At 47.7% G+C, this 57,671-nt stretch carries 50 protein-coding genes and 1 pseudogene (1 of these 51 running past the window's edge); 8 read left to right on the top strand and 43 right to left on the bottom strand.

The window, feature by feature from the left end; all coding sequences use genetic code 11:
- The 34 genes and pseudogenes from D9734_RS23240 to wza form a co-directional block, all read right to left on the bottom strand.
- A pseudogene (locus D9734_RS23240) lies at window positions 1-611 on the bottom strand (ISAs1 family transposase); the annotation flags it as partial.
- Between the two features lie 244 nt (window positions 612-855).
- Window positions 856-1,434, bottom strand: coding sequence for an acyltransferase (locus D9734_RS09015; RefSeq protein WP_130206891.1), 579 nt, complete (start codon window positions 1,432-1,434; stop codon window positions 856-858).
- A 425-nt stretch (window positions 1,435-1,859) separates the two neighbouring features.
- The gene (locus tag D9734_RS09020; protein ID WP_130206893.1) at window positions 1,860-2,999 is read right to left on the bottom strand and encodes a glycosyltransferase family 4 protein; all 1,140 of its coding nucleotides are present in this window, start codon (window positions 2,997-2,999) and stop codon (window positions 1,860-1,862) included.
- Between the two features lie 13 nt (window positions 3,000-3,012).
- Window positions 3,013-3,954: a glycosyltransferase gene (locus D9734_RS09025; protein ID WP_130206895.1), complete on the bottom strand. Its 942-nt coding sequence runs from the start codon at window positions 3,952-3,954 to the stop codon at window positions 3,013-3,015.
- Between the two features lie 83 nt (window positions 3,955-4,037).
- Window positions 4,038-5,081: an EpsG family protein gene (locus D9734_RS09030; RefSeq protein WP_130206897.1), complete on the bottom strand. Its 1,044-nt coding sequence runs from the start codon at window positions 5,079-5,081 to the stop codon at window positions 4,038-4,040.
- A 67-nt stretch (window positions 5,082-5,148) separates the two neighbouring features.
- The gene (locus D9734_RS09035; RefSeq protein WP_130206899.1) at window positions 5,149-6,069 is read right to left on the bottom strand and encodes a glycosyltransferase family 2 protein; all 921 of its coding nucleotides are present in this window, start codon (window positions 6,067-6,069) and stop codon (window positions 5,149-5,151) included.
- A 104-nt stretch (window positions 6,070-6,173) separates the two neighbouring features.
- Entirely contained in the window at window positions 6,174-7,091 is a 918-nt protein-coding gene (locus D9734_RS09040; RefSeq protein WP_130206901.1) for a WavQ, read from the bottom strand.
- Complete coding sequence (locus D9734_RS09045; protein ID WP_130206903.1) at window positions 7,088-8,608, bottom strand: oligosaccharide flippase family protein; 1,521 nt, start codon at window positions 8,606-8,608, stop codon at window positions 7,088-7,090. The genes D9734_RS09040 and D9734_RS09045 overlap by 4 nt, the downstream gene beginning before the upstream one ends.
- Before the next feature lie 69 nt (window positions 8,609-8,677).
- Window positions 8,678-9,811: a dTDP-4-amino-4,6-dideoxygalactose transaminase gene (rffA, locus tag D9734_RS09050; protein WP_130206905.1), complete on the bottom strand. Its 1,134-nt coding sequence runs from the start codon at window positions 9,809-9,811 to the stop codon at window positions 8,678-8,680.
- Window positions 9,808-10,359: a dTDP-4-dehydrorhamnose 3,5-epimerase gene (gene rfbC, locus D9734_RS09055; protein ID WP_130206907.1), complete on the bottom strand. Its 552-nt coding sequence runs from the start codon at window positions 10,357-10,359 to the stop codon at window positions 9,808-9,810. The genes rffA and rfbC overlap by 4 nt, the downstream gene beginning before the upstream one ends.
- A gap of 4 nt (window positions 10,360-10,363) precedes the next feature.
- The gene (gene rfbA, locus D9734_RS09060; RefSeq protein WP_105280193.1) at window positions 10,364-11,242 is read right to left on the bottom strand and encodes a glucose-1-phosphate thymidylyltransferase RfbA; all 879 of its coding nucleotides are present in this window, start codon (window positions 11,240-11,242) and stop codon (window positions 10,364-10,366) included.
- 58 nt (window positions 11,243-11,300) lie between these two features.
- A complete protein-coding gene (gene rfbD, locus D9734_RS09065; RefSeq protein ID WP_130206909.1) occupies window positions 11,301-12,200 on the bottom strand; it encodes a dTDP-4-dehydrorhamnose reductase in 900 nt (299 codons plus the stop codon).
- Window positions 12,200-13,285: a dTDP-glucose 4,6-dehydratase gene (gene rfbB / locus D9734_RS09070; RefSeq protein ID WP_130206911.1), complete on the bottom strand. Its 1,086-nt coding sequence runs from the start codon at window positions 13,283-13,285 to the stop codon at window positions 12,200-12,202. The genes rfbD and rfbB overlap by 1 nt, the downstream gene beginning before the upstream one ends.
- 372 nt (window positions 13,286-13,657) lie before the next feature.
- Window positions 13,658-14,551, bottom strand: coding sequence for a UTP--glucose-1-phosphate uridylyltransferase GalF (gene galF, locus D9734_RS09075; protein ID WP_000183029.1), 894 nt, complete (start codon window positions 14,549-14,551; stop codon window positions 13,658-13,660).
- 174 nt (window positions 14,552-14,725) lie between these two features.
- Window positions 14,726-16,120 (bottom strand): colanic acid biosynthesis protein WcaM, encoded by a 1,395-nt coding sequence (gene wcaM / locus D9734_RS09080; RefSeq protein WP_130206913.1) that lies wholly within the window; start codon window positions 16,118-16,120, stop codon window positions 14,726-14,728.
- A 10-nt stretch (window positions 16,121-16,130) separates the two neighbouring features.
- Window positions 16,131-17,351 (bottom strand): colanic acid biosynthesis glycosyltransferase WcaL, encoded by a 1,221-nt coding sequence (gene wcaL / locus D9734_RS09085; protein ID WP_130206915.1) that lies wholly within the window; start codon window positions 17,349-17,351, stop codon window positions 16,131-16,133.
- Window positions 17,348-18,628, bottom strand: a complete 1,281-nt coding sequence (gene wcaK / locus D9734_RS09090) for a colanic acid biosynthesis pyruvyl transferase WcaK (protein WP_130206918.1) — start codon at window positions 18,626-18,628, stop codon at window positions 17,348-17,350. Before wcaK ends, wcaL begins: the two co-directional genes overlap by 4 nt.
- Window positions 18,629-18,806: 178 nt before the next feature.
- Complete coding sequence (gene wzxC, locus D9734_RS09095; RefSeq protein WP_130206920.1) at window positions 18,807-20,285, bottom strand: colanic acid undecaprenyl disphosphate flippase WzxC; 1,479 nt, start codon at window positions 20,283-20,285, stop codon at window positions 18,807-18,809.
- A 1-nt stretch (window position 20,286) separates the two neighbouring features.
- Window positions 20,287-21,681: an undecaprenyl-phosphate glucose phosphotransferase gene (wcaJ, locus tag D9734_RS09100; RefSeq protein ID WP_025670468.1), complete on the bottom strand. Its 1,395-nt coding sequence runs from the start codon at window positions 21,679-21,681 to the stop codon at window positions 20,287-20,289.
- A gap of 54 nt (window positions 21,682-21,735) precedes the next feature.
- The gene (gene cpsG / locus D9734_RS09105) at window positions 21,736-23,106 is read right to left on the bottom strand and encodes a colanic acid biosynthesis phosphomannomutase CpsG (RefSeq protein ID WP_130206922.1); all 1,371 of its coding nucleotides are present in this window, start codon (window positions 23,104-23,106) and stop codon (window positions 21,736-21,738) included.
- Window positions 23,107-23,298: 192 nt separating this feature from the next.
- A complete protein-coding gene (cpsB, locus tag D9734_RS09110) occupies window positions 23,299-24,735 on the bottom strand; it encodes a mannose-1-phosphate guanyltransferase (RefSeq protein ID WP_130206924.1) in 1,437 nt (478 codons plus the stop codon).
- A 2-nt stretch (window positions 24,736-24,737) separates the two neighbouring features.
- On the bottom strand, window positions 24,738-25,961 hold the full coding sequence (gene wcaI / locus D9734_RS09115) for a colanic acid biosynthesis fucosyltransferase WcaI (protein WP_130206926.1): 1,224 nt from the start codon (window positions 25,959-25,961) through the stop codon (window positions 24,738-24,740).
- Window positions 25,958-26,437, bottom strand: coding sequence for a GDP-mannose mannosyl hydrolase (gene gmm / locus D9734_RS09120; RefSeq protein ID WP_130207580.1), 480 nt, complete (start codon window positions 26,435-26,437; stop codon window positions 25,958-25,960). Before gmm ends, wcaI begins: the two co-directional genes overlap by 4 nt.
- 2 nt (window positions 26,438-26,439) lie before the next feature.
- Window positions 26,440-27,405, bottom strand: coding sequence for a GDP-L-fucose synthase (fcl, locus tag D9734_RS09125; protein ID WP_130206928.1), 966 nt, complete (start codon window positions 27,403-27,405; stop codon window positions 26,440-26,442).
- A 2-nt stretch (window positions 27,406-27,407) separates the two neighbouring features.
- On the bottom strand, window positions 27,408-28,529 hold the full coding sequence (gene gmd / locus D9734_RS09130) for a GDP-mannose 4,6-dehydratase (protein WP_000048207.1): 1,122 nt from the start codon (window positions 28,527-28,529) through the stop codon (window positions 27,408-27,410).
- A gap of 26 nt (window positions 28,530-28,555) precedes the next feature.
- Window positions 28,556-29,104 (bottom strand): colanic acid biosynthesis acetyltransferase WcaF, encoded by a 549-nt coding sequence (gene wcaF / locus D9734_RS09135; RefSeq protein WP_130206930.1) that lies wholly within the window; start codon window positions 29,102-29,104, stop codon window positions 28,556-28,558.
- Window positions 29,105-29,196: 92 nt separating this feature from the next.
- Window positions 29,197-29,943 (bottom strand): colanic acid biosynthesis glycosyltransferase WcaE, encoded by a 747-nt coding sequence (gene wcaE / locus D9734_RS09140; RefSeq protein ID WP_130206932.1) that lies wholly within the window; start codon window positions 29,941-29,943, stop codon window positions 29,197-29,199.
- 125 nt (window positions 29,944-30,068) lie between these two features.
- Window positions 30,069-31,289, bottom strand: a complete 1,221-nt coding sequence (gene wcaD / locus D9734_RS09145) for a colanic acid polymerase WcaD (protein ID WP_130206934.1) — start codon at window positions 31,287-31,289, stop codon at window positions 30,069-30,071.
- Window positions 31,264-32,481 carry a colanic acid biosynthesis glycosyltransferase WcaC gene (gene wcaC / locus D9734_RS09150; RefSeq protein WP_130206936.1) on the bottom strand — a complete coding sequence of 406 codons (1,218 nt, stop codon included), beginning with the start codon at window positions 32,479-32,481 and terminating at the stop codon, window positions 31,264-31,266. Before wcaC ends, wcaD begins: the two co-directional genes overlap by 26 nt.
- On the bottom strand, window positions 32,478-32,966 hold the full coding sequence (gene wcaB / locus D9734_RS09155; RefSeq protein WP_000888736.1) for a colanic acid biosynthesis acetyltransferase WcaB: 489 nt from the start codon (window positions 32,964-32,966) through the stop codon (window positions 32,478-32,480). The genes wcaC and wcaB overlap by 4 nt, the downstream gene beginning before the upstream one ends.
- A gap of 2 nt (window positions 32,967-32,968) precedes the next feature.
- A complete protein-coding gene (gene wcaA, locus D9734_RS09160; protein WP_000654510.1) occupies window positions 32,969-33,808 on the bottom strand; it encodes a colanic acid biosynthesis glycosyltransferase WcaA in 840 nt (279 codons plus the stop codon).
- Between the two features lie 92 nt (window positions 33,809-33,900).
- Window positions 33,901-36,063: a tyrosine-protein kinase Wzc gene (gene wzc, locus D9734_RS09165; protein WP_130206938.1), complete on the bottom strand. Its 2,163-nt coding sequence runs from the start codon at window positions 36,061-36,063 to the stop codon at window positions 33,901-33,903.
- A gap of 2 nt (window positions 36,064-36,065) precedes the next feature.
- Entirely contained in the window at window positions 36,066-36,509 is a 444-nt protein-coding gene (wzb, locus tag D9734_RS09170) for a low molecular weight protein-tyrosine-phosphatase Wzb (RefSeq protein WP_130206940.1), read from the bottom strand.
- 5 nt (window positions 36,510-36,514) lie between these two features.
- Window positions 36,515-37,654 (bottom strand): polysaccharide export protein Wza, encoded by a 1,140-nt coding sequence (gene wza, locus D9734_RS09175; RefSeq protein WP_000978094.1) that lies wholly within the window; start codon window positions 37,652-37,654, stop codon window positions 36,515-36,517.
- 658 nt (window positions 37,655-38,312) lie between these two features.
- Here wza and D9734_RS09180 point away from each other — a divergent pair.
- From D9734_RS09180 to D9734_RS09190, 3 genes are all read left to right on the top strand, one after another.
- On the top strand, window positions 38,313-39,896 hold the full coding sequence (locus D9734_RS09180) for a TerC family protein (protein ID WP_130207582.1): 1,584 nt from the start codon (window positions 38,313-38,315) through the stop codon (window positions 39,894-39,896).
- Between the two features lie 74 nt (window positions 39,897-39,970).
- Entirely contained in the window at window positions 39,971-40,309 is a 339-nt protein-coding gene (locus D9734_RS09185) for a type II toxin-antitoxin system RelE/ParE family toxin (RefSeq protein WP_130206942.1), read from the top strand.
- On the top strand, window positions 40,299-40,589 hold the full coding sequence (locus D9734_RS09190) for a helix-turn-helix domain-containing protein (protein ID WP_000687872.1): 291 nt from the start codon (window positions 40,299-40,301) through the stop codon (window positions 40,587-40,589). Before D9734_RS09185 ends, D9734_RS09190 begins: the two co-directional genes overlap by 11 nt.
- A 52-nt stretch (window positions 40,590-40,641) precedes the next feature.
- Here the strand turns inward: D9734_RS09190 and asmA are convergent, their stop codons facing one another.
- The 3 genes from asmA to udk all read right to left on the bottom strand — a co-directional run bounded on the left by asmA (window position 40,642) and on the right by udk (window position 43,831).
- On the bottom strand, window positions 40,642-42,495 hold the full coding sequence (gene asmA / locus D9734_RS09195; RefSeq protein WP_130206944.1) for an outer membrane assembly protein AsmA: 1,854 nt from the start codon (window positions 42,493-42,495) through the stop codon (window positions 40,642-40,644).
- A 21-nt stretch (window positions 42,496-42,516) separates the two neighbouring features.
- A complete protein-coding gene (dcd, locus tag D9734_RS09200) occupies window positions 42,517-43,098 on the bottom strand; it encodes a dCTP deaminase (RefSeq protein WP_001234777.1) in 582 nt (193 codons plus the stop codon).
- A gap of 91 nt (window positions 43,099-43,189) precedes the next feature.
- Window positions 43,190-43,831, bottom strand: a complete 642-nt coding sequence (gene udk, locus D9734_RS09205; RefSeq protein ID WP_064529458.1) for a uridine kinase — start codon at window positions 43,829-43,831, stop codon at window positions 43,190-43,192.
- A 318-nt stretch (window positions 43,832-44,149) separates the two neighbouring features.
- Here udk and D9734_RS09210 point away from each other — a divergent pair, with 318 nt between their 5' ends.
- Window positions 44,150-47,467, top strand: coding sequence for a diguanylate cyclase (locus tag D9734_RS09210; RefSeq protein WP_130206946.1), 3,318 nt, complete (start codon window positions 44,150-44,152; stop codon window positions 47,465-47,467).
- A 96-nt stretch (window positions 47,468-47,563) separates the two neighbouring features.
- Here D9734_RS09210 and alkA read toward each other — a convergent pair whose 3' ends face one another.
- A complete protein-coding gene (gene alkA / locus D9734_RS09215) occupies window positions 47,564-48,412 on the bottom strand; it encodes a DNA-3-methyladenine glycosylase 2 (protein WP_130206948.1) in 849 nt (282 codons plus the stop codon).
- Window positions 48,413-48,545: 133 nt separating this feature from the next.
- On the opposite strand from alkA, the gene yegD reads away from it, so the two are divergent.
- Window positions 48,546-49,898 carry a molecular chaperone gene (gene yegD, locus D9734_RS09220; RefSeq protein WP_130206950.1) on the top strand — a complete coding sequence of 451 codons (1,353 nt, stop codon included), beginning with the start codon at window positions 48,546-48,548 and terminating at the stop codon, window positions 49,896-49,898.
- A 12-nt stretch (window positions 49,899-49,910) separates the two neighbouring features.
- On the opposite strand, the gene yegI is transcribed toward yegD, so the two are convergent.
- Entirely contained in the window at window positions 49,911-51,857 is a 1,947-nt protein-coding gene (gene yegI / locus D9734_RS09225; RefSeq protein ID WP_130206952.1) for a protein kinase YegI, read from the bottom strand.
- Window positions 51,858-52,055: 198 nt separating this feature from the next.
- On the opposite strand from yegI, the gene D9734_RS09230 reads away from it, so the two are divergent.
- Window positions 52,056-52,517 (top strand): DUF2314 domain-containing protein, encoded by a 462-nt coding sequence (locus D9734_RS09230; RefSeq protein WP_096093424.1) that lies wholly within the window; start codon window positions 52,056-52,058, stop codon window positions 52,515-52,517.
- A 64-nt stretch (window positions 52,518-52,581) separates the two neighbouring features.
- On the opposite strand, the gene pphC is transcribed toward D9734_RS09230, so the two are convergent.
- From pphC to D9734_RS09250, 4 genes are all read right to left on the bottom strand, one after another.
- A complete protein-coding gene (gene pphC, locus D9734_RS09235) occupies window positions 52,582-53,343 on the bottom strand; it encodes a protein-serine/threonine phosphatase PphC (RefSeq protein WP_130206954.1) in 762 nt (253 codons plus the stop codon).
- The gene (locus D9734_RS09240; RefSeq protein ID WP_130206956.1) at window positions 53,340-53,999 is read right to left on the bottom strand and encodes a VWA domain-containing protein; all 660 of its coding nucleotides are present in this window, start codon (window positions 53,997-53,999) and stop codon (window positions 53,340-53,342) included. Before D9734_RS09240 ends, pphC begins: the two co-directional genes overlap by 4 nt.
- A 220-nt stretch (window positions 54,000-54,219) precedes the next feature.
- Window positions 54,220-54,279 carry a type I toxin-antitoxin system toxin IbsA gene (ibsA, locus tag D9734_RS09245; RefSeq protein WP_130207584.1) on the bottom strand — a complete coding sequence of 20 codons (60 nt, stop codon included), beginning with the start codon at window positions 54,277-54,279 and terminating at the stop codon, window positions 54,220-54,222.
- Between the two features lie 272 nt (window positions 54,280-54,551).
- Complete coding sequence (locus tag D9734_RS09250; RefSeq protein WP_001386899.1) at window positions 54,552-54,608, bottom strand: type I toxin-antitoxin system Ibs family toxin; 57 nt, start codon at window positions 54,606-54,608, stop codon at window positions 54,552-54,554.
- Between the two features lie 279 nt (window positions 54,609-54,887).
- On the opposite strand from D9734_RS09250, the gene mdtA reads away from it, so the two are divergent.
- A complete protein-coding gene (gene mdtA, locus D9734_RS09255) occupies window positions 54,888-56,135 on the top strand; it encodes a multidrug efflux RND transporter subunit MdtA (protein WP_130206958.1) in 1,248 nt (415 codons plus the stop codon).
- Window positions 56,135-57,671 carry the 5' portion of a multidrug efflux RND transporter permease subunit MdtB gene (mdtB, locus tag D9734_RS09260; RefSeq protein WP_130206960.1) on the top strand. 1,586 nt of this gene lie beyond the right edge of the window, so only the first 1,537 of its 3,123 coding nucleotides appear in the window; the start codon lies at window positions 56,135-56,137; its stop codon lies off the right edge, out of view. The genes mdtA and mdtB overlap by 1 nt, the downstream gene beginning before the upstream one ends.

Below are 57,671 nucleotides of genomic sequence, written 5' to 3' on the forward strand. Positions count from 1 at the left end.
ATTCTTTCAGTGGAAATTTTTCCTCAAAGGCTTTATTAAGCCGCCCCTGATTTCCTTTTACAGCGAATAAATAATCACCTCCCTGTTTTTGTATCTTCTCTGCAATATCTTTCTGACACCCCATCGCATCAGTCGTGATAATTTTTCCTTTAATATCCACCATGTTAAGAAGTTCAGGGATAGCGATAATCCCATTAGATTTCTCATCCGTCTTGATCTGTCCGATGACCAGACTGTGCATTGTTGAGAACGCACTAATGACATGAATCGCTCCCTTGCGGCGACTCTTGTCATAAGAGTGCCGGAGCGTTTTTCCATCAATTGCAATGACGTCTTTATCATTTGAGGAATGGCAGTCACGTATCCAGTTAATAAAGCACTCGTGAAATTTTGCAGGACAGATCAGGATACAACTCTGGCAATAGTATCGTGAACAGGAATACCATTTTCAAAATCACCATATTGCTTCAAAAAACCGAGATGTGTTTCCCCAATTCCTAACCTTCTGCACCAGAAATAACGGCACAAATAGTCAACAGTAGAATATCCAACATTTTATGTTCCACTTTCCAGGCTTGTCTGTAATCAGGGATAATAGAAATATGTTCCATCAACTATTCAAGTTCCATTTTATTCTCCTTATTTATATAAAGAGTATTTGATCACATATAAGCTGTGAAAAACAATTTTAAGCAATGAAGTATCACTCAATTCTTGAACATAAAATACGAATTATTTAGTATAAAAAGTATGCTACTTATGTTCTCTCCTTGAGGTTGTACTACATATAAAATGCCTTTACCTGACTACCGTCTCAATAATAACCATTCAGCAGAATTCAAATATTAAATTATTTTACTGACTTTGTTTAGAATTATTTGATTCTTTATTAAAAAGCAGTTCAAGCTCCAGTAAATCTTTTTTTCTTTCTTTAATCCTTTTTGCAGGAATACCGAAGTAACAGCCCCAAGGTTTGGTAGATTTTGTCACCATCGTCATAGCTCCGACTGAACATCCTTCTTCAATTGTTACACCAGGAAATACTAATGAATTTGTACCAATTATGACATGCTTACCAATTACAACTTGCTTAATTATTTCCTTTTTAAATTTTTTGGGTATCGTAGGGTTAGTCATAGTACGCCCAGTATAATCATCTGATTGAGAAAAGACGTGGCAACCATATGCTAGTCCAGAGAAATCACCAAGTGTTACACCTTCTATACCTCCAGCAATATTGCAAAATGCCGCAATATGTACATTCTTTCCTACCGTAACTTTTCCGGATAATAGACAAAAATCATCAATTCTTGAGTTATCCCCAATTTCAATATTTTCAGAATTGTAAATTGAAGCCTTGCTGCTAATCTTTACATTTTTACCAATTTTTTTGAAACCTAATTCTTTAAGTTCTAAATCAGACAAAAATGACATAGTTCACCCCAATATATTAAAAATATAATTAATGCTTTTGAATAATAATTCAAGCATTAAATCCTAATAGTAGACTCAAAAAAACAACTACTAGATTAAAAATGTATGAAATCATAGAAATCTAAGTTACAATAAAATTATATCACTGAAGTATCATATGAAAAGCAAATGATTTATTACGAATAAAATGTAGCGTGCGCATAACGATCTTCAATATATATAAAGAAAAATTAGTAATGTCAATAGAATATTGAACCAAAAACGCATCTAAAAATACAATAGTCATTAACCACAAATAAAACATCACGAAATTGCATTCAACATATAATCATAACCAAAACAATTTCACAACATAAATTTTAATGCATATTTGACAAACAAGTTATCAATAACTAACCAAGCAACGGAATTAACCTCCAAATACTTTAAGATAAATATTTTTCTAATGTGTTATGGTACATTTTAATTATTTTATTTTCGTCAAATTTTCTAATAATATACTCTCTCCCTGCGTAGCCCATATTTATTCTTTCTTGTGACGTAAGCGCAATAAATTTACGCATTGCATTCGCTAAGCCAATGTGATCACGTACATTGCAAATAAATCCCGTTTCACCATCGACTACAACATCCTTGCAGCCTACGTTGTTAGTGGTGATTATTGGCTTGCGCATTGATGATGCTTCCATTAATGCTCGAGGTACTCCTTCTCTATAGAATGAAGGTAAAACTATACAATCAGCGCTCATTAGATGTGGTCTAATATCATTTTCTACACCTAAATACTCAACTATGCCTTTAAGTTGCCAATTTTCAATTTCTTGTCTTGTAATGGCACCAGGGTTATGACTATCACAAGCGCCTAACAATTGAAATCTAACATTGGGACACTCAGCTTTTAAAAGCTCGGCAGCATCAACATATACACCAACACCTTTTTCCCAGAGCATTCGGGCTACAAGAAGAAATATAATATTATCATCAGAATTTATCTGTTCCAAAACTTGTTTGGGGCTAAAATAATCAGTATCAACACCTTCACTTGCCAAAATGAATGATTTATTATTATTTATTATTCTTTTTCTTAAAAAGACATCCCTATCATCCTCATTCAAAAACCATACCTCTTTTGCAAAACGAAATGAAAACGCATATAGATGAGTAATGAACTTAGTTAGAAGTGTTTCTTTGTTAAATACAAAACCAAGTCCTGTAGTTATCGCTATAGATTTGCAATTAGTAATACCAGCCGCTATCGAGCCATAAATATTTAGTTTGATGGTATAATGAAAAATAAAGTCAGGCTTTATTTTCCTATATATTTTTATCAACTTCAACAACAGCATTAAATCTTTAAATGGATTTCTTCCTTGAGATGAAACAGAAATTGATTCAAAATGGCACCCTAAGCTCTTGATTTTTTCTATATAATCGTCTGCTGGAGCAACGACAGTAACTTCATATCCTTTTGCAATTAAACTTTTTATCAATCCTTTCCGAAAATTATAGACTGACCAAAGTGTATTTGCCACAAGCAATATATGTTTACCATTTTTACGAGACATATTTAATCCTTATTTACTTAAACCATCCAGTAACAAATAAAATTTTAAAAAATACATCATCCATAAATTTTACTCTCTTTACACGCCTCGCAAGAACATACTTCAATCTACCTACTAAACTATCTTGGCATTCAACAAAATCTCTACTCATTGCATACGCTTCTTTTTTGTTATGTCTTAAACAGTATAAAGAAATCAACTCCATCTGAAACAATAAAAGATGGCTTCCATTTTTTTTATTTTTTTTAAATTGCCTTATTCTATTATGAAAAATATTTTTAAATCCTGATTTTATGCCTACAACATTATTATCATGCTGTCTATAACTGAGATAACTGTTGTGGTCATATATTAATATGCCGGATATTTTTGCCAGTATTAAAAAAAACCAATCATGCATAACAATCCGATTGGCAATATTTTCCTCTTCTAAATCTAAATCTAAATATAATTTACGTAAATATTGGTTGAAAACAAAAGTACAACCAGGTGCACAATTTTCAATCAATATATTATTCAGCGAAAAATCACTATGAGAATCATAACAACCTATATAATTCAATTTATCATCAACATAATTATACGAAGAGCAATAGCCTATTGCTGTATTTTGCTCATATTGTGCAATCTTAGTTGTTGCAGCAATCAATTTAAGGGGATCCCATACATCATCCTGATCACAAAAGGCGTAGTAATCATAATCCTCAACTTTCTTAACCAACCACAAAAAACTAGCTATAACCCCAACATTTTCACCTTCATACAAAAATATGGAGTGATTTTGCGACATATAGTTTTTAATAATTTCACATGTTGAATCAACAGAACCATCATCTCGTATATGAATATGCAAATCGAAATCTCTATAGCACTTTATTATCGACTCCAGTTGCTCTCTAATATATTTTTCACCATTATAACTCGATAATAAAATAGCCATTTTTTTTAATTTCATTTTTTTCCTATATCATCAACATTAATTGTATTTCACATACTGAATAAAACTCAGGTTTTACTTATATCTGATATTATCCAAATCTACAGAACCGAGTATTCTTTTAAAATCTCAAGATGATAAATATTTATATAAAACATGATAAAGCATATGCCAACGACGACTAGTTTTGCAAAATTTTTTTGCTTGAAAAGGAGGACTAAGGATGGAAGTAATATTATCTCACTGATAGAAAAAAGTTCACTAACACGTAATGAAAAAACTGGCAGTGAAGATAAAACAATGAAAGCAAGCGGGGATAAAGAATAGATTTTTAAAAAAAGCACCCCCTTACCTATCAATAATTTTTCCCGAGCAATAACAAAAGAAAGTGTAACTATAAGCAGATGTAATATTTGCATTACAGAAAAAATATTAACAGGGACAAAATCAGCACCTTGACTTTGGTTAATATAATCACTGAACTTATATTGTACATAAGAAATAGGGATAAAATTTATTACAGTTAAAAAGTTCACCCCCAAATAATAAGACAAATACGCACCAAATAGCATTAAAAAATAAATAATGATGTATTTTCGGCTAACAGCATATGGATCAAACAATAAAACAACAAGAAATAATAATGCAGTTATATGGAATGTTGCTGCAAGAGAGATCAATATGACAAATTCTATGGCTTTTGTCTTTTTAGCATACTGCAATACCGAATATAAGACTATAGCACCTGCAACCCCAGCCCTTATCTGAGTCATATCTTGCAATAAAAAAGTATTAGAGTAATACACGAGCACTGATAGCAATAAAAAAGGTGAACATTTTTTAATTACATTATATTTTAATGAAATTGATATCAGCGCAAAAACGACAAAAACAATTAAATAGGCATTAAATACATTGATTGCAATAAAACTCATCAATTTAAATGATGGCTCTATTGGAAATAATAAGTTATTTGCCGAATCAAAAATCAACATGATATAGTTTGCATAATCCCTATCGACAGACTCGCCGCGAAATGCACACATTAAAAACAAGAATATCATTATTGCTTTTAGCAAGAGTTTCTGCGCAGGAAGAAATGATAGTGCAGCGATGCTTATAAATATTGATAGGTATAAAAACATTACAATCTCATTTCACGATAAAATGGTTAATATAGCTTAACATTAGTTTTTAATTGCCAATATATTATCAAGAATTAGAGAAGTAACCTTTCCCCATTTTACCTGTTACACCATCTCTTATTGCAATCGCTAACAACTTGATTTTCTTTAATTTTGAAGATGCACTAAGTGTATGTACAATTATAAATAATGGTAACTTAAAAAACAAATATACACGATGATTGAATGATATTTTATTTTTACGAACTAGATATATTGAATTTCTCACTATGAAATAATGTCTAAAATCACTATGCATTATCACATTTTTCCCAAATACACGTTTCGCTTCATTTCCAATATTGTGCATCATGACAATGTTTGGCACTACATAAGATATTAACCCCATTTTCTTCGCACGTTCGCACCATTCAATATCGACAAAATCTATAAACAAAGACTCATCCATAACACCTATTTTTTCCAGGACTTCCATTCTAATCAAACTCCCTGAGGAAATTAGAAAATCAGTCTCTATCGGGTGTACGCCTTGGAGCAATGTTGTTTTCTGAAAAGGTTTTATATGGATTGCTCCTGTTATCTTTCCAGTTTTCTCATCCTTAAATGCTGGACCAAGTACAGCTACTTGTTTTCCGTCATTTATAAGAGAACGTTCACTCAACAGCAACGTATTAACCATATCTTCTGGAAGGATACTGTCTTGATCCAAAAATAAAATATGTGATGCCTTCGATTGCTTGGCATATTGAATTCCAATATTCTGAGCTTTTGCAATACCCAAATTGTTGTTTAAACGATAGAGCTCAATTTTATCTTCGTATGATTCAAACTCTGCATCAGGTATAATAAAACTCGGATCATCCGTGTTATCTACAAGTACAATTTTGTCAACTTGTACAATTGTTGTTCTTAATAATTCATGTACCCGATTAGTTTCCGGCCTGAAAAGAATCACAATCGCAATAATATACTTACCTTGTTCTATCATGTTTTTCCTATCACTAGTTAGATGCAATGTATTAAATCATACAACGGTCAATCCATTAGTAAAACTTAACCAAACCAACATAGATTATGTTATATGTAACTAGTTTACAATTTGCTATTACCAAAAAAAAATTCAATTTCTTGCAAGCAATTAATAACTCTATCTATTGATTTATTATGTTCAGCTACTATATGACTATAGACTCTATCTTTGGTCCTTTCTGCCCAATTAATTTGTTCTTCAGTAAAACCATAAGCTATCCCATAACGGTCGCTTTCATTAGGGTACCAGTCGTTCACACTTTGCTCTTCTGTTGGTACAACATATGATGGGCAACCACATAGAACAGAAAATATAGAATATGCAGTATAATCATCATAAGAAATAAATTTTTGTGCTCGTTTAAATATATTCGCTATTTGTTGATGTGTTAAACCATCAATTTTTATTGAATTTGGGGGATGAACTATTTTTTTGTCAGAACCTTTCCGAATAAGATAACAACATTCTATATCCCTTTCTTGACTTACTTTATTGTTGTATATCTGAATCGGATAGTAAATTACCTTTAACTCATTTGATGCTAAGCAAGATCCCTCATTATAAAAGTCATTAATCGCTGAGTTAAATTTAAAATAGAGTTCATTTTTTCCATAGTCCACAATATTAGTATGATATCCTGGCTGATGTAACAGCCACCTTACAACATTTTTTATTTTTAAAGGATTACCATTAATTATTTCAGGATAGATCACCACAGAATCTGACGGAAAATTATTTAGTTTTAGCCAAACAGGAGTATCCCACTCATTATTAGTTTTAAACTTAAATTTACCATAAAGCTCCCATTTTAATTTTGATAGAAACTTCCTAATTGTTCTGCTTCCATAATAAAATGGGTCTAATTTAACTAAATATGCATTATGAGTACTGTATTTGTTAATTATATGACATAGCCGATGCAAAACCACAGAACCGCCGCTATTTTCATCATATGAGTTTGTATATATATATATATTCATTTATCAGTAATCTTTAATGAAATTTGTGAAACTCTTTTCGCTATCAACATACAGTGAACAATAGCAAACACAAGCCCTGCAAAGCCCACTAAAAATAGTTGTACAAATAAAATCCATTTAACACCATGCTCATATTGAAATTTTGTAGAAAACTTAAAATATATCAACTCTATCAAAAATAAAGGAATGATATATAAATATATAATCCGTAATCCTTTGATAAAGAACTTGGCAAAATTATACCCGCCCCATAATAAAAATAAAAAAGCAGAACTTACACCAAAGAAAATAGATGTTCCCTCTCCAAAATATTTTTTTGCAACAAAGATATTTACCGGGATTACGATAATACTAAATAGTGCATAGACAATAGTATGTTTCTTTAGTTCACCAAAGCTATATAACAGTAAAAACACAAAATTGGAATATATTGAAAATACTCCACCTATAAATAACCATGGTAAATAGTTGGCAGCTTTTACTGATAATGTTTCATTACCGCTCCATATATATATAATATCCTTACTATAAAAAACCAAAAATGCACTTAGCGGTATTGTAACGATAAATATAAATATCAATGAATTGCTAAACAATTCAGAATATGCTTTTAAGTTTTTTTGATGATAATATCTTGTTAGCTTGGGTTGTAAATATTGATTTAGTGGGTCACTCAATATAGCTAATACACTTATTATTGATACCGCCACACTGTAAATGCCATATTCGGTCAATGTACTGTATTTGGTTAGTGCTAATTTATCTGATTGATTAACCAAAACCCATAAAATTGATAAAGTTGACAACTGTAGCGCGAATCCTATTATTTTCTTAACTGATGTATCACTAAGTTCGATATTATTTTCTTTTGGTGGACATAATAATAATCCTGTTTTTCTTATTTTCTCACTACACAACACCATTAAAGCACAACTAATAGCCGATGAAATCAATTGCATCGAAAAATAAAACTCAATCCCTTCATTAAAGTATTTCATTAAAAATATCGTTAATGGTTGAGATAGTGTAATGCTGAATAAATTAATAGTTGTCAATGTAACTTGTGATTCGTTAGAAAGTAGTATGCTACGAGATGGCCCTTGCATATAACGTAATGCAAATATCCAAAACATCAATGTTGTACAAAAAACAACCATCCCTCTATCCAGTTGTGTATTTAGCCATGAAGCACTATACTGCTCACTTATCCACCAACCAATGATAGCTAATAAAAATGACACAACTAAAAAAAACATAACTATTTTTTTATATAGTATGTTAAATTTTTTATATGTTTCTTGATTTTTCCTAGAAATAATTGCTTCTCTAGTTATTACGCTTCCCAAGCCAGCATCCAAGATACTAAGGCAAGCCTGAAGAACTGTAAAAAATCCAATTAGACCATATGTCTCTAATCCAACTATATCTATCAGTATTGGAATAAGAATAATTGTAATTAATGCGGAATATATCCTTACGCTATATATGTAGGTTAAAATCTTAACTTGTTTATTCATAAACCATACTTCATAATATATGACTTCCTCCAGAGCATAAAGTGGTGGTTATAATACCACCACTTTATTTCAAGCATTTTTTTTAAAGAATTCAGTTATCTTTTCCGAAATATAGTTAACCTGCTTACTCTCCAACTCATAATACATTGGTAGTCTGAGCAAACAATCTGAAAATTTGTCACTATTTTTCAAATTAACCTTTTCATTTTGTTTAATATAGTATTCACTTTTATTTAATGATAGGTAATGAAAAACAGAATGTATTTTATTTTCTTTAAGGTAAGAGATAAGTTCAGAGCGTTTTTTAAGATCATGGCACAGTATATAAAACATATGTGCATTATTGGTTGCGTATTCCGGTATTTTAGGAAGTTGAATATATCCAGAACTAGCCAAATCATTTAGGTTACTATAGTATTCATTCCACAATTCCTTTCGTTTATTTTGAATGGTTTCAATATTCTCCAATTGTGCATAAAGATAAGCGGCTATTATATCCGATGGAAGAAAAGAAGAACCTATATCAACCCATCCATATTTATTGACTTCCCCCCTGAAGAAAGAGGCGCGATTAGTTCCTTTCTCTCTGATAATTTCTGCTCGATGAGAATATTCACCATCATTTAAAACAATTAATCCTCCTTCTCCTGATATTATATTTTTGGTCTCATGAAATGAAAATGTCCCAAATGTACCAATACTGCCTAGCGGTCTATCTTTATAATATGAATCAATTGCCTGGGCAGCATCCTCAACAATATGAATCCCGTATTCTTTAGCAATCTCTAAAAATCTATCCATATCGCATGCTACACCTGCATAGTGCACAACGATTATTGCTTTTGTTCTATTTGTGATAAGTTTACTCGCAGATTCTGGGTCCATATTTGGATTATCATCATAACTATCAGCAAAAATTATTTTTGCACCTCTGAGAGCAAAAGCATTTACAGTTGAAACAAAGGTATAAGCAGGTGCTATAACTTCATCGCCAGGCTTGATATCTAACAGAATTGCTGCCATTTCCAGCGCGTCTGTGCAGGAAGTAGTCAAAAGCGCTTTCTGAAATCCATATTTTTCCTGAAAAAAATCATGACATTTTTTTGTAAAAATTCCATCACCTGAGATCTTACCATTCGACACAGCTTCTGAAATATATTTCAACTCATTTCCATGAAGATACGGTTTATTAAAAGGTATCATCTGCATTCCTTATTCTCCAAAAAAAAATCAGCATTTTTATCTTTATCCGATAGGATAAGTTCATTACTTTTTATTGGCCAGTCAATATTCAATATAGGATCATTCCATCTGATACAACCTTCGGCACTTGGCATGTAATAATTGGTCGTTTTATATAGAAATTCGGCCTCTTCACTAATTACTACAAAACCATGAGCAAAGCCTTCGGGTATCCATAATTGTTTTTTATTTCGCGCTGAAAGGAATACACCAACCCATTTACGGAATGTACTTGAGTCAGGACGCATATCAACAGCGACATCATAAACTTCACCTTTAACACAGCGAACTAATTTTGCCTGAGAATAAGGTTTAATTTGAAAATGCAATCCTCTTAAAACACCTTTAACTGATTTCGAATGGTTATCCTGAACAAATTCGACCTTACGCCCCACTGCCTCTTCGAATACTTTCTGATTAAAGCTTTCCATAAAGAAGCCACGTTCATCCCCAAAGACTTTTGGTTCAAAAATCAGCACATCAGGAATTTCAGTTTTAATTACATTCATTTTATTAATAACCTTTAATCATTTTGAGCAGATACTGACCATAAGCATTTTTCTTCAACGGTTCGGCTAATACTTTCACCTGCTCAGCATCAATAAACCCTTTACGATAAGCAATTTCTTCCGGGCAGGATACTTTTAATCCCTGACGCTCTTCAATTGTTGCAATGAAGTTACTTGCTTCAATAAGGCTTTGATGCGTCCCTGTATCCAGCCATGCATAGCCACGCCCCATCATAGCGACAGACAAACGTCCCTGTTCCATATAAATACGGTTAATATCGGTAATTTCCAGTTCGCCACGGGCAGAAGGCTTAAGGTTTTTCGCCATTTCCACAACGTCATTGTCATAGAAATAAAGCCCAGTAACCGCATAGTTACTTTTTGGTTCCAGCGGTTTTTCTTCCAGGCTAATTGCCGTACCGTTATTATCAAACTCCACCACACCATAGCGTTCAGGATCATTAACGTGATAAGCAAATACCGTTGCACCGCTTTCTTTGTTAACCGCAGCGTCCATTAATTTCGGCAAGTCGTGTCCATAGAAGATATTATCGCCAAGCACGAGTGCACAATCATCACCACCAATAAAGTCTTCACCAATGATAAACGCTTGCGCCAGGCCATCCGGACTCGGTTGTACTTTATACTGTAGATTAAGCCCCCACTGGCTCCCGTCCCCCAACAATTGTTGGAAACGCGGTGTATCCTGTGGCGTACTAATAATCAAAATATCGCGAATACCCGCCAGCATCAGTGTTGAGAGCGGGTAATAGATCATAGGCTTGTCATAAATAGGCAGGAGTTGTTTACTCACGGCCATAGTCACAGGATAAAGACGAGTGCCGGAACCACCAGCCAGAATAATACCTTTACGCGTTTTCATTTCACCATTCCTTTTAATTCATCCCGCTCTGGCATCATAAGCGAGATGCAAAAATTTGTTAAATTGCCGTAGTCGTAAATAATTCGTTGAGCATACGTTTCACGCCCACCTGCCAGTCAGGCAAGACAAGCGCAAAGTTCTGCTGAAACTTTTCTGTATTGAGGCGAGAGTTATGTGGTCGACGGGCTGGTGTGGGATAGGCCGTTGTTGGCACGGCGTTAAGTTTGTTAAGAGCAAGGTTGATCCCTGCTTTGCGCGCTTCTTCAAATACCAGAGCGGCATAATCATGCCAGGTTGTTGTACCACCAGCAACCAGATGGTACAAACCAGCAACTTCTGGTTTGTCTACTGCTACGCGAATGGCATGAGCGGTGCAATCAGCCAGCAATTCGGCACCTGTTGGTGCGCCAAACTGATCGTTTATCACAGCCAGTTCTTCGCGCTCTTTTGCCAGACGCAACATTGTTTTGGCGAAGTTATTTCCTTTACCTGCATATACCCAGCTGGTACGGAAAATAATATGCTTCGCGCAATGTTCTTGTAACGCTTTTTCTCCGGCTAGTTTAGTTTCACCATAAACATTCAAAGGTGCTGTTGCATCCGTCTCCTGCCACGGTATTTCACCGGTCCCCGGAAATACGTAGTCAGTAGAGTAATGAATAACCCAGGTGCCGACTTCATTAGCTGCTTTTGCAATCGCTTCGACACTTGTCGCGTTAAGTAATTGTGCAAATTCCGGTTCTGATTCAGCTTTGTCTACTGCGGTGTGAGCGGCTGCGTTGACTATAACATCAGGCCGAATGCTTCTTACGGTTTCAGCTACACCTTCGGGATTACTAAAATCACCACAATAATCAGTGGAGTGAACATCAAGAGCAATCAGATTACCCAGCGGTGCCAGAGCACGTTGCAATTCCCAACCAACCTGCCCTGTTTTGCCGAATAGGAGGATATTCATTACTGGCGGCCCTCATAGTTCTGTTCAATCCACGATTGATAGGCGCCACTTTTCACATTATCAACCCATTTTGTATTGGACAGGTACCATTCCACTGTCTTTCGAATCCCGCTCTCAAACGTTTCTTGCGGTTTCCAGCCCAATTCACGGCTAATTTTATCGGCATCGATTGCATAACGGCGATCATGTCCCGGGCGATCAGCAACATAAGTAATTTGCTCACGATAAGATTTCTCTTTCGGGACTATCTCATCCAACAAATCACAAATAGTCAGCACAACATCGATGTTTTTCTTTTCGTTGTGTCCGCCAATGTTATAGGTTTCCCCCGCTTTACCTTCAGTAACTACGGTATACAACGCTCGAGCATGATCCTCTACATACAACCAGTCGCGGATCTGATCTCCTTTGCCATAAATAGGTAATGCCTTACCTTCCAGTGCATTAAGAATAACCAGTGGAATAAGCTTTTCCGGGAAATGATAAGGACCATAGTTGTTCGAGCAATTAGTCACAATTGTCGGTAAACCATAAGTACGTTTCCATGCGCGAACCAAATGATCGCTTGACGCTTTAGAAGCAGAATACGGACTACTTGGCGCGTATGCTGTCGTTTCCGTAAATAACGGCAACGTTTCATTGCTATTTACTTCATCCGGATGGGGTAAGTCACCATACACTTCATCAGTAGAAATATGATGAAAGCGGAAGTTTTTTTTCTTTTCATCATCCAGACCAGACCAATAATTGCGCGCTGCTTCTAAAAGTACGTAAGTTCCTACAATATTAGTTTCAATGAATGCCGCCGGGCCAGTTATTGAGCGGTCAACGTGGCTCTCAGCCGCCAGATGCATCACCGCATCTGGCTGGTGTTGTGAAAAAATACGAGCCATCGCTGCGGCATCGCAGATATCTGCATGCTCAAATGAATAACGTTCAGAATCAGAAATTTCAGCGAGCGATTCCAGATTTCCGGCGTAGGTTAATTTATCGACATTAACAACACTATCTTGCGTATTATTTATTATGTGACGAACAACAGCAGAACCAATAAATCCTGCGCCACCAGTAACAAGTATCTTCACTTTTTTATTCCATATAGCCAGAGAGCATGCTGTGAAATAGACTGCTCCAGATTTGATTAATAGATGCATTAATGCACGCTACCGCCCCTGGCTTAACAGCTACCAGAGCACTGCGTACATTTCCACGATGTGACGAGCGTAACCCACTCGTGCCAAATCCGAAAAATTCAAACGCTAATTGTCTTACCAAACAGCTGTAGAAACAAGGAAAATCCTGGAAAAATTTGAACTATGATTGCAAGCTAACATACTGTTTTTATTATATTTATAAAAACAACAACGGCAGTGAGATTCAATGAGCAAAACTTATGCTACGAATCTTCACTGCCGTTTTTAATTACTTACTGACCGACACTTCCAGTCAGGAATTTGTTACTCGCTTAACAACTTCTCAATGCCTTTGCGGAACTTAGCGCCTTCCTTCAGGTTACGCAGTCCATACTTCACAAACGCTTGCATATAACCCATTTTCTTACCACAGTCGTAACTGTCCCCAGTCATCAGCATTGCGTCAACTGCTTGTTTTTTTGCCAACTCAGCAATGGCATCAGTCAACTGAATACGTCCCCATGCTCCAGGTTGAGTACGCTCCAGTTCAGGCCAAATATCGGCAGAAAGCACATAGCGACCTACTGCCATGATGTCTGAGTCCAGGGTCTGCGGCTGATCCGGTTTTTCGATAAATTCAACAATGCGGCTAACTTTGCCTTCGCGATCAAGCGGATCTTTGGTCTGGATGACGGAGTATTCAGAGAGATCGCCCGGCATGCGTTTTGCCAGAACCTGGCTGCGGCCAGTTTCGTTAAAGCGCGCAATCATTGCGGCCAGATTGTAACGCAGCGGATCGGCACTGGCGTCGTCGATAACAACATCCGGCAGCACCACGACAAACGGGTTATCGCCAATGGCTGGTCTGGCACACAAAATCGAGTGGCCCAGACCTAAAGGTTCCCCCTGACGCACGTTCATAATGGTCACACCTGGCGGGCAGATAGATTGTACTTCCGCCAGCAGCTGGCGCTTCACGCGCAGTTCAAGGAGAGATTCTAATTCATAAGAGGTATCGAAGTGATTTTCGACTGCGTTCTTGGACGCATGAGTTACCAGGAGGATTTCTTTGATCCCTGCAGCCACAATCTCGTCAACAATGTACTGAATCATTGGCTTGTCGACGATCGGTAGCATCTCTTTAGGAATCGCCTTAGTTGCAGGCAACATATGCATCCCAAGACCCGCTACAGGAATAACTGCTTTTAAATTCGTCATTATTTCATCCACCTGTAAAATGGTTGCTGAATTATAGCTTGTTCGATTTTTTTCGCCAGCATCAATTCCCCTGAATTGATTACTGATTTACTTCCGATGTTACGCCGCTTCGCTCAAGATTGCAGTAGCGTTATTCCTAAGTATGGCTCTATTTTTCCAGGAATGGTCGCAAATCTACCTGCCCCGTTCCGGCAGCTTAAAGTTAATATTTTCCACATTAACGACATGGTGATTAATCCTGTCGATATCGACTGAACTTTGTCCTTTTTCATTCACCGCATGAACATTTACCAGCGACAGTAACGTCTCGTTCTTTGCCATAAAGACACCACGAACGTCCTTTCGCAGGTCGAAATTCATGGTCAATGCCGGCCCCGCAGTGGATTCTTGCATTACGTTGATATTACGCATAAAAATGTGTTGCGGCTTGTTGTGAAGCTCCAGCGAAGAACGCTTTATTTCAATGTTGTTCAACGCCACGAATGAGACGGCATTCCCTGCGGAAATTTGGATTCCGCGCAATTTCCAGGCAATGTTAGTGTTATCAAGATGAATATTATTCAATCTGAAGTTTTGTGGTATTGAGAGATACTTACCTTTAATGACTCCGTAACCGATTAACATTCCGGCACTATTGGTCATTTCTATATTGTCAATAACAAAGTTATCACATCCATATATCGCTACCGTGGCGTTATCAATACCCGCTTTCTTGCTGAAAGCTGGCGTAATATTATGAGCCTTGATATTACGAATGATGAAGTGTTTGCCGTTCTCAACATGAATCAGTTGCCGACAATCCGATCCCGTGATATTCGCCACGACAAAGTTTTTAACCGACTGGTCTTCCGGGTAGTTATTATTGTAAGTACTTCCTGCCAGTCCTATGCCAATACCCCAGTTGATTTTGCCGTTAGTACAGTTGATGCGCTCGATGACATGGTCAGATATCAAAATGTCGCGATCATTGATTGCTACATTCCATTCAATAGCGTCGCCCTGTAAGTCGCTGAACTTACAATTGGTGATGTTGGCACCGATAATCTGGTTATGAAATCCCTGGCGTAAAATGGCGTAATTAGCGTGGCTAACAGTCAGGTTATCGATAGTCAGGTTGCGCATGACACGTTTATTTTTGCCGCCGATATAAATCTGCGTTACCGGGCCAAAGCCGCTCATCGCCAACCCTTTAATGGTGCAGTCAGAACCGCGCACATCAAGGGTGATGTTATGCATACGGCCGCCCTCCTCCCCTGTCACCTGGCTGCCGTCCTGTAAGACAAATCGCCCTCTGCCGTTGCCGCGCAGGCTTCCAAGGATGTGTAACGTTTTGCCACGAGGAATGAAGATGCCGGTGTTGATATTGTCACAAACCAATCCAGCAGGCACGACGACCGTTTGCCCTTCGCTGAAAGCCTGTTTAAATGAGGCGATCCAGTCGTGTGGATTGTAGTCGTTGATATTAACGCTTTGTCGGGCAGGAAGTGCACGGGCGAAAGGGGTATGAAGGAAGGCAAGCGCCGAGCTTGCCGTCAGGAAGGTGCGTCGGGAGAGTTTTTTAAATGGCATGCGTTCTCCTCTATAAAGCTTGCAACAAGCTGGCGAGTTCTCGGTTAATCACCTGCTGGTTAAAATCGTGTTCGACTTTTTCGCGCGCGCGTTTGACGACCGGAGCCAGTTCGTCGGTGTCCAGTTGGCTAAACGCCGCCAGTCGTTGCGCCAGTGCACAGGCATCATTCTCAGGTACCAGCCAGCCGGATTTATCGGCCTCTACCAGTTCCGGAATTCCGCTATGCAGAGTAGAAACCACCGGAATGCCGACCGCCATCGCCTCCATCAGCGCCACCGGAATGCCTTCCATATCACCGTCCGCGCCCGTAACTGATGGCAGCAGGAAAACATCCGCGTCGTCGAGCATCGCCTTCACTTCGTGGCTCGGTTTAAAGCCCGGCATCTCCACCACATCTTCCAGTTGATATTGTTCGATGAGGGTACGCAGCCGTCGTTCCCACGGGCCAATGCCGAGGATGCGATAGCGAAATGCCACGCCCTGCTCTTTCAACTGACGGCAGGCTTCAATCGCCACGTGCAGGCCTTTTTTCTCGGTTAAGCGTGCGACGGAAATGATTTCCAGCGGTGTTGCGGGCGCTTTCACGGGACGCGGGCTAAAGCGCGTCATATCTACGCCCATGCGCGATACGGCGATTTTTTCCCTTGGGCAGCCCATTTTTTGCAGCCTTCCGGCCCACAGATCGCTTATCGGTAACATCAGGTCGCCACGGCGAAACAGTTGTTGATATTCGGGAGTGTAGTGGTTGAGCACTTCCCGACTGGAGATATCAATGCCATGGAAGATAGTCGCAATTTTGCCGCGAATGACACCCAGTTCGCGTAGTTTTGCTGCGGTTACCCCCGCTGGGCCAAAATGAGCGATAAAGACATCAGCATGAAACGGTGTTGAGACCTGGCCGCAAATGGCAGACAAAATCAGGTTTCGCGACTCTGCGCCATAGCGTTTGAGGTTGAGCGCCTGCCAGGTATTTTTACGATGAATGCCGCGTAAGGTCTGGCTGGCGCGATGACGCAGCTTCGCCACTTTGCCCGTAGGTTCGTCCTGTAACCAGCGGGTTCTGGCGGCAAGGTTATATTTCGTCCATGCCGCGTGAGTGTTCTGGGTGTCGCCTTTTTGCAGCGCGACAATCTCCACCTCAAAACCCATATCAATAAACGCGGTAATTTGGTTGAGAACGAAGGTTTCCGACGACAGCGGAAATTTCAGTAAAAAGAAGCCGACCTTCATTTCGCCTCCCCGATGCGCTCAAGCACAGATTGCACCACCTGCATTCCTGTCTGACGCTCACGACTGACGGCTTCGCTAAGTCGCGCGTTCAGCGCCGGAAGCTGGCCTAAGGTATCCGCAACCATCGCTTGCAGGCTGCCGTCCAGTAAATGACGGATATCAATTGCCATCTCTGGCAGTCCCAGCTGCTGCATAATCCCGGCGGATTTATGTTCGTAGTTGATGGCAATCGCCGGAGTGGCAAAGTTCATTGAGATAATGGCGGAGTGCAGGCGCGTACCGACGGTGAGTTCACAGGCACCAAGAATTTTGCCCAGTTCCAGATCGTTGAGTTCATCCATCACCACGTGGTAACGGGCAGGATCGCTGATGTGCTGGCGCAGATTGAGCGCCACCATGCGGTCGTCTTTGTTATAGCTGTCGATGCCCGTACAGGTGGAGAGCGCAATGACCTGATAGCCTTCGTCGAGAATGCGATTAACCACTCCGGCAAAAGCTTTTTCATACGCTTGCTGAGTGGTGCCGAGACGTTTGTCGAACGGTGCCAGTTCGCGCAGGGTAATTGCCACCGTTTTCTGTTGTGCGGCAACGTCCAGCCAGTGTTGAACAGCATAGCTGGCGGTGAAATCTTCTGTGTGGTGATCGACCAGCCACGCGGTATCGACGCCATGTTCAACTTTTGCGGTAGTGATATTGCTGCGTTTCATCAGTTCAAGACTGACCGATTCGCGCAGGATCAGCGCGTCGCAGTGACCAAAGACGTAGTTCGCCAGTTGGTTAAATTGCTCATCCTGGAATGGACCGACGCTATGACCAATCATAAACAGCGGCTTTTTTGCCATAAACGTGCAAAGTGCGTGTTCAAACTGCGGCACGCCGTAGAGATCGACAAAAAACGATCCGCCGACCTGGATAATGGCGTCGTAACCTGACAGCAGGCGCACGAAGTCGGTGAATCCCTGGGCGATAGCGATATTACGCAGCTTGCCAGTGTCGGTCACACGGGAAAGCAATACCTGATGCTGGTAGCGGCGACGGAGGACTTTTTTAACGCGCCCGACAACGCCCACCGCGCTGTTGTGTTGTTTCATTTGCAGGAACAGCGGATCGCCCATTACCGGGCGATTGAGCAGCCAGGAAGAACTGACCGGATAGCGGCTCATCACGTCCACTTCGGCGTGTGGATTGAGGATGTTGATGGCATCAAGTAGGCCGCGCAAGATGGCGCTGTCGCCGCGATTGCCGCAAGTGTGGTTGCCCAGAATAAGTAATTTCATTTTTTCCTCATAAATTTGATGCCAGGTGAGGCTGTGTTTGTTGTGTTCGTTGCCGCTTTTTGCCTGATGCAACGCTGGCGCGTCTTATCAGGCCTACAGGTCCCGAGCACAGAACCGTAGGCCGGATAAGGCGTTTACGCCGCATCCGGCAACCGTTATCGGATCCGAAAACAACAACTCACCCCGCCCGTAAAAGCATTTTCATTTTTTCGCTGCGACAAAACTGACGCTTCACTTCCACCACCAGCGGATGGCGCGATAGCACAATCATCACCACAAACGCCAGCACGCCCGCGGCTATTTGCACCGCCAGCAGCATCCCCAGCGCCAGTTGTGCTTTCAGCAATACGCCCAGCGCATAACTGACCACCAGCGTCGGAAGCGAGAGATAAAACGGCAGCCATAAACTCAGGATGTACTGGCGATAACTGGAGCCGAGCACCGGTTTAATCATCACGAAATAGCTCAGAATGGTGTTGATAATCTGCACCAGCAGGAAGCCAAGCGTGACGCCAATCGCGCCCGCCATCTGCCCACCAATAACAATCGCCGGAATAAACAGAAATGTTTTGAATACGTTGAATTTAAAGCTGATATCGACCCGCGCTTTCGCCATCAGCAGCGAACCAATCGGGTTACCCACGGAGCGCAGAAGCCCCACGACACACAGCAATTGCAGCACCGGAATAATGCTGTTCCACTTTTCACCAAAGACCAGCGGTACAAAGTTATTCGACACCACCATCAGCCCGAGCAGCGCCGGAAAGTTGATAATTCCCACCACCGACAGCAGCTTGTAGAAGTTAATGCGCAGCTTTTCGGTGTCGTCCTGAATTTTGGCAAATGCCGGAAACAACACGCGGGTAATGATTGGGTTCAGCTTCATCGGCGGCACAACGGCCACGTTGTACGCCAGGTTGTATCCCCCTGCCACGCCCGCGCCAAGAATACGCGCCAGCACCAGCGTCGAAAGGTTGGTGTTGAGATAGTTGATGATGCTGTCCGCCGTCAGCCAGGCGCCAAAGCGTAAGTTCGGTGCCACCGACGCCAGCGAGAAATACAGACCGGGGCGATAAATTTTGCGACCAAAGTAGCCAAACAGCAGCGTTCTTACCGCACTATTGACCAGATAACCGAGGATCGCGGTCATCGCCAGCGGCCAGAAATGGGCGCTAACCACCGTAAAAGTGAAGCCCGCCAGCACCGCGCTGGTTTCGATCATGCCGATTTTGTTGAACTCCAGCTCCTTTTGCATCAACGCGCGGAACTGCTGCCCGTGGGGGATCACCACAAACGCCAGCGACAATGTTTTAATCAACGGTGCCAGGTCCGGGTTATTCAGCACGTCACCAATGGCATCACTCAACAAAAACACCGCCACGCACACCACGATCCCCAGCCCGACGTTCAGCCAGTACAGCGTGGTGAGTTCCAGGTGGCTGATTTCTTTTCGCTGAATAATCGAGTTAGCGATACCGAAGTCAGAAAGCGTATCTGCCAGCGCGATGATCACCAGCGACACAGTAAGCAAACCGAACTGGTGGTTGTCGATAATCCGCGCCAGCACGGTCATCTGCACCAGCCCGAGGCCGATAATGATCACCGTGGCAATCGCCGACCACTTTGCGCCGCTGATGGTTTTTTCACGTAAGCTCATATCAATATGCCGCTTTGTTAACGAAGCCTTTGAATACCGTCAGGAAAACGATTTTGATATCGAACCAGACGCTCCATTCGCGGATGTACTCAAGGTCGAACTCGACGCGTTTTTCCATTTTCTCCAGCGTGTCGGTTTCGCCGCGCCAGCCATTAATCTGCGCCCAGCCAGTAATGCCCGGTTTCACCTTATGGCGCAGCATGTAGCCTTCAATGAGCTGGCGATATTGTTCGTTATGCGCCACCGCGTGCGGACGTGGACCCACAATCGACATCCCCCCGGTCAGCACATTGATAAACTGCGGCAATTCGTCCAGCGAGGTGCGACGCAGAAAGTTCCCCACTTTGGTGACGCGCGGATCGTTCTGCGTCGCCTGGGTCACCACTTTGTCGTTCTCCATCACTTTCATGGAACGGAACTTCCACACTTTGATCGGCTTGCCATCCATGCCGTAGCGAGTCTGGCGGAAAATAACCGGTCCTGGTGAACTGAGTTTTACCGCTAGCGCAATACAGCACAGCACCGGGGAGATCAGCAGCAAGATCAGCGTCGCCAACACAATATCTTCCGCACGTTTTAGCAGGCGGTTAACTCCGGAAAGCGGCGTGTCGTATAGCGGCACCACCGGAACGCCGTTCATCTCTTCGATACGGGAATGAAGAATATTGAAGGTAAAAACATCGGGGATGAGCAGCACCGAACAGGTGGTATCCGCCAGTTGATGGACCAGTTTTTTCACGCGCGCGCCGTCGCACATTTGCATCGCAATATAGACGTTATGAATCTTGCCCGCTTTCGCATCCTCGACCAGCTGTTGCAGATTGCCCGCCCAGTCGTTAGAAACGCCGCCTGGTTTCGGGTCGTGGTATACGCCCACCACTTCAAACCCTAACCACGGCTGATTACGGAAGCTCTCCATCAGCATTTGTCCGGCGGCTAAATCCCCCGCCACCGCGACCATGCGCTTGTTATAGCCATGGTTACGCAGCCAGCCCGCCCCAATGCGAATACACGAACGGCAAACCACCAGTCCGATACTTGTCAGCGCATACCACGCCAGCCAGATTTTCAGTTGCGTGTCGAAATCATTATTGAACGCCACCAGTCCGGCGCTGAAAATCACGCTTAAGGTCCAGTTTTGTAGCAACAGGGCAAATTCTGTCGCTGCCCGAACACCGCGCCATGAGCGATAAAAATCGGTGATGCCGCCCAGCATCTGGAACACCACCAGCGTAATCAGCGCCACCAACAGGTGCATGTAGAGGAATGACAGTCCGCTGACTTCGCAAACCAGCCATAGTCCGGCAAACATGATGGTGATATCTGAAAAGCGTTGCACCATAGAGATTAACGATGCATTGGTTTTCGCTCGCTCGCGCTTTTTTAGATTTGTCATCGTTGTTCCTGTTATTAGCCCCTTACCCGCAATGGGGTAAGGGAAGATCCGACATTACTCGTTCAGCAACGTCAGCAGAGTTCGCGTTCGCGCTTCCATCAGCGGCACATCACCGCGCGATTCCACATTCAGGCGCACCACCGGTTCGGTGTTGGAAGAGCGCAGGTTAAAGCGCCAGTCGGCAAAGATCATGCTGATGCCATCGGTACGATCCACCGCCAGCGCCTCACGGCTAAAGTGCTGTTCGACGCGGTTAATCGCCTCAACGGGTTGCGCCAGTTTGCTGTTGATCTCACCGCTTGCCGGAAACGCAGCCATCCGGTCGCGCACCAGTTCGCCCAGCGTTTTCTCTTTCAGGCACACCAGTTCGGCGACCAGCAGCCACGGGATCATGCCGCTGTCGCAGTAAGCAAAATCACGGAAGTAGTGGTGGGCGCTCATTTCGCCACCGTAGATGGCGTCTTCCTTGCGCATACGTTCTTTAATAAAGGCGTGTCCGGTTTTCGACATCACCGGCGTGCCGCCTGCGGCAGTCACCACATCAACGGTGTTCCAGGAAAGACGGGGATCGTGGATGATCTTCGCGCCGGGATTTTTTTCGAGGAACGCTTCTGCCAGCAGGCCGACAATGTAGTAGCCCTCGATAAACTGCCCTTTTTCGTCAAACAGAAAACAGCGGTCAAAATCGCCATCAAAGGCAATGCCCATATCCGCGCCGTGTTTGATGACTGCATTGCGGGTGTCGTCGCGGCATTCTGGCAGTAGCGGGTTAGGAATACCGTTGGGGAAATTACCGTCCGGCGTGTTGTGCACTTTGATCAATTCCACAGGTGCGCCGAGGGCTTTAAAGCGGGCTTCGATAACGTCCACCACCGGACCCGCTGCGCCGTTCCCGGAGTTGATCACCAGCTTGAGCGGCGTGAGGTTTTTGACATTGATATAACCGAACAGGTGATCAACGTAAGCGTCACGCAGGTTGATTTGCTGATAGCGACCGCGTTTGGTTTCATCGACGGGAGGAAAGTCGTTAGCTTCTGCCAGGCGCTGGACATCGCGCAGTCCGGTATCACCGCTGATCGGGCGAGCCCCTTCGCGCACCAGTTTCATGCCGTTGTAATCCATCGGATTATGGCTGGCAGTAACTTCGATGCCGCCATCCACACTGAGATGGAACGTGGCGAAATAGATCTCTTCGGTGCCGGACATGCCAATATCCAGCACATCGACGCCCGCATCCTGTAAACCTTTTGCCAGCGCCAGTTTTAAGGTTTCGCTGGTGAGGCGGATATCACCGCCTAACACAATGGTTTTCGGTTTAAGAAATTCGCCATAGGCGCGACCAATGCGCCAGGCAATATCTTCATTCAGTTCTTCGCCTAATTTTCCACGAATATCATAGGCTTTAAAGCAGGTTAATTTTTTCATATCGTTACCCTTTTTCAGGCAATAGTTGGCCCTGACCGAAGCGGCCAATTTTGTTTTTGTCGTTATTTACATCGCGGTTTCGCATTCATTGCCTGATGCGACGCTGCCGCGTCTTATCAGGCCTACAAACCCGAACCGTAGGTCGGATAAGGCGTTCACGCCGCATCCGACAGCCAGCGCCTGATGCGACGTTTACACCCGTCCGTAGCGATCCGCGAAGCGCACCACATCATCCTCTTCGAGATAAGAGCCGGAGCGCACTTCAATTAAATCGAGCGGAATTTTCCCCGGGTTTTCCAGGCAATGCGTCGCCCCCAGCGGAATATAAATGGACTCGTTTTCACCAAGCAGTTTGATATCACCGTCAATGGTGACTTTTGCCGTTCCCGCGACAACCACCCAGTGTTCCGCGCGGTGATGGTGCATTTGTACCGACAAGCCCTCACCCGGTTTCACGGTGATGCGTTTCACCTGGTAGCGATCGCCCGCGTCGATAGAGTCATATTTACCCCACGGGCGATACACTTCGCGATGCACCCGATGCTCATGGCGACCATCGGCTTTGATCTGCTCGACCACTTTTTTCACATCCTGCACCGCATTACGGTCGGCAATCAGCACCGCATCTTTGGTCTGTACTACCACCAAATCTTTCACCCCGACGGTGGTGACCAGGCCAGATTCGGCATACACATAGCTGTTTTCAGTTTTGTGATTAATCACATCGCCGTGGCAAACATTGCCTTCCGCAGTGTGAGCGCTGATCTCCCATAAAGAGGACCAGGAACCAACATCGCTCCAGCCCGCATCCATCGGCACCACAACGGCGTCTGCCGTGCGTTCCATGACCGCGTAATCCACCGACTCTTCCGGGCAGGCCAGAAAAGCCTCTTCATCCACACGAATAAAATCGAGATCCGGATCGACGGTGCTCATCGCTTTCTCACAGGCGTCGAGAATATCCGGACGATATTTTTTCAGTTCTTCGAGATAACGTCCGGCGCGGAACAGGAACATGCCGCTATTCCAGTAATATTCGCCGCTTGCCACATAGGCCTGGGCGGTTTCCAGATTCGGTTTTTCGACAAACTGCGCCACTGCAAAGGCCACCGTATCCTGCTCACCCGCCGACACTTCACCGCGACGAATATAGCCATATCCGGTTTCTGGTAGATCCGGCACAATGCCGAAAGTCACCAGTTTGCCCGCTTCGGCATACGGCATGGCGTTACGCACGGCGGCGCGAAAAGCATCTTCATCGGCAATCACATGATCCGCCGCCAGCACCAGCATTAATGGGTCGCTCTCCGGGCTATGACGTTTTGCCGCCAGTGCCGCCAGCGCAATGGCTGGTGCAGTGTTTCGCCCTGCCGGTTCGAGAATAATGTTCTCGGTGAGTTTGTTCAGTTGACGCAGCTGTTCCGCGACAATAAAGCGGTGCTGCTCATTGCAAATCACCACCGGGCTTTCGCACTCCACGCCGTTCAGGCGGCAGATGGTGGTTTGCAGCATGGTGAGATCGCCTTTCAGGCATAAAAACTGCTTGGGGTAAAGTACGCGGGAAAGCGGCCATAAGCGGCTACCGGAGCCACCTGCCATCACAACTGGATAGAGTTTCGACTGCGCCATAATTATCCCCGAATATCATTTATAAATTGACGTAACACGTTCTCTTTATCGAGCGTGCGTTCGGCATATTCACGTGCCACCGTGTTGTGTTTGGGCAGCAGGAGCGCCTGACGAATCCCCGCCACCAGCGCCTCGACCGATTCCGGTTCTACGCAAACCGCGATCCCCGGAAAGGTTTCGCAAAGCTGCCCCAGTTCTGTATGGGCTTCTGCGGTAATCACCGCGTTACCGCCTACCGCCAGAATATTGGTCAGTTTCGACGGCAATACGGCATCTGCCGCGCCGCGTTTTTGCACCACCAGATGGCAATCGCCCATCTTCAGCAGTGCGGGTAAAACGTCATACGATTGCAGCGGGAAAAATTGCATGTTGCGCAGTCCACGCTGCTGCGCCATTTTTTCCAGCCGCGCTTTGCCGCCGCCCTGCCCGACAATGGCAAAAATCAGCGGTTCATCGCGCAGGCGATCGGCAGCTTCAATAACGTTTTCCAGCCCCTGCTTTTCCCCAATATTGCCGGAGTAAAGAATGATTGATTTGTTATCCGGCAGGCCAAGTTGGTTACGAAGGGCATCAACATCGGCGTCTGCAACATGTTGAAAACGGGCGATTTCCGACCAGTTGGGGAAGTAGATGACGTTTTCCGCCGCCACGCCTTTTTCGATGGCTTTATTCATCATCGAACGCGAAATCGTGGAGACGTTATCAACGTGATGCAGTCCGCTACGTTCGAAGGCCGTCGCCAGCTGTGCCACTTTGCCGCCTTTACCTTTTCCGGCAAGGCCCAGCCCCAGCATGGCATCCACTTCGTAATCCTGAATATGCAGCACGGTACGCGCACCAGAGAGTTTCGCCAGCAGGCGCATTCCCGGCGTGCAAAACAACGTTGGCACCACGCCGATAATGCGATCCGGCTTCCAGCGACGTTGCGCCATCAGCGGAAAGAAACTGCTGGCGGCAAAACTGCCGAGATGCAACAGGCGTTTCAGGGTGCTCGGCTGTTTTGGCACGTACAGCGGGCAGCGCCACACCGTGGCGGCCCCCTCTTCTCGTTTGTACCGCCAGGCGGAATAGTTCTCGCCTACCTGCCATTGCGGGTAGTAAGGCGGTGCGGTAATGACCCGCACCTCATGACCTTGTGCCGCCAGCCATTCCACCATCTCGCCGGTGTATTTGCCGATACCGGTTAACTCCGGCGAGTAGTTAATGCCGTAGACCAGTATTTTCATAAGCCGGATACTCCGGCACGCTTCTCAGCGAGAAAATAGGCGCGGCTGTTAGCGTGAACTTCGTCACTGGCCAGCAGCGCATCCGGCGTCAGCCAGCGGTAATCGTCATGCTGCTCATCCGGCAGTAACAGCTCTTCTTCCGCTACTCTGATGCGAAAACCGAGCACCACATAGTGAGTGGTAAAATCCGAGCCGGAGAAGTTATCGTCATAAAAGTGCTGCCAGACACCGTAAAACTGGCCTGCTGTTATCGGCAGACGCAGCCCCAGTTCCGCCATCGTCAGCCGCTCAAATGCGGCTTCCAGCGTTTCGTCTTTCTGCACGCGCCCTCCCGGCACAAACCAGTAACCCTGCGCCGGGCGGTTGGTTCTTTTGCCAAGCAGAAACTCGCCGCGACTGTTCTCGACGATGAAGTCGAGAGAGACAAGCGGAGTGGAGCGCACTACCGTGGCAAAGTCTTCCTGACGTAAAAACATCATTACCCCCGAAAGCGGTCTTGATTCTCAAGGAACCACTGGTAAGTGCTGGCAAGCCCCGCTTCCAGTGAGATTTCGTGATACCAGCCAAGCTGATGCAGGCGCGTCACATCCAGCAGTTTGCGCGGCGTACCATCCGGTTTGCTGGCATCAAAAACCACCCGACCTTTGTAACCCACCACTTTGGCGATGGTTTGCGCCAGCTCGCGGATAGTGCAGTCAACGCCCGTGCCGACGTTAATGTGCGACAACATCGGCTGGGTGTTCTCCAGCCAGACTTCGTGCGCCAGCTCCATCACATGAATGCTTGCCGCCGCCATATCATCGACATGCAGAAATTCGCGCATCGGTGTACCACTGCCCCACACCACCACGTCCGGCGCATTCTGTGCCGTCGCCTCGTGGAAGCGACGCAGCAATGCTGGGATCACATGCGAGTTACTCGGATGGAAGTTGTCGTGTGTCCCGTACAGGTTGGTCGGCATGACTGAGCGGTAATCGCGTCCATACTGGCGGTTGTAAGATTCGCACAGTTTGATCCCAGCGATTTTGGCAATGGCATAAGGCTCGTTGGTCGGCTCCAGCGAACCCTGCAATAACTCGCTTTCTGCCATCGGCTGTTTTGCCAGTTTCGGGTAGATACAGGACGATCCGAGAAACAGCAGTTTGTTCACGTCGTTCTGATGCGCGGCGTGAATGATGTTGCTCTCAATCATCATGTTCTGGTAGATGAAATCCGCCGGATACGTGTTATTGGCAACAATACCGCCCACTTTCGCCGCCGCCAGATAAACCTGGTCAATGCGCTCGCTGGCAAAGAAATCATGCACCGTGCGGCTGTCCAGCAGGTTCAGCTCGTCGCGGGTGCGTAATACCAGTTCCACATCACCGCGCTGTTCGAACTGACGCTTGATGGCGGAACCGACCATCCCGCGATGGCCAGCAATAAAAATGCGTTGTTTACTCATGCTTATGACTCCAGCGCGATCGCCACGTCGTAGCCGTGAGATTTCAGCAGAGAGTGTTTTTTCGCCGCTTCGAGGTCATTAGCCACCATTTCAGACACCATCTCTCTGAGGGTGATTTCCGGTTTCCAGCCCAGTTTTTCGTGCGCTTTGGTCGGGTCGCCGAGCAGCGTTTCAACTTCAGCCGGACGGAAGTAGCGCGGGTCAACGGCGATAATTACATCACCCGGTTTAACGCCCGGCGCGTCATGCCCGGTGACGGAAACCACAATGCCCTTTTCTTCAACGCCCGTGCCTTCAAAGCGCAGTTTGATGCCCAGCTGTGCTGCCGCCATTTCCACGAACTGACGCACGGAGTACTGAACGCCGGTAGCAATAACGAAATCTTCCGGTTGTTCCTGTTGCAGCATCATCCACTGCATTTTTACGTAGTCTTTAGCATGGCCCCAGTCACGCAGGGAATCCATATTGCCGAGGTACAGGCACGACTCCAGCCCCTGGGCGATGTTGGCGATTGCGCGGGTGATTTTGCGGGTAACGAAGGTTTCGCCGCGGCGCGGGGATTCATGGTTGAAGAGAATACCGTTGCAGGCGTACATGCCGTAGGATTCGCGGTAGTTAACGGTGATCCAGTAGGCATACAGTTTGGCGACCGCATACGGAGATCGCGGGTAGAACGGCGTGGTTTCTTTCTGCGGAATTTCCTGCACCAGACCGTACAGTTCAGAGGTGGAAGCCTGATAGAAACGGGTTTTCTTTTCCAGACCGAGGAAGCGGATCGCCTCCAGCAGGCGCAGCGTACCCATCGCATCAACGTCTGCGGTATATTCCGGTGACTCAAAAGAAACCGCAACGTGGCTCATTGCGCCCAGGTTGTACACTTCATCCGGCTGCACTTCACGCAAAATGCGCGTCAGGTTGGAGGTATCACTCAGGTCGCCATAATGCAGATGGAATTTCGGGTTGCAGGTGTGCGGATCCTGATAAATGTGATCCACGCGCTCGGTGTTGAATGACGATGCACGACGCTTAATACCATGCACCTCGTAACCTTTTTCCAGCAGAAGTTCTGCCAGGTAAGAACCGTCTTGTCCGGTTACACCGGTGATGAGAGCGACTTTTGACATGTCTTATTCCTCTGTATTTTTTGAATTTATTCAGTTTCAACGCGTTCGCGTATCACCAATGCGGGATTCCCCCGGCAAACCACATTTGCCGGAAGCGATTTAAAAACACTGCTTCGCGCACCCACGACGGTGCCGTCGCCGATCGTGACGCCAGGCGCGACAAAGACATCTGTCGCCAGCCAGCATTTCTCGCCAATCACAATAGGCGTGGCGTTAATGGTGAAATGTCGACTTGCATGGTCGTGGCTACCGGTGCATAAATAACTTTTTTGCGATATCACCGAATGTGCGCCAATGGTTATTTCACCGAGGGTATATAAATTGACGTCATCGCCGACCCACGCGTAATCACCTAAGGTTAATTTCCACGGATAGGTAATTTTTACGGACGGACGAATAACTACGTTTTTTCCTATTTTTGCGCCGAATAAACGTAATAAAAATGCCCGCCAGCGATACAATACTTGTGGCGACCAGGCAAATATTGTTGCCTGTACTGCCCACCACAATTGCACTTTAATAGCGTTGCCACCCCGGAACCCTTTCGGCACCGAGAAACCGCTTAAATCTTGCATTGGTATTCCTTATGTACTCTAAATAATTCGAGTTGCAGGAAGGTGAACGAACGCAGACGCAGCACATGCAACTTGAAATATGACGAGTATATTCAGACTTTGTTATATAAGGCTTTAGTCTTACCCGTCGTGCGCTGGCGTAAATGCCAGGATAATTCTGCCCAGAAGCCAGGCACATGTAATATTTGTCGTTGGACTTTTTTCGCATCGGCACACAATTCCATATTATTGGTGGTAGATACCCCACCCATGGAAAATTCAGACACCAGGCCATTGAGCTTTTTAAATGCATAACCAGCTTTATACATTTTGGCCGCCAGCGCGTAATCGGAAGAAACTTTATATTCCAGGTCATAACGCCATTTTTTCAAGCCGGATACCGGGAAAAATATCGCCTGATGACTGGCGGGCAGGCTGTGATAAATATACCACCCCGGTTTAGCACTACGCTTAATTTTATGCCCGTCGCCAAAATCCAGCAGCGCATCGCCGGTGATCATCACGTTATCTTTTTGCACTTTTAACTTACGGACAAAATTTGCGGCATCCTGATGAAAAATATCGCCCGAATTGAGAAACAACGCGAACTTGCCTTGCGCCATTTCTATGCCTTTGTTCATGGCGTCATAGATACCGTTATCTGGCTCGCTGACAAAGCGTAGGTTATAGATACCATTGAGATTTTGCAGATACTCACGGGTGCCGTCATTGGAACCGCCATCGACAACAATCCATTCGAAGCTGATATCGTCCGCCTGCGCCAGATGCGCCAGCGAGGCATGTGTTTTGACTATCCCTTCGAGGTTACGAAACGCGACAGTGATTATGCTAAGCAACATGTTTTACCTCGTTATCCCCGTCATACTTCAAGCTGCATGTGCGTTGGTTTTCCTCGCTCACCCCAGTCACGTACTCGTGTACGCTCCTGGGGATTCGCTGCGTCACCAACTTCCTGCAACTCGAATTATTTAGGGTGTATATTTAACGCTTTTCGCAAAATAAACGGACAGACGATTAAAAATGCATATTCCGGGCTAAATATCGAACCGGTAAAAAACAGCGATACCGGAGTAAAAAGATAGAGCTGCACACGAAAATTGCGATTATCACCAAAAGCGTTGATCATCATTTTTATTACTTTCCCCATATACCACAGCGATAAAAACACTGCGAACCAGGAAAAATAAATAATCAGCAGATACAAACCATTGTCTATGGTTTTTCCAACATCCGCACCGTTAAATATTCCGAATGATGCGACATATTCATAAAGTGAGCCAAATCTGACTACACCGTCAATATGGGTCAAAGAATAACCGACCATCACCAGCGGACCGACAATACGATAATATGATGACGATCCTTCTGTGCCCAAATCTCCCAGACGGGTGGAAATATAAGGAAACGCGATTACCACACCAACCAGGAATACAGCCAGAGAAATCAATGCTAACGGTAACTTTTTCTTAATCGCCTCTTTATTCAGATATTGAAATGCCCACTCCAGCAAATAAAACAGGATAAAGGTCATAACCCCTGAAAACGATCCAGATAATATTATTCCTGCGAGAATCATAGCATCTGTTTTAGGCGTTTTGATACCAAACTGTTTGATACTGAGCCAAATTGAGATTAATGCCAGAGCGAAAAATGCCGGTTCGAAATAAAGTGCTGTCGTGCGCTTGCCGCCGAATTTAATGAAATTCAGTACATAGCTGTTGCTGTAAATCAGATATTTCGAAATCGACTCCATAATACTGCTGCCGCCGGTGAGGATAATTTGCGCCATCTCCACCGCCGCCAGCGCCACCACCAGCCCGACCACCAGATAAAAGAAACGTAATATCTTGCGATGGTTGTGTGGTGAAATTGTTTTAAAACGAATACTCCACACCATGCCAATAATGATCACAATATAGACAAACAGCATGGTTGAAGTGACGTATTTACTGGCATCCAACGACTGACCAAACAGGTAGTTAAACGCCGTGAGTCCCGCACCAATCCCCAGGGCAATCATCAATTTTTTAACGCTGATGCGCTCTAAAAACAGCAGTAACAAGACAGGTAAAAAAGTGACGATGGTGATGGGGAAACTTTCGCCAAGCTGGGCGATTTTGACGTTAATCAGCAGGTAAATCAGCGGCAGCAGCAGGTAGCTACAGATTCTGATAGACGTTGACATACTCCTCCAGCATCTGTTGTCCACTGTAGGCAGCGCGGCTGCGTTGGCTGAACCCGGCCAGCGTGGTACCAAATATCGCCTGCGCGATTTCCGGTTTGCTTAACTGCACCAGTTGCAGCACGTCTTCTTCGCTAACGGTTTTACCGCCGGATTTTTGCAGCACTTCCCGCGCCGCGTCGCTATGGGTAGCGATTACAGGCACACCAATCGAAAGCGCCTCACACAAAATCAGCGGGTAGTTATCGACGCGAGAACTGAACACCAGCGCATCTATCTGATTGAGCGCGCTCATTAACTTGCGCTTGTCAGTTTCAAAGCCGTGATTAACCACGTTACCAGCGGTGAACGGCGAGAACTTACCGAAGGTATGCAGTTCGATTTTGTTGCCCAGCGCCATCATCTCGCGCACCAGTCGCTGGTTAGTTTTGCCGTCGTAACGCAGGTCATGCGCCACCACCGCGATTTTCGGCTTGCCCTGAGTTTCGCGCACCGGAGGCAAGTCCGCCAGAATCGCCTCGGTTGCCATATCAATGCCATTATTGATAATCCGGCAACGCCCTGGACCGTACAGGCTATTGAAAGCATCAGCCACATGCTGGCTGGGGGAAATAAACTGACAGCCCAGTGCCAGCATCTCACGGAATAACTGGCGTTTGCCCGCCACCAGCTGGTGCGCCCGATCAATCTTCACCTGCGGATAGTTATTTAAGGTCGGGCATTTCTGGCAGCCCGTTTTCCAGCCTTCACAACCGTCGGTAAAGGCGCAGCGCCCGGTAACGCTCCAGTGGTCGTGCAGCGTCCAGACCAGAGTGACATCCGGTTTGTGGTTTTTCACCTTTTCGCAAAAGCGCACCACGCTCTTAAGATTTAGCCAGTAGCTGTGCAGCACATGAAAATGCAGGACCACCGGACCCGGTGTACGAGTAATGGTGCGATATAACTCATTGAAATTGCCAAACAGATCGCGATTAAACAGACGAAACAGAGCAATATTCGCCATTGCGGTCATCCGCGGCGTATGTTTGATGACCTGCGGATAGTTTTGATGGCTGACGCTCTCTTTGCCGCCTTTGCCGTAACCGTAGACAAAATGTGACGCCAGCCCCTGTTGCAGCGCACGCTGGTGGAGATCTAACGCCACACCTGCTGCCCCGCCTTCCGCCAGTCGCACATTAAATTGCAAAATATTCATTTAATTACCTTCACTCGCGCTTTTTCTCCCACCACCAGCGCGTTGTCCGGGACAGAGTCGAGCACCACGCTGCCCGCGCCCACGGTGACGTTGTTACCAATCGTGATATCACCAAGAATAATGACGTTGGCACCGAGTTCGACGCCGTTGCCAATGTGTGGACATGCCATGTTATCGGCACCCCGATTGCCGATAGTGACGCCGTGGCGAATGGTGAAATCATCCCCCGCCACCACGTTTTTATTGATCACTACGGCGTAACCGTGATGGATAGTAAAGCGGCGGCCAATGGTCGCGGCGGCCTGGATTTCATAACCGAAAAAGCATTCGGTGATAATGCGATATAGCACCAGCAGCGGGGCCGCCCAAAGATTGTTGAGAACGTTCTTTTTGCGCCACACCGAACAAAAATGAGCGACGCGATAGGCAAGAACCATGCAGCACGGGCGTAAACTCCAGCTGTTGGCGCGCAGATCTTCCAGCATCTTTAGCGCCCCCGAATACCATCAGCCAGACGTTTGCCGTTACGCACCGACAGCAGCGTCAGCAAAGTGCGCCAGGTCATGCGTTTATTGCGGATCTGGTAGAGGGTAAACAGCTGATATTTTTTGCTGGCACGGTCGAATTTGTCTTTGTGCTTGCGGTAAAAGTGGAAGTATCCGGAGAATTTTTTCGGTGACGAGGTGATCTGCATTTCGCCGTGATTGATATGCAGGATCTGCGTCGCCTCTTCCACTTTCCACGGTTCGCCATACTCCACCACCATCCGCAGGAAGATGTCGTAATCCTGTGCCGCTTTTAGTTCGGTATCGAACAAACACTCTTTGAAACGCCACGCCCAGGTAAAGACCTGATTGCCAATGATATTGCGTTTGTAGAACAGGCGACGTGAATACGGCGATTTGGGATACAGCGGCAAACTTGCCGGTTGGGAATAGACTTCCCCCTGACAAACGTAGTCGTTAGCGTACAAAAAGGCGTGAGTGACCAGTTGCTGTTTATGGGCTAGGAAGACGCTCAGGCGGTTGGGTGTCCATTCATCATCATCATCGATCCCGGTGATGTATTCCCCTTGCGCCAGCGTAATCGCCTGGTTACGTACCGCGCACGCCCCGCTGTTAATGTCGTTGTGAATGTAGGTAATACGCGGATCGTTGAGGGCGGTGACGTACTGTTGCAGTTGTTCCCAGGAGGTGGAGCAATCATCCACGATGATCATCTCCCAGTTGCTGTAGTCCTGGCGCAGGACCGATTTTATCGCCCGAATCGCCAGTTGTTGGCGGTTCCAGGTCGGCATATAGATTGAGATCAGCGGATTGTCTTTCATAGTTTGTTCTCCCGGCTTATGAGCTGGTTTGCTTGCCGGATGCGGCGTGAACGCCTTATCCGGCCTACGGGGCGGTGCGAATGCAGGTGTCGTTATTTCGCGTCCGACTTATATTCGTATTCGTAATAGCCATAATCCTGATACGCGCTGGCGCGGCGGAAGATGGAGTTCAGAATCACCCCTTTCACCGGAATACCGTTTTGCTCAAAGCGGCTCAGACTGGTTTCCACTTCTTTCAAGGTGTTGACCGCATAACGCGCCACCATCAACGTGGTTCCGACATGACGCCCGACAATTGCCGCATCGGTCACTGCCAGAATCGGCGGCGTATCAATCAACACCAGGTCGTAGTTTTTACTCGCCCAGTTCACCAGTTCGGCAAAGCGTTCGCTCATCAACAGTTCAGAAGGATTTGGCGGCACCTGACCGCGCGGGATCAGGTCAAATTTGGCAATAGAGGTCGGTTTTGCAGCGGTAGTAATATCGCCCTGACCAATCAGAATTTCAGACAGGCCATTAACGTTATTGGTGCCCAACAGCTCGTGGGTGTAGCCTTTGCGCATATCGCAGTCGATCAACAACACCCGTTTATTGGTCTGGCTGATCACCGCCGCCAGGTTGGCGCAGACAAAGGTTTTACCGATTGACGGGCTAACCCCGGTCATCATCAACACATTGTTCTGCGCCTGCATCATCGCGAAGTGCAAACTGGTACGCAGACTGCGGATGGCTTCAATCGCCAGATCGGTTGGATTCCCCACCGCCAGTAGCTGGCTCTGTTTATAGCGTTTAATCCCTTTGATGGTTTTGACGCTATCGCGCGCTTTTTGCCATTCCGACAGCGGGATGCTGGCATAGACGCTGATACCGTGCTCTTCCAGCACCTGCGGGCTTTCGATACCGCGATTAAACAACGAGCGCAGCAGTACACCCACGATAGAGAGCATCAGGCCAAGGATAATCGCGCCGAGGATAATCAGCCCTTTCTTCGGTTTCAGCACGCCAGGCTGGGTGATTGCCGGGTCAACAATGCGCACATCGCCGACGGTGCTGGCTTCGGTGATTTTCAGCTCCTGCTCTTTATTCAGCAGTTGCATATAGACCTGCTGACCAGACTCGACATCGCGGGTCAGACGGACAATTTCCTGCTGGGTTTTCGGCATCGCCGTTACGCGACCGTTAAGTTTGGCCTTTTCATCTTCCAGCGCCTGACGTTTCTCCAGCAGCGTACGATACGCCGGGTGAACTTTGGTGAACAGCTTAGAAATTTCCGCCTCTTTAAAGGTCAGTTCGTTCAGCTGCGCATCGATGTTTACCATCGAATCGAGCACCGCTTTTGCTTCCAGCGGCAGATCAACAGAATCTTTATCCTGACGGAAGGCATTCAGTTTGTTTTCGGCGACATCGAGACGGCTACGTACTTCCGGCAATTGTTGCGCGAGGAAGGCGAGACTTTTCGACGCTTCCGCCGATTTGCGCTCAATATTTTGTTCCTGATAGTTACGGGCGATGCTGTTAAGAATGTCGCGGATCTGTTCGCGATCTTCACCGGTATAAGTCAGGCTCAAAACGCCTGCGTCTTTGCCGTTCTCCGTTACCGTCAGGCTGTTTTGCAGTTGGTTGATCATCCCCAGCGTGGAGTATTTGGTGACGGTAAACTCACTGCCCGGGCTGGCGTGAATAGCTTCAACCATCAGCGTGACGCCTTCTTTTTTCAGCATCTGGCCCGCTTGCCCACGGGCGCTAAAGCCGCCGTCGCTGCTCAAGGTGTAGTTTTTGTTGTCCAGCACATTAAGCGAAAACACCTGATCCGCCATCTCTTTCGGGCGGTTAAAGGTAGTCACTTTCACCGTCTCGTTCTGACGTCCCATCAGGCGATCCCAGCCCGCACCGAAAATCGGGAACGTGTTTTTGCTCACCGCAATATCGAGGTCGAGATCGTCCACCGTTTTACCAAGCACCAGACGCGAACGAATCAACTGGATCTCAGCATCCGATGCTGGCGGTTTGTTGGCTAACGCCGAGCCGATATCCTGCACCAGCGAATTGCCGCTGCTTTGTTCGATTTGTACCAGTGCGTCGGCACTATAAATCGGCGTTGCGAAGAAGGTGTAAACCACGGCACAGAGGGCGAATACGGCGGTGATGCCAATCACCCACCAGCGCGCTTCAATGACGGTGCCGACCAGGCGACCAATATCGATTTCATCACTGCCCGTTACCGGAGCGGCATGTTGTTTTACTTTTTCTGTCATTCTTATACCTGCTCTGCGTTCAATGCCTGCGCCCACTGGCGGGCAGACCGTTCAAGTAATGTGTACACCGCTGCAAACGTTTCCCGACTTTTGCGATACGGATCGGGGATTTCACATTCGTTATCCCAGTGACCAAACAGCATCACTTTGCCGCGCATCTCGGGTGCCATCTCGCATAAGCGTTCGATATGGCGCTTTTCCATGGTCAAAATCAGGTCATAGTTGCGACACAGGCGGCGGCTGATTTGTCGTGCACAGTGGCCTTCCAGAGACAGTTGATGTTCTGCGGCGACGCTGATAGCGGTAGGATCAGCGCCCTTACCGACCAGCGCGCCGAGTCCAGCGGACTCCACTTTCAGCTCCGGATGATAACGTTGCAGTAAGCGTTCCGCCGTCGGGGAACGGCAAATATTGCCGACACAGACAACTAAGATGCTGTTAAACATGACGATTACCAGTTATGAATGTCGCTGGCTGTATCCGTCATGTAACGGACACCGCTAATAGTTGGCAGCAACTGATTGATTAGACGGTTCCAGCGGGAAACCGGGGCGGTGGTGACATACACCACGTCATAAGGTTGCAGGCGGAATTCTGTCGCCATCACCAGCGACGTGGCATCAGACATATCCAGCTGGTAGATATTGGCAATCTTGCCGTTACGCCCCCCCTCGCCTTTCAGCGGACGAATGACAAAGATGCCGCTGGCGTTGGAGGTGGTCATGTCGATGCCTTCAGCATTGCCCAGGGCTTCAGTCAGGGTCATGCCGCTAAAGTCCATTTTCAGGGTGCTCTGTTTCTTCACTTCACCCATCACAAATACTTTCAGATCATCATTACGCGGCACGTAGAGAATATCGCCGGGGTAAAGCAATCGGTTCTGATTGAGGTCGCCGTTTTGCATCAGCGCCTGCAAAGAAATGCGTTCTTCACGACCATTGTGTGTTAGCACCACGTTGCGCCAGTCAGCGGTGTCGGTCAGGCCACCTGCGGCGTTGATGGCATCGAGAATGGTCAGTGGTACGTTGGTGATCGCCTGTTGACCGGATTTATTCACCTGACCGGAGATATACGCTTTTTGCGAGCGGAAGGCGGCGATATTAACGTCCACCTGCGGGTCAGCGATGTACGTCGCTAAGCGCCCGGTAATATCACTGCGGATTTCAGCGAGCGTTTTCCCCACTACGTGAACCTTGCCGATATACGGGTAGAACATGGTTCCGTCAGGCTGTACCCAGTTGCCGGTGTCGCTGGAGCTACGATACTGACCGGCTGGCGTGGTGAGTTCCGGGTGATCCCAGACGGTGACATTAAGAACGTCCCCCGGCCCGACGCGATACTGGTAATTCGCGATCTCACTTTCCAGCGTCATATTGGGGCGCGCTACATTCGGGCGTGGGCGTAATTGATCAATCAGGCGCGGGGTCAACGGATAAACATTCACCATTTTGTCGAGATCGAAATCAGCGTCCTGCTGTTTGATGACGTCTTTCCCCATCGTCGACATATTGCTGCCCGGAAGTACTGTGCAACCGCTTATCAAGGTTACTGACACCAATAATGGCATCAATTTCATTTTGGATTTCATCATTGTTTATTTATCACTTTGGCAGAGTAATTATCCTGTGCACTATTAATAGCAATGTCGCATGCACATTTACCTTGCAGTTAATTGAATAAGAATTTAACTGGCATCAGTCCTAAAAAAATTGATTTCATCCGCTGGCTATTGACAGAATAATTCAGACTGGTCTTTCAGGCATCCAGACACGCTACCGCCCCTGGCTTTTTAGCTACCAATACACTGATTTAGTTTATATTTTCCAACTCTTTCATCATGCAGTCGTTTATGAAAAAGCGTTATTCGGTGAATTAATTTTCCAGATATAATGTGGCATTATGATATTTGAATATTGGCGCTCCAATAATGCAGGAGGAAGTGTTACAGCTAACGGAATAGCAGGCAAGGTAACAATTCGGCAATTGGCTATTTTTAAGAATTATATTAAGTGTCATTCGTGGTATTTTTTAGGAGTTTCTTTAGGTTGACAATATTTAATATAGCGTCTCTATATGCGGTATTTCTTAAATAATATTTAATCATTCCCGCTTTTAATTCAGGGATAATGCGATGTTATAATCCTCAAATAATGTGAGATAAATAGTGCTGTGACATTGCATTTTTGCCCTGATTTATCCATGATCGAATTGTGACATTTGTCATACAACGAATAGGTTTTGTACTTACTATGGAATGGATTGCCGATCCGTCTATCTGGGCCGGGTTAATCACGCTGATTGTGATCGAACTGGTCCTCGGCATTGATAACCTGGTCTTTATTGCCATCCTCGCCGAAAAACTACCGCCGAAGCAGCGCGACCGCGCACGGGTGACCGGGCTGCTGCTGGCGATGTTAATGCGCCTGTTACTGCTGGCGTCAATCTCCTGGCTGGTCACCCTGACCCAACCACTGTTCAGCTTCCGCTCGTTTACCTTTAGCGCTCGCGACTTAATCATGCTGTTTGGTGGTTTCTTCCTGTTGTTCAAAGCCACGATGGAGCTAAACGAACGGCTGGAAGGGAAAGACAGCAATAACCCCACACAACGCAAAGGCGCGAAGTTCTGGGGCGTGGTGACGCAAATTGTGGTGCTGGACGCTATCTTCTCACTCGACTCGGTGATTACCGCCGTCGGGATGGTTGATCATTTACTGGTCATGATGGCCGCCGTCGTTATCGCTATCAGCCTGATGTTGATGGCCAGCAAACCGTTAACCCAGTTCGTTAATAGCCATCCGACCATCGTCATACTCTGTTTAAGTTTCCTGTTGATGATTGGCTTTAGCCTGGTGGCGGAAGGTTTCGGATTCGCCATTCCGAAGGGCTATCTGTACGCTGCCATTGGTTTCTCGGTGATGATCGAGGCACTCAATCAGTTGGCTATCTTTAACCGGCGACGTTTTCTCTCCGCTAACCAGACGCTGCGCCAGCGGACTACCGAAGCGGTAATGCGTCTGCTTAGCGGGCAAAAAGAAGATGCGGAACTGGATGCCGAAACTGCATCAATGCTGGTGGATCATGGCGACCAGCAAATCTTTAATCCGCAGGAACGGCGGATGATTGAGCGGGTACTTAATCTTAACCAGCGTACTGTCAGCAGTATTATGACGTCACGCCACGACATTGAGCATATTGACCTCAACGCGCCGGAAGACGAGATCCGCCAGTTGCTGGAGCGAAATCAGCATACGCGGCTGGTCGTTACTGACGGCGATGACGCAGAAGATTTGCTCGGTGTTGTTCACGTTATCGACCTGCTACAACAGTCACTGCGCGGCGAACCGCTCAACCTGCGGGTGTTGATTCGTCAGCCGCTGGTGTTCCCGGAAACCTTACCGTTGTTACCGGCTCTGGAGCAGTTCCGTAATGCCCGCACGCACTTTGCTTTTGTGGTGGATGAGTTTGGTTCAGTGGAAGGGATTGTGACATTAAGTGACGTCACTGAAACCATTGCCGGTAACTTACCGAACGAAGTGGAAGAGATTGACGCCCGCCATGATATTCAAAAAAATGCCGACGGTTCCTGGACGGCGAATGGTCATATGCCGCTGGAAGATCTGGTGCAATATGTGCCGCTGCCGCTGGATGAAAAACGTGAATATCACACTATCGCCGGGCTGCTGATGGAATATTTACAGCGCATTCCAAAACCAGGTGAAGAAGTTCAGGTAGGGGATTATTTGCTTAAAACGTTGCAGGTGGAAAGCCATCGCGTGCAGAAGGTGCAGATTATTCCGCTGCGTAAGGATGGCGAGATGGAGTATGAGGTGTGATAAAACATCAAATGCGCAGGTTCAAACTGCGCATTTGATTTATACAAAATTTAGTATAATCTAAGGATGGAGTAATGAGAAAAAAGCTGGCTTTTCTTGATACCAGTCTTGACGATTTACGCGCATTTCCAGAATCGTCTCGACAGGAAATTGGCTATCAACTCGACAGGATCCAACAAGGGTTAAACCCATACGACTGGAAACCTTTTTCAACTATCGGCCCTGGTGTGCGAGAGATTCGTACTCGCGATGCTGATGGGATCTATCGCGTCATATATGTCGCAAAATTTGAAGAAGCGGTTTACGTATTGCATTGTTTTCAAAAGAAAACACAGACTACCAGTCAATCGGATATTGATTTAGCCAAACGACGCTATAAAGAACTTGCTCAGGAGCGCAAAAATGAAAATTGAAACCTTTGATAGTGTGTGGGATGCGGTGAGTGACACCCCTGAACAAGCGGAAAATATGCGGATCCGTGCCGAGCTTGTAACGATCATTAATAACTGGATTGAACAACAAGGGTTTAGCCAGGCTCAGGCAGCGTCTGCCTTAGGGGTCACTCAACCTCGCATATCTGAACTTGCCAGAGGTAAAATCCAGATCTTTAGTATCGATAAATTGATCACCATGATGGCTCATGCAGGATTGCATATTCAACGTATTGAAGTTCAATATCCACATGCTGCTTAGTGCTATAAATACAGATGGCGACAAATTGACGCCGCCATCTGCATAACTTGTCTTACATCTTCTCCAGCAACTTCTTCACATCTTTGCCATTGCGGGAATCTTTATTGCGCTCGGCCCAGTCGTTAAGACGGCGTTTGGCTTCGTCCTGTAAGTGTTTACGCAGTAACTGATCCACTTGCAGGCTGTAATTGAGTTGCTGCCAGTTGCCATAAACCCGCAGAGGAACCGGCGTTTCTTTGAGGAAATCAATCAGTTTGCTTTCCCCGTTCCAACCGCCTATCACACGAATGTCAAACTGGGTGTCGCAGGTTTGCTCCGCCAAATTCAACGTACCGGCGCCGGAAAGCGCCAGCACTGGCGATTGACCTTGCATGTCGTTTAACGTCACGACACCATCCTTCAACGTCAGATCGGTGGTAAAGCTATCAAGCCGCGTCACGTTATCGAAGTTTTCAGCGGCCTTCACATCACCGCCATTACGTTCTACCGCTTGTTGGATCATCTGCTGGAAGTTCATGCCTTCCATGCGCGTATCGGCCATTTCGACATGCGCCGTCCCCTGCCAGGTGTGGCGGAATGCGTTGGCATCAATGTCAGCACCAGAGAAATCCCCCGCCAGCGACATTTTCCCCGTTAGTGATATGGGGTAGTTGAAGGCATTCAGGATGGTGCCAATCTCGACATTTTCCAGCCGAGGATGGAAAACTATACGCGGATGTGAGGCTGTGGCATCCAGCGTACCCGGTAACGACACGACACCGTCGTTAAGTTTGCCCTGCAACTGGATAATCTCCAGCAGCCCCGCCTTGTTAGTCATTTGCGCAGTGACATCGGCAAAATCCATTCCACGCCAGCGCACGTTATTGGCCTGCAACAAAATATCTGCCGCAAAGCCCTTCAGCCCCTGATACGCAGGTTCATCAATGCGTGAGGAAATGACCGGACGTGGCAGCGTCGGTTGGCTTTGCCCCTGTTGAGCAACACCATTTTGCTTAGTCATCACCTCATTCATCGGCAGCAAATTATCCAGATTTAACTGGGCAAATTGCAGTCTGAGCAGCCATTCTGGCTTCTCAAGCAGCGCTACCTGCGCCTGACCGGTCAGATTACTGTCGTTAGCGGTTAAATTGATTTGTTCAAAGGAGAGACGTTTTTGCGCTTCCTGCCACTGAGTCCTGAACTGACCATGGCCCTGAATCCCCTGCTTCGGGAGATCAGCGCCCTGCAGTTGCCAGTCAATCTGTTGAATATCTGCCGTTAAATCATGCGGGTAATCAGAAGCATCAACAGTCCCCTTGAGCGCTAACGTGAGATCGCGTTGGTCGCGATTTACCCGACCAGAGAATTCAAACGAACCGCGATGTTGTGGGTCCTGCTCCATTTGCAGGCGGATATCACGTACCGTAACCTGTTCGTCATTTTCATGCTGGAACACCAACACGCTGTCACTGACTCGCAGACTGGCGATATCGAACGACCAGCCACGATCTTCCGCATCATCAGGTAATGTATTGTCTTTCGGGGCTATTGGGGCGTCTTCACTGCGCACTGCTTCTGTTTCCGGCGTCAGTTGAATGACTGCCCCTTTGAGCATGACTTGCTTAACGCTGAGTTGATGACTCAATAAAGGCCACAAGGCCACATCAAGGCGCATATTATCGGCACGTACCAGCGGTTGGCTGGCCCCGTTGGCCGTTAATATCATGCGACCAGAGAGGATACTAAGCTGCGGCCAGACGTGCCAACGCAGTGGCCCGTCAAGCTGCAATTGATAACCGCTACGTGCAGCAACCTGCTTGACCATATAGTCACGGAAATCATTCGGATTCACCAGCAACACTAACGCAGATAGCCCAGCCACCAGCACGACCAGGAGTATCATCAGCGTCGTCAGAAATCGTCTCATGGTATCCTCAATGGGCCTGAATTAGTCTTTATCGATACGGCTAGCGACTGCGCCCTGCTGGTTGCGATATTTCGCATCTTCACGGCGGTTATACGGACGCGCTGCCGGACCTGAAAGCGGCTCAAAGCTCAGCGCGCCAATCAGCATACCCGGACGCAGGGCCAGCGGCAGCTTACCGGAATTGTAGAACTCCAGCACAATACAGCCAGACCAGCCCGGATCGATACGGTGCGCAGTGACGTGCACCATAAGTCCCAGACGCGCCAGTGAGGAACGGCCATCCAGCCAGCCCACCAGATCGGCTGGCAGCGTCACTGACTCCAGCGTCACCGCCAGTGCCAACTCCCCCGGATGAAGATAGAAAGCTTCGCTTTCATCAAGCACAATTTCATCGCTCATCACACGGTCAAGCGCGGCGCTCACTTCGTCTTTGGGACCGCTCAGATCGATAAACGCTGCCGTGTGGCCACGGAAGGTACGAAATTTATTGCCCAGGCGTACATCCACCGTCGCGCCATTAATACGCTCCACGGGTGGACGTGGGTTGATCGACAAACGGCCTTCATCAAGCCAGGCTTCAATATCTCGGTCACACAGACGCATGGCATTTTCTCCTTTCGCGCATCACTCCCTTAACGCCAGTTACGTCAAGGGCATACCAGGTTATCACTGAACGGTACACAATTTACCAAGCTTATTCAAAGAACTGACTTATTTTCGCTTTCAATATATCGATCGCGATGCGGTTTTTACCGCCGCGCGGCACAATGATATCTGCATACTGTTTAGACGGTTCAATGAATTGCAGGAACATCGGGCGCACGGTTTTTTGATATTGCGCCATTACAGAATCCATCGAACGACCACGCTCATTAACATCACGCTTAATGCGACGCATCAGGCAGATATCCAGTGGGGTATCCACAAAAATCGAGAAGTTCAGCTCGTCGCGCAGACGCGCATCCGTCAGCAGCAAAATGCCTTCGAGAATAATGACTTTCTTCGGTTCAACCTTCACCGTTTCTTTCATACGCGTATGTTCAACGTAGCTGTAAACCGGCAGGTCGATAGCCGAGCCACGTTTCAGCGCCTGCAAATGTTGCAGCAGCAGGCTGTGATCCATCGCGCTGGGATGGTCATAATTAGTTTTAACCCGTTCTTCCATCGACAGATGGCTTTGATCTTTGTAGTAACAGTCTTCCGGAATAACGCCGATGTGTTCATCACCGACTTGTTCACGTAATTCACGATAAAGGGTACTGGCAATGAGACTCTTGCCGGAAGCCGATGCGCCTGCAATACCGATAATGACGCACTGATGAGACTGATCAGTCATAAATTTAGCGACCTGAATAACCTGGATGTTAGGAAGGGGGCGCCGAAGCGCCAAACGCGGCAATTATAGGGATTTCATCCGCGTGATACCAGTCGAATAGCGTTGCCTTGCTCTCAGAGTTAATTGTTGACGATCAATTCCCTGATGCAAATTTAATTGCTCAGTTATGACGCAAGGTGAAAAATGTTATGCATAGTTGCGCAAATTATCCGCCATTACGTCACTTTATGAGCAATTTGCATATAAAATGTAAAACTTTTGTACTAGCATAAACACAGATACTAATACTGACGGCCTGGCCATGCGGAAAGAGCGGTAATGAGTAAACCATCACAGCGTGTTTTAATTACCTTGCCTCATCCTCTGCTTCACCTCGTCAGTTTAGGTTTAGTCTCGTTTATCTTTACCCTTTTCTCGCTTGAGCTTTCGCAATTTGGCACTCAGCTTGCGCCGCTATGGTTCCCTACTTCCATTATGATGGTGGCGTTTTACCGCCATGCCGGACGCATGTGGCCTGGTATCGCGTTAGCCTGCTCACTGGGCAACATAGCCGCATCCGTGCTGCTCTTTTCCACCAGTTCGCTCAATATGACCTGGACGGCTATCAACATTATTGAAGCCGTCGTGGGCGCAATGCTGCTGCGAAAATTATTACCGTGGTATAACCCGCTACAAAATCTGGCTGACTGGCTTCGTCTTGCATTTGGCAGCGCCATCGTTCCACCTCTGTTGGGGGGCGTTCTGGTTGTCCTGCTGACACCCGGAGACGATCCTCTCAGGGCATTTTTGATATGGGTACTTTCAGAATCCATCGGCGCCCTGGCGCTGGTACCGCTGGGCCTGTTGTTTAAACCGCATTATCTATTACGCCATCGTAACCCACGACTGTTGTTTGAAACGCTGCTGACGTTAGCGATCACATTGACATTAAGCTGGCTTTCGATGCTGTACCTGCCGTGGCCTTTTACTTTCATTATTGTGCTGCTGATGTGGAGCGCCGTGCGCCTGCCACGAATGGAAGCCTTTTTGATCTTCCTCACGACAGTGATGATGGTGTCGTTAATGATGGCTGCCGACCCCACTCTGCTTGCCACGCCGCGAGCGTACCTGATGAGCCATATGCCGTGGCTGCCATTTTTGCTGATTCTGCTTCCCGCCAACATAATGACCATGGTGATGTACGCCTTCCGCGCGGAACGTAAGCATATTTCCGAAAGCGAAACCCGCTTTCGGAACGCCATGGAATATTCTGCTATCGGCATGGCGTTAGTGGGTACTGAGGGGCAATGGCTGCAAAGCAACAAAGCCCTGTGCCAGTTTCTCGGCTACAGCCAGGAAGAACTGCGTGCTCTCAGCTTTCAGCAGCTGACCTGGCCGGAAGACCTCAATAAAGATCTGCAACACGTTGAGAAGTTGATTAGCGGTGAAATCAATACCTACTCGATGGAGAAACGCTACTACAACCGCCACGGCGACGTAGTTTGGGCGCTGCTTGCCGTCTCACTGGTACGCCACACCGATGGCACGCCACTCTACTTCATTGCGCAGATAGAAGACATTAACGAGCTAAAACGCACCGAGCAGGTGAATAAGCAACTGATGGAACGCATCACGCTGGCTAACGAAGCGGGCGGGATTGGTATCTGGGAATGGGAGTTGAAGCCGGATATTTTCAGTTGGGATAAGCGGATGTTTGAACTTTACGAAATTTCCCCGCAAATCAAACCAAACTGGCAGGTTTGGTATGACTGCGTGCTGCCGGAAGATCGAGAACACACCGAGAAAGTCATCCGCGATTCGCTGCAGGCTCGCTTGCCTTTTAAACTGGAATTTCGCATTACGGTAAAAGACGGTATTCGTCATATCCGCGCACTCGCCAATCGGGTTCTGAATAAAGAAGGTGAAGTCGAACGCCTGCTTGGCATCAATATGGATATGACAGAAGTAAAACAGCTCAACGAGGCGCTGTTCCAGGAAAAAGAACGTCTGCATATCACCCTGGACTCTATCGGTGAAGCTGTGGTCTGTATTGATATGGCGATGAAAATCACCTTTATGAATCCAGTCGCGGAGAAAATGAGCGGCTGGAAGCAAGAAGAGGCGTTGGGCGTTCCGCTGCTGACGGTATTGCATCTTACAACTGGTGACACCGGGCCGTTAATTGAGAACATTTACAGTGCCGACACCTCTCGTTCTGCTATTGAACAGGACGTAGTTCTCCACTGCCGTAGCGGTGGCAGCTATGACGTTCATTACAGTATTACGCCGTTAAGCACCCTGGATGGTAGCAGCATTGGTTCGGTACTGGTGATTCAGGACGTCACCGAATCTCGCAAAATGCTACGTCAGCTTAGCTATAGCGCCTCTCACGATGCCCTGACGCATCTGGCGAACCGTGCAAGTTTTGAGAAACAACTGCGAATACTGCTGCAAACCGTTCACAGTATGCATCAGCAACATGCTCTGGTATTTATCGATCTTGATCGCTTTAAAGCGGTAAATGACAGCGCCGGGCATGCGGCCGGCGATGCTTTGCTGCGCGAACTGTCTTCGTTGATGCTGAGTATGCTGCGCTCCAGCGATCTACTGGCACGACTCGGTGGTGATGAATTTGGTCTGTTACTGCCAGACTGTAATGTCGAAAGTGCTCGTTTTATCGCGACGCGCATTATCAATGCGATTAATGATTATCACTTTATGTGGGAAGGTCGGTTACATCGGGTAGGAGCAAGCGCCGGGATGACGTTAATAAACGACAGTAATCACCAGGCAGCAGAAGTTATGTCCCAGGCCGATATCGCCTGTTATGCTTCGAAAAATGGTGGTCGTGGTCAGGTCACAGTTTATGAACCACAGCAGGCAACTGCACATAATGAACGGACAGTGATGTCGCTCGATGAACAGTGGCGGATGACTAAAGAGAATCCGCTTATGATGATTGCCCACGGCATCGCTTCACCACGAATCACGGAAACGCGGAATTTGTGGTTGATTTCGCTTAAGCTCTGGAGCAGCAAAGGCGAGTTGATTGATGAACAGGCATTCCGCCGTAGCTTCAGCGATCCGGCACTCAGCCACGCGCTTGACCGCCGGGTATTACGTGAATTTTTCCAACAAACAGCAAAAGCGGTTGCCAATAAAGGTTTAAGCATCGCCCTCCCCCTTTCCGTTGCGGGGCTAGGCAGCGTCACTCTGGTAGACGAATTGCTTGAGCAACTGGAACAAAGTTCATTACCACCACGGTTGTTCCATTTGGTAATTCCGGCAGAAGCGATTTTCGACCACGGACTGGCTGTGCAAAAACTGCGGCTGGCCGGCTGCCGGATCGTACTCAGCCAGGTAGGGCGGGACCTACAAATATTCAATATGCTCAAAGCAAATATGACGGATTATCTACTGCTTGACGCCGAGTTATGCGCCAGCGTACAGGGCAATTTAATGGATGAGATGCTGATTTCGATTATTCAGGGGCATGCCCAGCGGTTGGGTGTGAAAACCATCGCTGGGCCAGTAGCGTTGCCATTGGTATTGGATACGCTTTCTGACATTGGTGTTGATCTGATTTATGGCGATGTCATTGCCGAGAGCCAGCCTCTGGATTTGCTGGTTAATAGCAGTTATTTCGCGATTAATTGAGGGAGCATTTCCCCATCGCCTGATGCAACGCTAACGCGTTTTATCAGGCCTACAATCCGTCCGTTCCGTAGACCGCGCCGCATCCGGCGACCAGCGTCATGCTTCGTCTGGTTGCCAGCCTTCCGTATACCAGATATGCAACAGCGCATAAGAACGCCAGGGCTTCCAGCGTTCGGCATAACGGCGGATTTGTGCCGGTGTCATTCCTGGAAATCGCTGTTTAATCAAATAATCATCCGGCAGAAAAACATCTTTCGCTTGCCAGCCACGCAATGCGAAATAATTCGCCGTCCATCGCCCAACGCCAGGATATGTTTGCAGCGTTTTCATCGCTTGTTCTACGTCGTCCGGAATTGTCATCGGTAAGGTGCCATCCAGTGCTGCATTGGCTAAATGAATCAGTGCCTCTGCCCGTTTCAACGGCATACCCAACGCTTTTAATGCCTGCGGGTCGGCGGCTGCCAGCCGCTGAGGCGTGGGGAAGCAGACATAATCCGGAAAATCATCCAGCCGTTCGCCATAAAGCTGTGCCACTTTGGCGGTCAATTTTGCCGCCATCGCCACGCTCACCAGTTGGCCTAAAATCGCCCGCACGCCCTGCTCAAAAGCATCAACACAGCCGGGTAAACGCAATCCGGGCCGGGCCGCGCCTAACTCGCCCAACGCCTCGTTCACAATCTGCGGGTTACATTGCAGATCAAACAGGCGGCTCATTTTCGCCAGGCACTCAGCGGCAACGGGTTCTAAACCTGCACTTAAATTTATGTGCAGAGTATGGCGGGCTATATCCGGAATAGCAGTCACCACGCCGCGATATTCGCCCACCGCCAGACTACGGGCATAATAATCGTCAGCGATCGTTTCCACACCGCTCACCGCACGGGCGGCGAGAAATCCCAACATCCACGACCAGTCATACGGCGGCTGCCAGTTCAGGGTATACATCGCATCTCCTTATTCATCCGCTTTCAGCATAAACGTTATTCAGACGCTGCGCTTTGCTTTCATATTCCGGTTGTCGCGACGGCAACATTTCGCTAAAGTCACGCCCCTTCTTCACCGGCATGGGGATTATTTCGTGTTTATTGGTTTTGATTACGGTACAGCAAACTGTTCAGTGGCGGTCATGCGCGACGGTAAACCGCAATTACTGAAAATGGAAAACGACAGCACGTTGCTGCCTTCAATGCTTTGCGCGCCAACGCGTGAAGCGGTAAGCGAATGGCTGTACCGCCATCATGATGTTCCGGCAGACGACGATGAAACGCAGGCGCTGTTACGTCGGGCGATTCGTTATAACCGCGAAGAAGATATCGATGTTACGGCGAAAAGCGTGCAGTTCGGTCTTTCCTCTCTGGCACAGTACATTGATGATCCGGAAGAAGTGTGGTTTGTAAAATCACCAAAATCGTTCCTCGGTGCCAGCGGCTTAAAACCGCAGCAGGTAGCGCTGTTTGAGGATCTGGTCTGCGCAATGATGTTGCACATTCGCCAGCAGGCGCAGGCGCAGCTGCCAGAAGCGATTACTCAGGCGGTGATTGGTCGCCCGATCAACTTCCAGGGTCTGGGCGGCGATGAAGCAAACACCCAGGCGCAAGGGATTCTGGAACGCGCAGCGAAGCGTGCCGGGTTTAAGGATGTGGTATTCCAGTACGAGCCGGTCGCGGCTGGGCTGGATTACGAAGCCACCTTACAGGAAGAAAAACGGGTGCTGGTGGTGGATATCGGCGGAGGTACGACTGACTGTTCATTGCTGCTGATGGGGCCGCAGTGGCGTTCACGTCTCAATCGTGAAGCCAGCCTGCTGGGTCACAGTGGTTGTCGTATTGGCGGTAACGATCTGGATATCGCACTGGCGTTTAAAAACCTGATGCCGTTACTGGGCATGGGTGGCGAAACCGAAAAAGGCATCGCCCTGCCGATTCTGCCGTGGTGGAATGCGGTTGCCATCAACGACGTACCTGCGCAAAGTGATTTCTACAGTAGTGCCAACGGTCGCCTGCTTAACGATCTGGTACGCGATGCCCGCGAACCGGAAAAAGTGGCCCTGTTACAGAAAGTCTGGCGTCAGCGTTTAAGCTATCGACTGGTGCGCAGCGCGGAAGAGAGCAAAATTGCGCTTTCCAGCGCAGCGGAAACCCTCGCATCGCTGCCGTTTATCAGCGACGAACTGGCTACGCTGATTAGCCAGCAGGGTCTGGAAAGCGCCCTCAGCCAACCACTGGCGCGGATTCTGGAACAGGTGCAACTGGCGCTGGATAACGCCCAGGAAAAACCGGATGTCATCTATCTGACCGGCGGTAGCGCCCGTTCCCCGCTGATTAAAAAAGCGCTGGCAGAACAGTTGCCGGGCATTCCAATTGCCGGCGGCGATGACTTTGGCTCCGTCACCGCCGGGCTGGCACGCTGGGCGGAAGTGGTGTTTCATTAATTGAAAAATGGCTCAGCAACGGCTTAAATCAGCCTGCGCCTGAGCCAGTTTTTCTGCCGCCTGACGTAACGGTTCCATCAACGGCATGGTCCGTGCAGAGGCATGGAGATGGAATCGCTGCAACTCTACCGCGCCCTCTGTCAATGCGGCTTCCAGCCGATGTCGTTTGGCGGCCATTTTCGCCATTACCGCTTGTCTATCTGCTGGCGTTACCGCTTCATTCGGCCTGAACACAAAACGGCGTTCGCAACTCGCTTTCCAGTCGATAACCGCCTGGGTCAGATGATCACCAAACCCTTTCACTTGCTTAACGCCGCGCCGGGTAACATCTGCCGCTGTTTCAATACCAAAGGACCGTAACGCCGCTTTACGCGCAGGGCCAACGCCGGGAATAGAGGCAACATCAATAAAAAATCCCTCCAGAAACTTCTGCTTCTGCCGTTCCCTTGCGGTGTCCTGAAGTGCTGCCAGATCGCGCTTTTCTTCTTCCGGTAACCCCAGAATTTCGTCCTTCATTTTTTCGAGCATCGTCCGTTTGGCGATAAAACCTTCCAGTCCGCCCAACTGTTGGATCTGGCTGACTAAATGGTCATAATCCATTTTCGCACGATTAAAAGCCTCACGGCGTTGCTGGATTTCTGCTTTGTACGCTTTGCTTGTCAGACTGCCAATAATCCAGATAGCCGCCAGCACCGGAACCAAAATAATATAACGCGGTTCTGCCTGAAGGCCGCAAAGCAGTAGAGATAACGCTGACAGTGCGATCTCAATCAGAATGATGTATTCACGCCGCAATACCCCTACAGGAAACGGCCTGCCCGCAGGTTGGAAATGAGTGGGTAATGGTAACTTTAGCGGTGGCGGTGCTACTGACGACGTTACCATCGCCCAGACTTTCGCCAGCACAAAATCACCGCCGGTGGTAATGACCTCTTCGCCGAGATCAATAAAATAGATAACGCCTTGATTATCCAGCGTACACCACGGGCAGTCGGTCAAATGAGCGGGGTAAACATGCATTGCCGAAACGGGACATTTCTTTAACTGTTGGCGTAGGGAATCAAGTGCCGCTACCCACGCTTTAGCCGTCGGACGCCCGGTTGCTACGCCACTTTCCGTGAATGCCTGCTGAAACATGGCTTCAACATCACCCGGTAACATCGATAGCGGAATAGATCGTGGCGGCGGTTTTAAACCACGTCGCTGATTATCTGACGCGTAGGCATAACGGAAATGGGCAATATCCGTCTCCAGCACATTACCCGCTTCAGAGATAAGCGGTACACCAGAATAAGGATGCCGACCACCAAACAAGACGTGAAAAATCAGCAACGCAAGGCCAAAATTATCGTGATTCGCGGTGCGTTCAAAGCCGACAAATGATGGCAAGGTTTGTAGCTCTGGCGGCGTAAAATGCGACACGCCGACTTCGCATAAATGCAGTGTGCCATTGGCGTTAATCTGAAAGGAATCGCTATCGATCAACACCACTTTGCTGTCACGGCCTACCATAAAGCTGTTCTGGTTTACGTCACCCACGACGTGCCCGTGCTCGTGAACCGTAGCAAAAGATGAAGCAATATTGCGCGCAACATAGAGTAGAAAATCCCACGCACAATGAGGGTAACTCTGGCGACGATGTGCCGGGCTATAGATCATATGAATCGGTTCTTTACCAGAAACTTTTGGCATCATAAAACCGATAACTTTTCCGCCTCGTCCACCGTGAAGCGTTGCCTGCGGCCAGGCGACATAATTCAGCAACTGCGCGTCAGCTGTCGCAGCCATAAAGGCAAGTTTGTCCTGTTTTAAGCCGGGTGGCGGTGTGTGATAAATCTTGGCGACGCTATCGACAAACTCCTCGATATCATAAACCGCGCCTTCACCGCCTTTGCCCTGTTCACGGCCAAGAGTGGTCAATTCACCTGTTGATGTAAATACTTTTATATTTGTTTTCATAATATTTCGCAGACAGACATATTATATTTTAATGATTAACGATAACTAACCATTAAAGGTATTTCTATGTAAGTGAGTTCGGTTCAAGAATAAAAAAGATAATGCACTTTTATCAGGATACAATTCAATTCCAACCTGATAATGATTAAGTCCCACAGCTTTTGCTAACTTTTACTACACAGAGATTCTGGAGAAAAAATGAAGAAGATATTACTTATGTTGAGTCTGCTATTTTTTACTACCGCAGGCTATTGTGAAGTTTCGGATACGTTAGTGACGGGAGGTTATGATAAACAAGCGATGTCTGACGCGATTAAACATGCGCGGAAAGAAACCGATAAATTCATCGAGGTTATGAATAAAAAAGATGCCGATACTTTCGCAGTCAAAGCCCCGATAACCGATCACGGAAGAACCGAGCATTTCTGGCTTACGGATGTCACTTATTCTAACGGCATGTTTATTGGCGTAATCAGCAATGATCCTGGTATTGTTACAAACGTAGAATATGGCCAGGAGTGGAAAATCAAGAAAGAAGATATTTCAGACTGGATGTATACCCGCGGGGATAAAATTTACGGCGGTTATACCATTGATCCTTTATTGGTCACTTATCCAAAAGAAGAAGCCGACGAGCTAAGAGCAAAATTAGTTCGCTAATCAGCCGTTATATTGATTGCTTAAACTGGCGGTTGAATTGTTGTCTTCAACCGCCATGAGAAACTCACTCTGCCCACAGCGCCAGTGCCAACGTTTTATCATCATCCGTACGCTCGTTTACCGCCGGGCTGGACAAAAACTGCTTTAACAATTCAGGTAATAAATCGAGTTGTTCCTGCGTTGCTGACGCCAGTCCATTGAAAAACGGGGTAAAGAAAGGCACATGCGGAGAATTATCCAACATATTTAACGCCAGTCGCTGGATACCATCCGTAAATGCTGCAACTTTGTGCGCACGCTCGGTGCTGGTGAAAGTTTCCAGTCTGGAAACGGCATCTTCATCGGTAATGAAGTGCGTCATATTGGCATATTCACCTACCATCGGCGTAAGCGGCAGTTGCAGACCATGCCCAAAATCTACCACCACGCCGCCATCGCCAATCTGCATAATCAAGGTGCCATTAGCCGATGAAATCAATCCCAAAAACGTGCAAGCAAAATCGCGAACCGCTAATTCTTTGGCTTCCGCCTCGGCAAAAAGTCGCTGACGAACGGTCAGCACAATATCCGTAGCGAGGACATCATTGAGTCCAAATTCACCGTGCTGCACTTTTTGCGACATATAAGCCATCGCTTCATTGACGGCAAGCATCGCGCCTTCGCCACCCTGCGAGACACTGCCTGCGCCATCAGCGACAAATACCGACAATAATGGCTGCTGGTCATTTAGCCAGGCAACCTGCATCTGGCAGGCATCCTGACAAGGTAAATCAGCGCTAATGTGCGACGTTCCAACAACGGATGCATAAACCAGACGCCAGCTCACACTGACGTCCAGCCTTTTGGCGCTTCCAGCACAACTTCCGTTCCCGGCGTGGAGCGGGAAACCGAACGCAGTGAACTGGATAACCAGCTAAACAGTTCACGGAATTGTAATCCCTGCAGAGACAAAGGCTGACGGACGCTGATTTGAGCCAGCGTCTTCATATCCGCCCCCTGAACACCGATGGAAAAGAAGGCAAACTTCTTATCTTCTTCCCCCTGAAACACTTTGTTGGCGGCAGCCTGCCACTCATCGGTTGGAGCGCCATCGGTGATCAGGAAAATCCACGGGCGATAATACGAAATACCATTGGCGCGGTACTCACGTTTCCGCGCCTCAACCATATCCAGGGCTTTAGTAATGGCGGCACCCATTGGTGTATCCCCCTGGGCAAACAGGATGGGCGGGAAAAAGTTAGCGGCGCTGGTAAAGGGTTGTTCCACATGCACCGGGCCGAACGTCACAATGCCGAGTTCCACTCTTTTTAAAGCCAGCGGATCAGCAAGCAGTTCATCACGAAAGGTAACCAATCCGGCGTTAAGTTCATTAATAGGTCTGCCGCTCATCGAGCCAGAAACATCCAGCAGCAGAATGCAGGGGCAACGTGGTTCCGGGTTACTGGCAAAATCGCTGGTGGCAAACGTGATTTGTTCGCTCATAAGAGGTCCTTTCTTAGAGAGTTATTGAGGTCTGGTATCATACCGACTGCAATAATGAAAGAAGAGCAAACGAAGACATTTTCAGAATTAGGCCCGGCGGCACAGATAATTTTGCTATTCGCCTCGCAAGAACGGAGAGCCGTCGATTGACACTAAGGGCGGAGTGACATAATTTCAGGAGTGAGGGTTAGGGAGAGGTTTCCCCCTCCCCCTGGTGTTCTTAGTAAGCCTGGAAGCTAATCACTAAGAGTATCATCAGTATGATGACGTGCTTCATCATAACCCTTTCCTTATTAAAAGCCCTCTTCTCCGGGAGAGGGTTTCCCGTTTCAGCGTCCCGCTGAAATCGTCGGCTTACCTCCTTTCGCCCTGTATGCAGTCTATCGCTGACTTGCGGATAAAATAGTTTCCTCTGTGATTATTGCGTAACGACTCGCAAAGAATATTTGCTGGCAGGATCGCAGACTACAAAGCCTGCGGATTGACAATCTTATCGTGAAGGCATACTTTCAGGAGTGAGGGTAGAGCGGGGTTTCCCCCGCCCTGGTAGTCTTAGTAAGCGGGGAAGCTTATGACTAAGAGCACCACGATGATGAGTAGCTTCATCATGACCCTTTCCTTATTTAAGGCCCCTTCCTCGGGAGGGGCTTTCCCGTTTCAGCATCCCGCTGAAATCTTCGGGTTACCTCCTTATTGCCATGTACGCAGTCTATCGCTAACCTGCGTATAAAATAGTTTCCTGTGTCATTACTGGATGCATGCTCGCAAAGCGCACCGTCATTCAGACGATTCCCGAAACTGTTTCATAATTCCTCCATTTTTCTCCCTTATTGGCTGGCTACACTAGTATCATTCCGCGAAACGTTTCAGGAAGAGAAACTCTTAACGATGAAAGGCAGTTATAAATCCCGTTGGGTAATCGTAATCGTGGTGGTTATCGCCGCCATCGCCGCATTCTGGTTCTGGCAAGGCCGCAATGAATCCCAGAGCGCAGCACCAGGTGCGACGAAACAAGCGCAACATCCACCTGCGAGTGGTCGCCGTGGTATGCGTTCCGGCCCATTAGCCCCGGTTCAGGCGGCGACCGCCGTAGAACAGGCAGTTCCGCGTTACCTTACCGGGCTTGGCACTATTACCGCTGCTAACACCGTTACGGTGCGCAGTCGCGTAGATGGTCAACTGATGGCGTTACATTTCCAGGAAGGCCAGCAGGTCAAAGCAGGCGATTTGCTGGCAGAAATTGACCCCAGCCAGTTCAAAGTTGCATTAGCACAAGCCCAGGGCCAACTGGCAAAAGATAAAGCCACGCTTGCCAACGCCCGCCGTGACCTGGCGCGTTATCAACAACTGGCAAAAACTAATCTCGTCTCCCGCCAGGAGCTGGATGCTCAACAGGCGCTGGTCAGTGAAACCGAAGGCACCATTAAGGCTGATGAAGCGAGCGTCGCCAGCGCACAACTCCAACTCGACTGGAGCCGCATCACCGCGCCAGTCGATGGTCGCGTTGGCCTGAAGCAGGTTGATGTTGGTAACCAAATCTCCAGTGGCGACACCACCGGGATTGTGGTGATCACCCAGACGCATCCTATCGATTTAGTCTTTACCCTGCCGGAAAGCGATATCGCTACCGTTGTGCAGGCACAAAAAGCCGGAAAACCACTGGTGGTTGAAGCCTGGGATCGCACTAACTCGAAGAAATTAAGTGAAGGCACGCTGTTAAGTCTCGATAACCAAATCGATGCCACTACCGGTACGATTAAAGTGAAAGCACGCTTTAATAATCAGGATGATGCGCTGTTTCCCAATCAGTTTGTTAACGCGCGCATGTTAGTCGACACCGAACAAAACGCCGTGGTGATCCCCACCGCCGCCCTGCAAATGGGCAACGAAGGCCATTTTGTCTGGGTACTGAATAGCGAAAATAAAGTCAGCAAACATCTGGTGACACCGGGCATTCAGGACAGTCAGAAAGTGGTGATCCGCGCAGGTATTTCTGCAGGCGATCGCGTAGTGACGGACGGTATTGATCGCCTGACCGAAGGAGCGAAAGTGGAAGTGGTGGAAGCCCAGAGCGCCACCGCACCGGAAGAGAAAGCCACCAGCCGCGAATACGCGAAAAAAGGAGCACGCTCCTGATGCAGGTGTTACCCCCGAGCAGCACAGGCGGCCCGTCGCGCCTGTTTATTATGCGTCCTGTCGCCACCACGCTGCTGATGGTGGCGATCTTACTCGCCGGGATTATCGGTTATCGCGCCCTGCCCGTTTCGGCGCTGCCGGAAGTGGATTATCCGACTATTCAGGTGGTTACACTCTACCCTGGCGCCAGCCCGGATGTGATGACCTCTGCCGTTACCGCGCCGCTCGAACGCCAGTTTGGGCAGATGTCCGGCCTGAAACAGATGTCGTCGCAAAGTTCCGGCGGTGCGTCAGTTATCACTTTGCAGTTCCAGCTAACATTACCGCTGGATGTCGCCGAGCAGGAAGTGCAGGCCGCGATTAACGCTGCGACCAACCTGTTGCCGAGCGATCTGCCTAACCCGCCGGTTTACAGCAAAGTGAATCCGGCAGATCCGCCGATCATGACGCTCGCCGTCACCTCAACCGCCATGCCGATGACGCAGGTAGAAGATATGGTGGAAACCCGCGTCGCGCAGAAAATCTCGCAGATTTCCGGCGTCGGACTGGTGACGCTTTCCGGCGGTCAGCGTCCGGCTGTTCGCGTCAAACTTAACGCCCAGGCGATTGCCGCCCTCGGTCTGACCAGCGAAACCGTGCGCACCGCCATTACCGGCGCTAACGTCAACTCGGCTAAAGGTAGCCTTGATGGCCCTTCCCGCGCGGTCACGCTTTCCGCGAACGACCAGATGCAATCCGCCGAAGAGTATCGCCAGCTAATCATCGCCTACCAGAACGGCGCGCCGATTCGTCTGGGCGATGTCGCAACTGTAGAGCAAGGTGCAGAAAACAGCTGGCTCGGCGCGTGGGCGAACAAAGAACAGGCCATCGTGATGAATGTTCAGCGCCAGCCCGGTGCTAACATTATCTCCACCGCCGACAGCATCCGGCAGATGCTGCCACAGCTCACCGAGAGTTTGCCGAAATCGGTGAAGGTGACGGTACTTTCTGACCGTACCACCAATATCCGTGCATCGGTCGACGATACCCAGTTTGAGCTGATGATGGCTATCGCGCTGGTAGTAATGATTATCTACCTATTTTTGCGCAATATTCCGGCGACCATCATTCCAGGCGTCGCAGTGCCGCTGTCGTTAATCGGCACCTTCGCGGTCATGGTGTTTCTCGATTTTTCAATCAATAACCTGACGTTGATGGCGTTAACTATCGCCACCGGATTCGTTGTCGATGACGCCATCGTGGTGATCGAAAACATTTCCCGCTATATCGAAAAAGGTGAAAAACCGTTGGCGGCGGCGCTCAAGGGCGCGGGTGAAATCGGCTTTACCATTATCTCGCTGACCTTCTCACTGATTGCGGTGTTGATCCCACTGCTGTTTATGGGCGATATCGTCGGGCGACTGTTCCGCGAATTTGCCATTACTCTGGCAGTCGCGATTTTGATCTCAGCCGTGGTGTCGCTGACCCTGACACCGATGATGTGCGCGCGGATGCTCAGCCAGGAGTCGCTGCGTAAACAGAACCGCTTCTCCCGTG

The organism is Escherichia sp. E14S1 (genome assembly GCF_004211995.1).
Classification (GTDB): domain Bacteria; phylum Pseudomonadota; class Gammaproteobacteria; order Enterobacterales; family Enterobacteriaceae; genus Escherichia.

Excerpts from the sequence above, each read along its gene's own strand:
- D9734_RS09015 (WP_130206891.1), bottom strand. The coding sequence starts at position 1,434 with ATGTCATTTTTGTCTGATTTAGAACTTAAAGAATTAGGTTTCAAAAAA.
- D9734_RS09020 (WP_130206893.1), bottom strand. The coding sequence starts at position 2,999 with ATGTCTCGTAAAAATGGTAAACATATATTGCTTGTGGCAAATACACTT.
- D9734_RS09025 (WP_130206895.1), bottom strand. The coding sequence starts at position 3,954 with ATGAAATTAAAAAAAATGGCTATTTTATTATCGAGTTATAATGGTGAA.
- D9734_RS09030 (WP_130206897.1), bottom strand. The coding sequence starts at position 5,081 with ATGTTTTTATACCTATCAATATTTATAAGCATCGCTGCACTATCATTT.
- D9734_RS09035 (WP_130206899.1), bottom strand. The coding sequence starts at position 6,069 with ATGATAGAACAAGGTAAGTATATTATTGCGATTGTGATTCTTTTCAGG.
- D9734_RS09040 (WP_130206901.1), bottom strand. The coding sequence starts at position 7,091 with ATGAATATATATATATATACAAACTCATATGATGAAAATAGCGGCGGT.
- D9734_RS09045 (WP_130206903.1), bottom strand. The coding sequence starts at position 8,608 with ATGAATAAACAAGTTAAGATTTTAACCTACATATATAGCGTAAGGATA.
- rffA (WP_130206905.1), bottom strand. The coding sequence starts at position 9,811 with ATGATACCTTTTAATAAACCGTATCTTCATGGAAATGAGTTGAAATAT.
- rfbC (WP_130206907.1), bottom strand. The coding sequence starts at position 10,359 with ATGAATGTAATTAAAACTGAAATTCCTGATGTGCTGATTTTTGAACCA.
- rfbA (WP_105280193.1), bottom strand. The coding sequence starts at position 11,242 with ATGAAAACGCGTAAAGGTATTATTCTGGCTGGTGGTTCCGGCACTCGT.
- rfbD (WP_130206909.1), bottom strand. The coding sequence starts at position 12,200 with ATGAATATCCTCCTATTCGGCAAAACAGGGCAGGTTGGTTGGGAATTG.
- galF (WP_000183029.1), bottom strand. The coding sequence starts at position 14,551 with ATGACGAATTTAAAAGCAGTTATTCCTGTAGCGGGTCTTGGGATGCAT.
- wcaM (WP_130206913.1), bottom strand. The coding sequence starts at position 16,120 with ATGCCATTTAAAAAACTCTCCCGACGCACCTTCCTGACGGCAAGCTCG.
- wcaL (WP_130206915.1), bottom strand. The coding sequence starts at position 17,351 with ATGAAGGTCGGCTTCTTTTTACTGAAATTTCCGCTGTCGTCGGAAACC.
- wcaK (WP_130206918.1), bottom strand. The coding sequence starts at position 18,628 with ATGAAATTACTTATTCTGGGCAACCACACTTGCGGCAATCGCGGCGAC.
- wzxC (WP_130206920.1), bottom strand. The coding sequence starts at position 20,285 with ATGAGCTTACGTGAAAAAACCATCAGCGGCGCAAAGTGGTCGGCGATT.
- wcaJ (WP_025670468.1), bottom strand. The coding sequence starts at position 21,681 with ATGACAAATCTAAAAAAGCGCGAGCGAGCGAAAACCAATGCATCGTTA.
- cpsG (WP_130206922.1), bottom strand. The coding sequence starts at position 23,106 with ATGAAAAAATTAACCTGCTTTAAAGCCTATGATATTCGTGGAAAATTA.
- cpsB (WP_130206924.1), bottom strand. The coding sequence starts at position 24,735 with ATGGCGCAGTCGAAACTCTATCCAGTTGTGATGGCAGGTGGCTCCGGT.
- wcaI (WP_130206926.1), bottom strand. The coding sequence starts at position 25,961 with ATGAAAATACTGGTCTACGGCATTAACTACTCGCCGGAGTTAACCGGT.
- gmm (WP_130207580.1), bottom strand. The coding sequence starts at position 26,437 with ATGTTTTTACGTCAGGAAGACTTTGCCACGGTAGTGCGCTCCACTCCG.
- fcl (WP_130206928.1), bottom strand. The coding sequence starts at position 27,405 with ATGAGTAAACAACGCATTTTTATTGCTGGCCATCGCGGGATGGTCGGT.
- gmd (WP_000048207.1), bottom strand. The coding sequence starts at position 28,529 with ATGTCAAAAGTCGCTCTCATCACCGGTGTAACCGGACAAGACGGTTCT.
- wcaF (WP_130206930.1), bottom strand. The coding sequence starts at position 29,104 with ATGCAAGATTTAAGCGGTTTCTCGGTGCCGAAAGGGTTCCGGGGTGGC.
- wcaE (WP_130206932.1), bottom strand. The coding sequence starts at position 29,943 with ATGTTGCTTAGCATAATCACTGTCGCGTTTCGTAACCTCGAAGGGATA.
- wcaD (WP_130206934.1), bottom strand. The coding sequence starts at position 31,289 with ATGTCAACGTCTATCAGAATCTGTAGCTACCTGCTGCTGCCGCTGATT.
- wcaC (WP_130206936.1), bottom strand. The coding sequence starts at position 32,481 with ATGAATATTTTGCAATTTAATGTGCGACTGGCGGAAGGCGGGGCAGCA.
- wcaB (WP_000888736.1), bottom strand. The coding sequence starts at position 32,966 with ATGCTGGAAGATCTGCGCGCCAACAGCTGGAGTTTACGCCCGTGCTGC.
- wcaA (WP_000654510.1), bottom strand. The coding sequence starts at position 33,808 with ATGAAAGACAATCCGCTGATCTCAATCTATATGCCGACCTGGAACCGC.
- wzc (WP_130206938.1), bottom strand. The coding sequence starts at position 36,063 with ATGACAGAAAAAGTAAAACAACATGCCGCTCCGGTAACGGGCAGTGAT.
- wzb (WP_130206940.1), bottom strand. The coding sequence starts at position 36,509 with ATGTTTAACAGCATCTTAGTTGTCTGTGTCGGCAATATTTGCCGTTCC.
- wza (WP_000978094.1), bottom strand. The coding sequence starts at position 37,654 with ATGATGAAATCCAAAATGAAATTGATGCCATTATTGGTGTCAGTAACC.
- D9734_RS09180 (WP_130207582.1), top strand. The coding sequence starts at position 38,313 with ATGGAATGGATTGCCGATCCGTCTATCTGGGCCGGGTTAATCACGCTG.
- D9734_RS09185 (WP_130206942.1), top strand. The coding sequence starts at position 39,971 with ATGAGAAAAAAGCTGGCTTTTCTTGATACCAGTCTTGACGATTTACGC.
- D9734_RS09190 (WP_000687872.1), top strand. The coding sequence starts at position 40,299 with ATGAAAATTGAAACCTTTGATAGTGTGTGGGATGCGGTGAGTGACACC.
- asmA (WP_130206944.1), bottom strand. The coding sequence starts at position 42,495 with ATGAGACGATTTCTGACGACGCTGATGATACTCCTGGTCGTGCTGGTG.
- dcd (WP_001234777.1), bottom strand. The coding sequence starts at position 43,098 with ATGCGTCTGTGTGACCGAGATATTGAAGCCTGGCTTGATGAAGGCCGT.
- udk (WP_064529458.1), bottom strand. The coding sequence starts at position 43,831 with ATGACTGATCAGTCTCATCAGTGCGTCATTATCGGTATTGCAGGCGCA.
- D9734_RS09210 (WP_130206946.1), top strand. The coding sequence starts at position 44,150 with ATGAGTAAACCATCACAGCGTGTTTTAATTACCTTGCCTCATCCTCTG.
- alkA (WP_130206948.1), bottom strand. The coding sequence starts at position 48,412 with ATGTATACCCTGAACTGGCAGCCGCCGTATGACTGGTCGTGGATGTTG.
- yegI (WP_130206952.1), bottom strand. The coding sequence starts at position 51,857 with ATGAAAACAAATATAAAAGTATTTACATCAACAGGTGAATTGACCACT.
- D9734_RS09230 (WP_096093424.1), top strand. The coding sequence starts at position 52,056 with ATGAAGAAGATATTACTTATGTTGAGTCTGCTATTTTTTACTACCGCA.
- D9734_RS09240 (WP_130206956.1), bottom strand. The coding sequence starts at position 53,999 with ATGAGCGAACAAATCACGTTTGCCACCAGCGATTTTGCCAGTAACCCG.
- mdtA (WP_130206958.1), top strand. The coding sequence starts at position 54,888 with ATGAAAGGCAGTTATAAATCCCGTTGGGTAATCGTAATCGTGGTGGTT.